At 60.6% G+C, this 54,449-nt stretch carries 62 protein-coding genes, 5 tRNA genes and 2 pseudogenes; 35 read left to right on the top strand and 34 right to left on the bottom strand.

The genetic code is table 11. From position 1 onward, the window contains the following. Positions 1–237: 237 nt before the first annotated feature. Positions 238–378, top strand: a complete 141-nt coding sequence (locus tag H8B02_RS05355) for a hypothetical protein (RefSeq protein WP_229165203.1) — start codon at positions 238–240, stop codon at positions 376–378. A gap of 205 nt (positions 379–583) precedes the next feature. On the opposite strand, the gene H8B02_RS05350 is transcribed toward H8B02_RS05355, so the two are convergent. Continuing rightward, positions 584–796 (bottom strand): hypothetical protein, encoded by a 213-nt coding sequence (locus tag H8B02_RS05350; RefSeq protein WP_229165202.1) that lies wholly within the window; start codon positions 794–796, stop codon positions 584–586. 683 nt (positions 797–1,479) lie between these two features. Between H8B02_RS05350 and H8B02_RS05345 the strand changes: the two genes are divergently transcribed. Both H8B02_RS05345 and H8B02_RS05340 read left to right on the top strand, forming a co-directional pair. Continuing rightward, positions 1,480–1,665 carry a hypothetical protein gene (locus H8B02_RS05345; protein WP_229165201.1) on the top strand — a complete coding sequence of 62 codons (186 nt, stop codon included), beginning with the start codon at positions 1,480–1,482 and terminating at the stop codon, positions 1,663–1,665. Positions 1,666–1,786: 121 nt separating this feature from the next. Beyond that, positions 1,787–1,996 (top strand): hypothetical protein, encoded by a 210-nt coding sequence (locus H8B02_RS05340; protein WP_229165200.1) that lies wholly within the window; start codon positions 1,787–1,789, stop codon positions 1,994–1,996. Between the two features lie 391 nt (positions 1,997–2,387). Here the strand turns inward: H8B02_RS05340 and H8B02_RS48815 are convergent, their stop codons facing one another. The 3 genes from H8B02_RS48815 to H8B02_RS05330 all read right to left on the bottom strand — a co-directional run bounded on the left by H8B02_RS48815 (position 2,388) and on the right by H8B02_RS05330 (position 4,669). Then, positions 2,388–2,576 carry an autotransporter-associated beta strand repeat-containing protein gene (locus H8B02_RS48815; protein WP_376711595.1) on the bottom strand — a complete coding sequence of 63 codons (189 nt, stop codon included), beginning with the start codon at positions 2,574–2,576 and terminating at the stop codon, positions 2,388–2,390. Next, entirely contained in the window at positions 2,573–2,809 is a 237-nt protein-coding gene (locus H8B02_RS05335) for a hypothetical protein (protein WP_229165199.1), read from the bottom strand. The genes H8B02_RS48815 and H8B02_RS05335 overlap by 4 nt, the downstream gene beginning before the upstream one ends. Before the next feature lie 1,668 nt (positions 2,810–4,477). Further along, a complete protein-coding gene (locus tag H8B02_RS05330) occupies positions 4,478–4,669 on the bottom strand; it encodes a hypothetical protein (protein ID WP_229165198.1) in 192 nt (63 codons plus the stop codon). 615 nt (positions 4,670–5,284) lie between these two features. Here H8B02_RS05330 and H8B02_RS05325 point away from each other — a divergent pair. After that, positions 5,285–5,533 (top strand): hypothetical protein, encoded by a 249-nt coding sequence (locus H8B02_RS05325; protein ID WP_229165197.1) that lies wholly within the window; start codon positions 5,285–5,287, stop codon positions 5,531–5,533. A 1,155-nt stretch (positions 5,534–6,688) separates the two neighbouring features. Here the strand turns inward: H8B02_RS05325 and H8B02_RS05320 are convergent. Together H8B02_RS05320 and H8B02_RS05315 are read right to left on the bottom strand one after the other, a co-directional pair. Next, on the bottom strand, positions 6,689–6,919 hold the full coding sequence (locus tag H8B02_RS05320) for a hypothetical protein (protein ID WP_229165196.1): 231 nt from the start codon (positions 6,917–6,919) through the stop codon (positions 6,689–6,691). Then, a complete protein-coding gene (locus H8B02_RS05315; RefSeq protein WP_229165195.1) occupies positions 6,913–7,104 on the bottom strand; it encodes a hypothetical protein in 192 nt (63 codons plus the stop codon). Before H8B02_RS05315 ends, H8B02_RS05320 begins: the two co-directional genes overlap by 7 nt. A gap of 237 nt (positions 7,105–7,341) precedes the next feature. Here H8B02_RS05315 and H8B02_RS05310 point away from each other — a divergent pair, with 237 nt between their 5' ends. The 6 genes and pseudogenes from H8B02_RS05310 (at position 7,342) to H8B02_RS05290 (ending at position 11,716) form a co-directional block, all read left to right on the top strand. Further along, complete coding sequence (locus H8B02_RS05310) at positions 7,342–8,370, top strand: PAS domain S-box protein (RefSeq protein ID WP_229165194.1); 1,029 nt, start codon at positions 7,342–7,344, stop codon at positions 8,368–8,370. Beyond that, positions 8,371–9,171, top strand: a complete 801-nt coding sequence (locus H8B02_RS05305) for an ATP-dependent DNA ligase (protein WP_312000629.1) — start codon at positions 8,371–8,373, stop codon at positions 9,169–9,171. After that, positions 9,081–9,299, top strand: a complete 219-nt coding sequence (locus H8B02_RS48405) for an ATP dependent DNA ligase (protein ID WP_312000628.1) — start codon at positions 9,081–9,083, stop codon at positions 9,297–9,299. Before H8B02_RS05305 ends, H8B02_RS48405 begins: the two co-directional genes overlap by 91 nt. Positions 9,300–9,421: 122 nt before the next feature. Then, entirely contained in the window at positions 9,422–9,622 is a 201-nt protein-coding gene (locus H8B02_RS05300; protein ID WP_229165193.1) for a DUF3606 domain-containing protein, read from the top strand. 637 nt (positions 9,623–10,259) lie between these two features. Next, positions 10,260–10,620 (top strand): annotated as a pseudogene (locus tag H8B02_RS48810) (adenylate/guanylate cyclase domain-containing protein); the annotation flags it as partial. An 892-nt stretch (positions 10,621–11,512) separates the two neighbouring features. Next, on the top strand, positions 11,513–11,716 hold the full coding sequence (locus H8B02_RS05290; RefSeq protein ID WP_229165192.1) for a hypothetical protein: 204 nt from the start codon (positions 11,513–11,515) through the stop codon (positions 11,714–11,716). 37 nt (positions 11,717–11,753) lie between these two features. On the opposite strand, the gene H8B02_RS05285 is transcribed toward H8B02_RS05290, so the two are convergent. The 10 genes from H8B02_RS05285 to H8B02_RS05240 all read right to left on the bottom strand — a co-directional run bounded on the left by H8B02_RS05285 (position 11,754) and on the right by H8B02_RS05240 (position 20,906). After that, positions 11,754–12,761, bottom strand: coding sequence for a formate dehydrogenase subunit gamma (locus H8B02_RS05285; RefSeq protein WP_229165191.1), 1,008 nt, complete (start codon positions 12,759–12,761; stop codon positions 11,754–11,756). Positions 12,762–12,802: 41 nt separating this feature from the next. Further along, the gene (fdh3B, locus tag H8B02_RS05280; protein ID WP_229165190.1) at positions 12,803–13,399 is read right to left on the bottom strand and encodes a formate dehydrogenase FDH3 subunit beta; all 597 of its coding nucleotides are present in this window, start codon (positions 13,397–13,399) and stop codon (positions 12,803–12,805) included. A gap of 12 nt (positions 13,400–13,411) precedes the next feature. Beyond that, on the bottom strand, positions 13,412–16,360 hold the full coding sequence (locus H8B02_RS05275) for a formate dehydrogenase subunit alpha (protein ID WP_229165189.1): 2,949 nt from the start codon (positions 16,358–16,360) through the stop codon (positions 13,412–13,414). Between the two features lie 11 nt (positions 16,361–16,371). Beyond that, positions 16,372–16,581 (bottom strand): twin-arginine translocation signal domain-containing protein, encoded by a 210-nt coding sequence (locus H8B02_RS05270; RefSeq protein ID WP_229165188.1) that lies wholly within the window; start codon positions 16,579–16,581, stop codon positions 16,372–16,374. A gap of 30 nt (positions 16,582–16,611) precedes the next feature. Continuing rightward, positions 16,612–17,403: a molecular chaperone TorD family protein gene (locus H8B02_RS05265; protein WP_229165187.1), complete on the bottom strand. Its 792-nt coding sequence runs from the start codon at positions 17,401–17,403 to the stop codon at positions 16,612–16,614. A gap of 133 nt (positions 17,404–17,536) precedes the next feature. Then, positions 17,537–18,145 carry a DUF3306 domain-containing protein gene (locus H8B02_RS05260; protein WP_229165186.1) on the bottom strand — a complete coding sequence of 203 codons (609 nt, stop codon included), beginning with the start codon at positions 18,143–18,145 and terminating at the stop codon, positions 17,537–17,539. Beyond that, positions 18,142–18,654, bottom strand: a complete 513-nt coding sequence (locus H8B02_RS05255) for a DUF3305 domain-containing protein (protein ID WP_229165185.1) — start codon at positions 18,652–18,654, stop codon at positions 18,142–18,144. Before H8B02_RS05255 ends, H8B02_RS05260 begins: the two co-directional genes overlap by 4 nt. Then, entirely contained in the window at positions 18,651–19,658 is a 1,008-nt protein-coding gene (locus H8B02_RS05250; protein ID WP_229165184.1) for a DUF6352 family protein, read from the bottom strand. The genes H8B02_RS05255 and H8B02_RS05250 overlap by 4 nt, the downstream gene beginning before the upstream one ends. Then, a complete protein-coding gene (locus H8B02_RS05245; RefSeq protein WP_229165183.1) occupies positions 19,651–20,133 on the bottom strand; it encodes a DUF6505 family protein in 483 nt (160 codons plus the stop codon). Before H8B02_RS05245 ends, H8B02_RS05250 begins: the two co-directional genes overlap by 8 nt. Positions 20,134–20,141: 8 nt before the next feature. After that, on the bottom strand, positions 20,142–20,906 hold the full coding sequence (locus H8B02_RS05240) for a biotin/lipoate--protein ligase family protein (RefSeq protein ID WP_229165182.1): 765 nt from the start codon (positions 20,904–20,906) through the stop codon (positions 20,142–20,144). Between the two features lie 136 nt (positions 20,907–21,042). Between H8B02_RS05240 and H8B02_RS05235 the strand changes: the two genes are divergently transcribed. Then, complete coding sequence (locus tag H8B02_RS05235) at positions 21,043–23,013, top strand: 4Fe-4S binding protein (RefSeq protein WP_229165181.1); 1,971 nt, start codon at positions 21,043–21,045, stop codon at positions 23,011–23,013. Positions 23,014–23,048: 35 nt separating this feature from the next. Here the strand turns inward: H8B02_RS05235 and H8B02_RS05230 are convergent, their stop codons facing one another. After that, entirely contained in the window at positions 23,049–24,338 is a 1,290-nt protein-coding gene (locus H8B02_RS05230) for a c-type cytochrome (RefSeq protein ID WP_229165233.1), read from the bottom strand. A 70-nt stretch (positions 24,339–24,408) separates the two neighbouring features. Continuing rightward, entirely contained in the window at positions 24,409–24,672 is a 264-nt protein-coding gene (locus H8B02_RS05225; RefSeq protein ID WP_229165180.1) for a hypothetical protein, read from the bottom strand. Positions 24,673–24,871: 199 nt separating this feature from the next. Between H8B02_RS05225 and H8B02_RS05220 the strand changes: the two genes are divergently transcribed. Both H8B02_RS05220 and H8B02_RS47935 read left to right on the top strand, forming a co-directional pair. Beyond that, positions 24,872–25,078 carry a hypothetical protein gene (locus H8B02_RS05220; protein ID WP_229165232.1) on the top strand — a complete coding sequence of 69 codons (207 nt, stop codon included), beginning with the start codon at positions 24,872–24,874 and terminating at the stop codon, positions 25,076–25,078. Between the two features lie 99 nt (positions 25,079–25,177). Next, the gene (locus H8B02_RS47935) at positions 25,178–25,300 is read left to right on the top strand and encodes a hypothetical protein (RefSeq protein WP_283842142.1); all 123 of its coding nucleotides are present in this window, start codon (positions 25,178–25,180) and stop codon (positions 25,298–25,300) included. A gap of 247 nt (positions 25,301–25,547) precedes the next feature. Here the strand turns inward: H8B02_RS47935 and H8B02_RS05215 are convergent, their stop codons facing one another. Next, on the bottom strand, positions 25,548–25,871 hold the full coding sequence (locus H8B02_RS05215; RefSeq protein WP_229165179.1) for an antibiotic biosynthesis monooxygenase family protein: 324 nt from the start codon (positions 25,869–25,871) through the stop codon (positions 25,548–25,550). A 217-nt stretch (positions 25,872–26,088) separates the two neighbouring features. Between H8B02_RS05215 and H8B02_RS05210 the strand changes: the two genes are divergently transcribed. The 8 genes from H8B02_RS05210 (at position 26,089) to H8B02_RS05175 (ending at position 32,813) form a co-directional block, all read left to right on the top strand. Continuing rightward, positions 26,089–26,403, top strand: a complete 315-nt coding sequence (locus H8B02_RS05210; RefSeq protein ID WP_229165178.1) for an NAD(P)H-binding protein — start codon at positions 26,089–26,091, stop codon at positions 26,401–26,403. A 44-nt stretch (positions 26,404–26,447) separates the two neighbouring features. Further along, positions 26,448–27,461 (top strand): FAD-dependent monooxygenase, encoded by a 1,014-nt coding sequence (locus tag H8B02_RS48395; RefSeq protein ID WP_229165177.1) that lies wholly within the window; start codon positions 26,448–26,450, stop codon positions 27,459–27,461. Positions 27,462–27,873: 412 nt separating this feature from the next. Then, the gene (locus H8B02_RS05200; RefSeq protein ID WP_229165176.1) at positions 27,874–28,209 is read left to right on the top strand and encodes an FAD-dependent oxidoreductase; all 336 of its coding nucleotides are present in this window, start codon (positions 27,874–27,876) and stop codon (positions 28,207–28,209) included. A gap of 872 nt (positions 28,210–29,081) precedes the next feature. Beyond that, positions 29,082–29,438, top strand: coding sequence for a hypothetical protein (locus H8B02_RS05195; protein WP_229165175.1), 357 nt, complete (start codon positions 29,082–29,084; stop codon positions 29,436–29,438). Positions 29,439–29,598: 160 nt separating this feature from the next. After that, complete coding sequence (locus H8B02_RS05190; protein WP_229165174.1) at positions 29,599–29,778, top strand: hypothetical protein; 180 nt, start codon at positions 29,599–29,601, stop codon at positions 29,776–29,778. A 463-nt stretch (positions 29,779–30,241) separates the two neighbouring features. Beyond that, positions 30,242–30,415 (top strand): hypothetical protein, encoded by a 174-nt coding sequence (locus H8B02_RS05185; RefSeq protein ID WP_229165173.1) that lies wholly within the window; start codon positions 30,242–30,244, stop codon positions 30,413–30,415. Between the two features lie 359 nt (positions 30,416–30,774). Next, positions 30,775–32,178 (top strand): TAXI family TRAP transporter solute-binding subunit, encoded by a 1,404-nt coding sequence (locus H8B02_RS05180; protein WP_229165172.1) that lies wholly within the window; start codon positions 30,775–30,777, stop codon positions 32,176–32,178. 95 nt (positions 32,179–32,273) lie between these two features. Further along, positions 32,274–32,813: a DUF4142 domain-containing protein gene (locus H8B02_RS05175; protein ID WP_229165171.1), complete on the top strand. Its 540-nt coding sequence runs from the start codon at positions 32,274–32,276 to the stop codon at positions 32,811–32,813. A gap of 119 nt (positions 32,814–32,932) precedes the next feature. Here the strand turns inward: H8B02_RS05175 and H8B02_RS05170 are convergent, their stop codons facing one another. Beyond that, the gene (locus H8B02_RS05170) at positions 32,933–34,618 is read right to left on the bottom strand and encodes an HWE histidine kinase domain-containing protein (RefSeq protein ID WP_376711598.1); all 1,686 of its coding nucleotides are present in this window, start codon (positions 34,616–34,618) and stop codon (positions 32,933–32,935) included. Between the two features lie 773 nt (positions 34,619–35,391). Between H8B02_RS05170 and H8B02_RS05165 the strand changes: the two genes are divergently transcribed. The 4 genes from H8B02_RS05165 (at position 35,392) to H8B02_RS49345 (ending at position 37,990) form a co-directional block, all read left to right on the top strand. Continuing rightward, entirely contained in the window at positions 35,392–35,622 is a 231-nt protein-coding gene (locus tag H8B02_RS05165; protein WP_229165169.1) for a hypothetical protein, read from the top strand. A gap of 1,362 nt (positions 35,623–36,984) precedes the next feature. After that, complete coding sequence (locus tag H8B02_RS05155; RefSeq protein WP_229165168.1) at positions 36,985–37,239, top strand: hypothetical protein; 255 nt, start codon at positions 36,985–36,987, stop codon at positions 37,237–37,239. Between the two features lie 57 nt (positions 37,240–37,296). Next, positions 37,297–37,578, top strand: coding sequence for a hypothetical protein (locus H8B02_RS05150; RefSeq protein WP_229165167.1), 282 nt, complete (start codon positions 37,297–37,299; stop codon positions 37,576–37,578). Further along, a complete protein-coding gene (locus H8B02_RS49345) occupies positions 37,571–37,990 on the top strand; it encodes a hypothetical protein (protein ID WP_512699902.1) in 420 nt (139 codons plus the stop codon). Before H8B02_RS05150 ends, H8B02_RS49345 begins: the two co-directional genes overlap by 8 nt. Before the next feature lie 26 nt (positions 37,991–38,016). On the opposite strand, the gene H8B02_RS05145 is transcribed toward H8B02_RS49345, so the two are convergent. The 6 genes from H8B02_RS05145 to H8B02_RS05120 form a co-directional block, all read right to left on the bottom strand. After that, positions 38,017–38,430, bottom strand: a complete 414-nt coding sequence (locus H8B02_RS05145; RefSeq protein WP_229165166.1) for a hypothetical protein — start codon at positions 38,428–38,430, stop codon at positions 38,017–38,019. Between the two features lie 288 nt (positions 38,431–38,718). Then, positions 38,719–39,114, bottom strand: a complete 396-nt coding sequence (locus tag H8B02_RS05140) for a hypothetical protein (RefSeq protein WP_229165165.1) — start codon at positions 39,112–39,114, stop codon at positions 38,719–38,721. A 430-nt stretch (positions 39,115–39,544) separates the two neighbouring features. Next, positions 39,545–40,237, bottom strand: coding sequence for a Crp/Fnr family transcriptional regulator (locus H8B02_RS05135; RefSeq protein WP_229165164.1), 693 nt, complete (start codon positions 40,235–40,237; stop codon positions 39,545–39,547). 30 nt (positions 40,238–40,267) lie between these two features. Next, a complete protein-coding gene (locus tag H8B02_RS05130) occupies positions 40,268–40,519 on the bottom strand; it encodes a DUF6894 family protein (RefSeq protein ID WP_229165163.1) in 252 nt (83 codons plus the stop codon). Positions 40,520–40,725: 206 nt separating this feature from the next. After that, positions 40,726–41,013 (bottom strand): hypothetical protein, encoded by a 288-nt coding sequence (locus tag H8B02_RS05125; RefSeq protein WP_229165162.1) that lies wholly within the window; start codon positions 41,011–41,013, stop codon positions 40,726–40,728. Next, complete coding sequence (locus H8B02_RS05120; RefSeq protein ID WP_229165161.1) at positions 40,991–41,416, bottom strand: hypothetical protein; 426 nt, start codon at positions 41,414–41,416, stop codon at positions 40,991–40,993. The genes H8B02_RS05125 and H8B02_RS05120 overlap by 23 nt, the downstream gene beginning before the upstream one ends. A gap of 706 nt (positions 41,417–42,122) precedes the next feature. Between H8B02_RS05120 and H8B02_RS05115 the strand changes: the two genes are divergently transcribed. Then, positions 42,123–42,386: a hypothetical protein gene (locus tag H8B02_RS05115; protein ID WP_376711597.1), complete on the top strand. Its 264-nt coding sequence runs from the start codon at positions 42,123–42,125 to the stop codon at positions 42,384–42,386. 176 nt (positions 42,387–42,562) lie between these two features. After that, on the top strand, positions 42,563–43,168 hold the full coding sequence (locus tag H8B02_RS05110; RefSeq protein ID WP_312000621.1) for a septal ring lytic transglycosylase RlpA family protein: 606 nt from the start codon (positions 42,563–42,565) through the stop codon (positions 43,166–43,168). A 442-nt stretch (positions 43,169–43,610) separates the two neighbouring features. Here the strand turns inward: H8B02_RS05110 and H8B02_RS05105 are convergent, their stop codons facing one another. Next, positions 43,611–43,976 (bottom strand): DUF1330 domain-containing protein, encoded by a 366-nt coding sequence (locus H8B02_RS05105; RefSeq protein WP_229165160.1) that lies wholly within the window; start codon positions 43,974–43,976, stop codon positions 43,611–43,613. Between the two features lie 274 nt (positions 43,977–44,250). Between H8B02_RS05105 and H8B02_RS48390 the strand changes: the two genes are divergently transcribed. Further along, the gene (locus H8B02_RS48390) at positions 44,251–44,886 is read left to right on the top strand and encodes a DUF1330 domain-containing protein (protein WP_312000620.1); all 636 of its coding nucleotides are present in this window, start codon (positions 44,251–44,253) and stop codon (positions 44,884–44,886) included. A 285-nt stretch (positions 44,887–45,171) separates the two neighbouring features. Here the strand turns inward: H8B02_RS48390 and H8B02_RS05095 are convergent, their stop codons facing one another. Further along, positions 45,172–45,723: a cupin domain-containing protein gene (locus H8B02_RS05095; RefSeq protein WP_229165159.1), complete on the bottom strand. Its 552-nt coding sequence runs from the start codon at positions 45,721–45,723 to the stop codon at positions 45,172–45,174. 451 nt (positions 45,724–46,174) lie between these two features. Between H8B02_RS05095 and H8B02_RS05090 the strand changes: the two genes are divergently transcribed. After that, positions 46,175–46,339, top strand: a complete 165-nt coding sequence (locus tag H8B02_RS05090; protein WP_229165158.1) for a hypothetical protein — start codon at positions 46,175–46,177, stop codon at positions 46,337–46,339. Beyond that, positions 46,284–46,730, top strand: a complete 447-nt coding sequence (locus H8B02_RS05085; RefSeq protein WP_229165157.1) for a hypothetical protein — start codon at positions 46,284–46,286, stop codon at positions 46,728–46,730. The genes H8B02_RS05090 and H8B02_RS05085 overlap by 56 nt, the downstream gene beginning before the upstream one ends. A gap of 4 nt (positions 46,731–46,734) precedes the next feature. Here H8B02_RS05085 and H8B02_RS05080 read toward each other — a convergent pair. The 6 genes from H8B02_RS05080 to H8B02_RS05055 form a co-directional block, all read right to left on the bottom strand. Continuing rightward, a tRNA-Trp gene (locus tag H8B02_RS05080) sits at positions 46,735–46,808 on the bottom strand. A gap of 265 nt (positions 46,809–47,073) precedes the next feature. Then, positions 47,074–47,148: transfer RNA gene (locus H8B02_RS05075), tRNA-His, on the bottom strand. Positions 47,149–47,231: 83 nt separating this feature from the next. Then, a tRNA-Gln gene (locus H8B02_RS05070) sits at positions 47,232–47,308 on the bottom strand. Positions 47,309–47,313: 5 nt separating this feature from the next. After that, positions 47,314–47,388, bottom strand: a tRNA-Lys gene (locus tag H8B02_RS05065). Positions 47,389–47,824: 436 nt separating this feature from the next. After that, positions 47,825–47,912 (bottom strand) — tRNA-Ser (locus H8B02_RS05060). Positions 47,913–48,084: 172 nt separating this feature from the next. Continuing rightward, positions 48,085–49,848, bottom strand: coding sequence for a winged helix-turn-helix domain-containing tetratricopeptide repeat protein (locus H8B02_RS05055; RefSeq protein ID WP_229165156.1), 1,764 nt, complete (start codon positions 49,846–49,848; stop codon positions 48,085–48,087). A 143-nt stretch (positions 49,849–49,991) separates the two neighbouring features. On the opposite strand from H8B02_RS05055, the gene H8B02_RS05050 reads away from it, so the two are divergent. The 5 genes and pseudogenes from H8B02_RS05050 to H8B02_RS05025 form a co-directional block, all read left to right on the top strand. After that, a complete protein-coding gene (locus tag H8B02_RS05050) occupies positions 49,992–51,575 on the top strand; it encodes an amidase (RefSeq protein WP_229165155.1) in 1,584 nt (527 codons plus the stop codon). Between the two features lie 591 nt (positions 51,576–52,166). Continuing rightward, on the top strand, positions 52,167–52,373 hold the full coding sequence (locus tag H8B02_RS05045) for a hypothetical protein (RefSeq protein ID WP_229165154.1): 207 nt from the start codon (positions 52,167–52,169) through the stop codon (positions 52,371–52,373). A gap of 494 nt (positions 52,374–52,867) precedes the next feature. Then, positions 52,868–53,089 carry a hypothetical protein gene (locus H8B02_RS05040; protein WP_229165153.1) on the top strand — a complete coding sequence of 74 codons (222 nt, stop codon included), beginning with the start codon at positions 52,868–52,870 and terminating at the stop codon, positions 53,087–53,089. A gap of 54 nt (positions 53,090–53,143) precedes the next feature. Beyond that, positions 53,144–53,521 carry an NUDIX hydrolase gene (locus tag H8B02_RS05035; protein WP_229165152.1) on the top strand — a complete coding sequence of 126 codons (378 nt, stop codon included), beginning with the start codon at positions 53,144–53,146 and terminating at the stop codon, positions 53,519–53,521. 679 nt (positions 53,522–54,200) lie between these two features. Then, a pseudogene (locus tag H8B02_RS05025) lies at positions 54,201–54,449 on the top strand (hypothetical protein); the annotation flags it as partial.

Raw genomic sequence — 54,449 nt, 5'->3', positions numbered from 1 at the left:
GCGGTGACGCTATCGGCGATCCCGCCGCGGTGGCTATGGAACGTTTCAGTCGTTTAATGGGAGATTGATATTAAAGTCTATTTTTTCTGCCGCGAATGCGGCGCTCTCTATTCTGCATCTCAAGAGCGGGATCCTGCCCCACGATCATTTCAGGCGCCTTCAAATGCGAGCGCTGCGGCAAGCCAGTGCATCATTGGGCGGGGCTCTATAGTTACTCTGACTGGGAACGCGTGACCGATGAAGATGAAGGGTGACCGCCCCTACTCCGACCCCGAGAAAGCCACGCGCAGGATCATGAAGTACGCTCGTGCGTTCGAGCCCGTGCAGGACGGCAGGATCTACATCCAGAAGATCAACCGCCCGATGGCGCCACGTTAACGCCGGTCAAGCGCGAAACGGTGTGGTGCCGACGCCTTCGCAAAGCGCGGCAATGACTTCAATCTCGCTTATCGCGGGAGAGAACGTTCATGAAGCTCATCCTCACGAGGTCCTCGTGCGCGCGAAACGTCGCGCAATGAAAGAGGCCGCCAACTGAGGCGGCCTTTGGAAATGTTATAAGCCTTGGTAGCTATTTCTTGGATAGCTACTTCTTGCCATGCTCTTCCATGTGAGCCTTGCTCGCCTCTTCGGTGTGATGCGTGGCGTGATGGCCGTGGCCGCTTGCGGTATGAGCGTGGTGGGCTGCTTTTTCGTGCTGCCCGCTCTCATGATGCTTAGCTGCTTCGCCGTGGTGCCGCGCGGCGTTGGTATGGTGTTCTGCCGCCTGCTTGTGGTGTTCGGCTGCATTCTTTGACATGGATGTTTCCCTCTAATCCCGGTGTTCCGCAAGTCGTTAACTTGCGACATGGGCAACAAACGGCGCCGCGAGCACAGCGTTCCTAATCCGATGAAGGACACCCCAAATTTAAGCTAAGGATATTTGAGGTCAAATACGGACACTACCCATCTGCGCGGTGGAATGAGAACGAATCGGGGATCATCAAATCTATGTGCGTGAAACGTGGAATATATCGATCAGTAGTCCTACTGAGAACGTTGGCCGTCGCTTCGTAGAGGCAGGGTTAAACTCAAACTGGCGAAGTGTCATGAAAAAAGGAACGGCCCCAGCGAGGTGACGCACTGGGGCCGCGTCAAGGTTGATCGCAGCCGCTGGCTTGGCAACTCAGCGGCAGTACTGGGCCCAATAAAAAGATAGGGAATGAAACAGTCGCCCCAGTGCTGATGAAATCATCGGAGCGCAGGGAAGTTCCAGGATTAGCTAATGTGAATCGAACGGCGCCGAACCGGAAGGGCGTGTACCGTCCGGTAAGCTGCGCGAGGCTGCCGAGCGCGCGCGCGCAAAATTGCCACTTATTCCTGAGTGTTGAATGCTGGCCACAGTTCAAGCTTACTGGTCCTCCAAGCCCGTCCAGGTTGGCCAATCTCGACTGACGCGACTGCCCATGCGGCACCAGCAACTGCCCTACGGGCCTCCAGGAGTTGCTGGAGGCCACTTCGTTTGCATTCGCCAAACGAGCCCTGAATTCCTATCTCCAGGGCATGCCCATCGCCCGAAAGCCGCTCGAAATCCCGCCGGAGGTGGCCCGAAAATTTGCCGCCACGATGCAGCTGTTCCATGCCGAAACGAGCCCGCTTAAGCGGGACGCGATCGCCGCGGATAAGTGAGAGGCCCCCATGTTCATGGCGCGATGGCAGGCGACACGTACCTCCTCGTAACGGGTAGTTGGACCACCCCGGACACCACCGTCGAGCGCTCTGTCGTCGACAGCGTTGCGCAGACGCCCCGATGACCGGCGAGCTGACAAAAATTGAGTACTCCAGCGAGAAACCGAAGCTGGTCAGCCGATCGGCGTTGGAGCGGATAAAGGATCAGCTACTCGCCCCGATGCTGACCAATCGGCCCACCGTTAGCACCTATCCGCGAAAACTCGATGTCGAGCTGTTCGACAGCGATGATCGTGCGCAAAACGAAATCGATCACGTTGGACGGACGTGAAACCTGGAAGCCCATCGAAGTATGGGCGTATGAAGTTGATGGGTACATTTATTGTTACAAGAACGATGATGAGACCTTCGACCGGGATACCAAAAGCATCACGAGTATCGACGGCACATGGTTAGATGTTCCGAAAGTGGTCGAGGTTCCACGTTGCACCGAAAACACGGATGATGCCTGCAGATTCAAAGGCACCATTCTCGGATCGCCGGGGACAGGCGGCTCGTTATCGAGGAGATCGAGGACGAGTACTTTCCGCGTTGGCGGGCCAAGATCATCGACGACAGCTCAGGCCGGATCGCAGCCGAGGGAGAAACCTTCGACTGCGCAAGCTCCATTGTGTTTGCGGTGGTGTGCGATCTGCTCGCGAGTGACGGTGCGTCCTTCTGGATCAAAGTTTTAGACGAAGACAAGTGAGTAGATATTGGCGCCGGACTGCTGCAGCGACGCCGCATAGCCAGCCGCACCGGTTAGCCGCGAGACTGCCACCCGCCCCCAAGGCAAGAGTGCCGGCGTTGAGGTCACAGGTGAAGGTGTTGGCGCCATTCAGGGTCAAGGTGGCGGCGCCATGCTTGATCAATCCACCCGGCCCCCGAAATCACACCGCCAAGCGTGACGGCTTGCCCGCCGAGCAAATCCGGCGAGGTGCCCGCATGCAGCAAGATATGGGGCAAGGCTCAGGGAGGTGGTGCCATCCAGCGTCGCATTGCCATTTACAGTCAGCGTGCCCGTGCCGAGCGCAGAGTTGTTGCCGAGCAGCAAACCATCCGCCCAGCCCGGGCGGTCCAGGGTCATGCCAAGCAGCAGCGCCACCCCCGCCCGCAGCGATCCGCGTCGGCCGGCACCCGCTTGCGATCGCGTGTGGTATCACGTGCGCTGGCCAGCCCCGCGACCGCGCCGCCCGTTTGATGCTCTCCAGCCATTTTTGCAATGCACTCGGGGCGACATGAAAAACGATCTCAGTATGAAAACGCTTAAAGCAGTATCTCAGCGGGTGCCCTGGAACCATGCCAACGGGTGTGACGCTGGATCGTCGTCACTCGCACCACAATATTTCGGGTGTGGCCGATCCCGGCTCTTCGGGACATATCGAGCACCTCTCCCCTCATCAGCACGACGATGTCGGCGAGATCGCTATGTCGGCTCTTCCAGCGGCTCGTCGTATTGCGTTCCTCCCAGGTTCTCTGGCGTCGACGTCATGAGCATCCAATTCCCCCGAGAAGCGCGCATGAGCTACTGCCGGAGCTGTAATTTACGGAGCAACCTTCGCGCTGTCGGGGCTCAAGTACCGGGGACCGTTAGCTAGGGTTGTTGGGCATGGTCCTGCCCCCATTGACATGCTGCACCTTGGTATCGGTCGCGATTTTTGGGCATATCGCCTTGCTCGGAGCTCGCAAAGCGGAGAAGACCCGTCGGCTAGAAGCACGCGCCTTGGATTTCCACTCTGCGCATAGCTTCGCCCTTTCTCTCCCTCCGGTATTGCTTTCCGGCAGGCCACTGACGAAGTGGGGCCCATCATGTTGATGAGCTAGGTACTCGTTTCCCTTTGGCATCGCCCACCACATTGTGCGGTGCTACCTGAGAGCTTTTTGGGCGCTCTCCCAGATCAGGTCGGTGCGGGTGGTCATGCCGTTGACGACATGTTCTGCCTCTCGACCCTCACCCGGGATGCCGGGTTACCGTGTGGTCGCAGGTCGCAATGGGCACAGCGTAGCCTGCACTTTGCATTCCGATCGCGCAAAGGCGTGTAGCGTCCGGCTCGCTACCGCTGTTTGAGAGAGCGGCCCTCTGCGGTCATTCATCTGCGGGGCGTGTACTCGCCTGCCGGCGACGGGATCATGGCCGATCTCGACCCGTCGCTATTCTCACGCTGATTGCCAGTGGTGTGTTGACGGCGCCGGAACTCCGAGCGGACAGCCCTCGTCCACACCAATGCCAATCATGTGTGATGTCGACGTCAGCGCTCGCGCGCCGAACCGTTGCTCAGACAACCCTTGGGGCGCGTCTCACTTGAAGCCGACGTTTCCTCGGTATAATTGGAGTCACTGCAGCGTTATCCGAAGTCGAATTGGCCCTCGCACTGGCGGTGCGGCGGCTTCGACTTTTTGGAGTGGGTCGACCTCGACGAGCGGCCTCTTTGAGCCGGATGATCGTGGTCGGGGCAACCTTCGCGCCTAGTGTTAACGGACGCCCTCCCCAGGAGCCCGGCGGCCACCGAGTTCCCGGGGGCCAAGGTCTTGTATCCAACACGTCCGGCCAAGCCATCCTGATCGCGCAGCGAGGCGTTAGGGCTTTCCGGTGGTGGGATAGCCTCCCCCCGGAATAACACTTCTGAGCGCCGACCGCCGACGAGAAAAAGGGCTTCCAACGAGCGAAGCACGTCTTGGTCTCATCAACCGTCAGCTTGGAAGCTTCCTTGAGCGTGGCTTTAAGCGCCCAGGCGGCGCTGCCCTCCTCCAGCCGATCAGCACCGAGCTGGGATCAAAGCCGGCCGAGATCAGCGCCCGGGCGACGAAAGGCTGTCTGCTTAGGAAAGAGCTGTGCCATCGGCCGGCTCAGCTTGGTAGCGGCCGTGACGGCTCTCGTAGCTTCGACCGCATGCTGAACCAAGAGCACTGCAACCGAGAGCGCCTTGGCGAAGAAACTGTCGTCGTCGATGCCGAGCAGGACCAAGCGGACAGCGAGCCAGCCTTGGGAGCCTCGATCAGCACGACAACCAAGAGAGATGGGCCGCGGGCGGGCGCCGCGATCTGGAACATGGTCCCGCCGAGCCCGGCATCGGCGACCATGACGGCCTGCACGAGCAAGCCGGTACGCAGGACTGGCAACAGGGAGCGATGGCATGAACGATCAAAAAGACCACCCCTGGCATCGGCGCCATGCTGTTCGGATTGCCTGCCAGCTTCCCGAAGATCCCCAGACGCACTTGCTGCGTCTAGCTGAGCAGCTAGTGACGGGCTTCCTGTTTGAATCCGAACACGCAGGCCAGACGCGGCCGATAGTGTCCGTCGTGCACCGTCTCGAGCCTCGCGATCGCGCCTGATCGCCAAGCGCTGTCTCAAGAAAAGACGCTGCCGGTCTTGAACTGGGACACTGAAATTCCCAGCCATAACGGTCCTGTACGAACCAAGCCACAGGCCGATGACAGTCGACAATATCGCTGGTTCTTGCCGGCTCTCAGTCTGCCCCAGCATCAAGTGCGCGTGAAATGTGAGGCCGTTCACACTCGATCATCGCGAGTTGATCTAAACGCAAATGCGGGTGGCAGCTCGGTGTCGGAGAGTCGTGATGCCGTTTTTTAGCAGCCAAAGTTGGTCGGCGACAGCCGGCGCATCAGTGCTCAGTATGCTCATCGTGGGAGCGGTCGCTTTTGCGGCCGTTCGTTACGTGGAGTGGTCATCGGACGCTAATCTGGCCCGGTTCATGAGCCAGGCCGAAGCCGCCACGGCTGTCTCGGTTCCCATTCTGCCGGTCAAGGGGCGAACAGGTTGCGAGCAGAGCAATATGCCTTCGGTGCTTTCTATGCCGCTCGAATGACACCAGTCGACTGCGCCCGATTAACCTCCCAAGGAAACTACGCCGCCGGGCTTGAAATACAGCGTCCCGGCGGCGCCCTGTGCTTCCAGCCTGGGCCCTGAAATCCCCAGTATCCACAGGCTAGCAGGCCTTAGGTCAATTGACTGTGGCCTCGTTAACACATGGTTAAGGAAGAGGAGCCGGCACCAGGGCCCGTGCGCCTGGCTCCTCCCCGAAACGCGACCGCGCGAATCCCCAATCGGTCCCGTCCCGCAGGAAAGCGTGCGCCGGCTTGGTTGCTGATTTGCTAACGCCTAGGGAACAAGTGGCAATGGCGGGAGTCGTCATGTGCTCCCCTTCAGGCGCCCATCCCGACTGGGAGTTTAAGTGGCGGCCCTGGCGCTGCCCGCGCTGGGGTCGCATTTCGCCTTTCGGCGGAGTTGGTGACGGCTTCCTCGAGTCCGAAGAGGGCTGCCTAAATACAGCGACCGATAAAGTCGGTAGTACACAGCCGCTGATCTCCCGCGATCGGGCCTGACGAGCTAAGCCCGCCGGTTCACGGCGGGCTTCAACTGGCGAAATAGGCCATCCGAACGGGCGACCGCCGCACGCCCGCCGCGGTGATCTCGTACCGAACTTTGCCGCTCTGAAGCATACTCGTGGTTGCCAGTTTCGCGGGCGGTTCGCTTCGCACCGGGATAATCAATTGTGGATGGCACTTCTATCGCGCCACCGCTCTGTGCAAGTCCACGAAGGAATTCATATTCGTCCATCCGTAGCATCATTGCTTCTCTCTGTTGTCCCATGCTTGAGACACGGAGTTGCCGGAACGTTTCGTAATTCATTGAAACTATGCGAGCACGGTTGTGACACCGTGCGACAATAAACAGCGCACGTAAATATTCGCGAAGTGCTTGAAAAAATTCAATGACCCGACAATTCCACCGGGTCCAGCACTTTCGTCCTTTGCCGTCCTCGCAACAGCGGGAATGCTCTAGCGGTGTGAGGGCATGCAGACGCGAGCCTCTGAACAAATTGAGTTCTTGGGAAATAAAAAGATACGACGCACTGTGCGAGATAACGGAAGAACCTATTCCTTCGTACACAGCCGATGTCCGTAGTTTCGTTTAGCCAATTCGTAGTCCATGTATTGAGATTTTGCATTTTGCACTTTTTCTATGGGACATCTTTCGTTCCAGTAGGGCCAATACTGTAAGGCCGGTTCAAAAAGAATTCGCGGTTGCCGTGAGCGGCTTCGGCGTATTGATCAATGGCAACCTGGACGGCCTGAACATGGTGATAGCACCAGCCTTCACGAGTGGAGAGTTGCCGAACTTCGTTTAGCGCCCTGACAAACGGCGGCGGATTTTCCCAATCATCGAACCACTGCGGACGGTCGTTCACCATGACCGACCTCCCAGAACCTTGCCTTTTGGCTTCGGCAGTGCAGCTTTCATGCGGTCGCGGTCAGCACAAAGCATGTCGATCTTGTCGAGCATCCGTTGCAGCAGCGCCTCGGCCGAGCTGGTCGGGATACCGGCTCTCTGGAGCTGAAGGATTTCCTTGCGCTGGCGGCCGACCTGCACGCGCATGCGCTCGATCTCCGAGCGGACGAATTCGAGCGTAGGCATAATTCGCTCTGATTTCGCGACGAGCCCCATAAGAACGAAACACGAACAATGAGTCAAGACTGCAAAATGGAGCCGCCTTAGGGCGCGTGCAGTATAAATCCGGGATGTCCCCTTTCAAGGGCAAAGTCGACACGCGACGCCGTCACGAGGGATGCCTGCGATGACCCAGCGAACTCGGCGTGCGGGCAGAAGCATTTGTTGTATGATCTTTCCGCCAGGGGCACGCCCTGCTGGACGCACCCCAGCAAGGAGGCGATTTTGAAACACAGAGAAGTCGAAACTGCGCTTCGCGAAAGCGAGCAACAACTGCGATGGCTGGCCTCCATTGTCGAGTCAAGCGACGACGCAATTGTGAGTAAGAATCTCGACGGCATTATTAGGAGTTGGAACAGGGGCGCCGAACGCATTTTCGGCTACTCGCCCGACGAGGCGATCGGTCGACCCATTACACTTGTGATCCCCGAGGACCGGCAAAGCGAAGAACGCGAAATTCTCACGCGCGTAAGGCGAGGTGAGCGCATCGACCATTTTGAGACCATTCGGCAGACTAAGCATGGAAGCCTGATCGTCGTTTCGCTGACCGTTTCTCCTGTCAAAGATGCCAATGGCAAAATCGTTGGTGCATCAAAGATCGCGAGAGATATCACCGAGCAAAAGAAGAATCACGAGCTGATCGCGACATTGGCGCGCGAGGCCGAACACCGAAGCAAAAACATGCTTGCGAGCGTTCTGGCGGCGGTTAATCTTTCTCAATCAAGCTCGCCGGAAGATCTCAAACGGACGATCGTTGGGCGCATCGACGCGCTTGCAAAGGTTTGCTCACTCTTCGTCACGACGCGCTGGATCGGTGCCGATCTATCGGCGATCGCCGAACAGGAACTGGCTCCGTATTCTGCGAAGCGACTGCGGATAGACGGACCGCAAATCGTGTTGGAACCCGGCATCGCTCAGGCAATTGCCATGACGCTGCACGAGCTGGCGACCAACGCTGCGAAGTACGGTGCTTTGTCACACCCCAACGGCCATGTTCACCTGGAATGGTCGGATGCGGCTGACCGTCAATTGCGTCTTTGCTGGACAGAGACGGGTGGTCCAACCGCGCAGGCACCCACGCAAAAAGGTGTTGGTAGCCGTATCATTGAAGGGATGATCACCCAGCTAAAGGGGAAGGTTTACTTTGAATGGCGCAAAGATGGACTGGTCTGCGAAATTTCTGTGCCCGTCTAATTGGTCGATTTCCTGGTGGCGCCGACCTTGCCGCTTAAGCGTCCCCAAGGCATCAAGATGCCGGGCTTCATCAAGCCGCAACTCGCCACGCTCCGGAGCAAAGCGCCCAAGTCCGGCAACCACGAGATCAAATACGATGGCTATCGGGTTCAGCTTCACCTGAACCAAGGGAAGGCCAAGGCGTACACCCGCAACGGCCTCGATTGGACCAAGCGGTTCGCGGTCATCGCTAGGGCTTTCGACATCCCGGGCCAGGCTATCATCGATGGCGAAGTCGTCGTTGTTCTTGAGGGCCGTACCAACTTCGGCGAACTGCAAGCCGACCTTGCAAGAGGCAGTCAGGATCGCTTGCTGTATTACGCCTTCGATCTTCTATGGCTCGATGGGCAAGACCTGCGGAAGCTGCCGCAGATCGAACGCAACTGGATGCTACGTGGCTTGTTCGACGCCTACGAACTCAACCCTCCGGTCCTGTATAGCGAGCACCTAGAAGGCGATGGGCAAGAGCTGTTCGAGCACGCGAGCAAGCTGAACTACGAAGGCATCGTCTCGAAGAAGGCAGACGCGCCCTACCGCTCCGACCGCAATGACGGTTGGCTGAAGGTCAAGGCGGTTCAGCGCGAAAAGTTTCCAGTGGTTGGGTTCGTAAAGGACTCAACGGGTGTGCCCGCGCTCTATCTCGTAAGCAAGACGGCCGAGAACTGGTGTATATGGGCAAGGTTGGCACCGGCTGGTCGCGCACCGTCTCCAGCCAAATCCGCAAGCAACTCGACACGGTTGTTAGTCCGAAGTCTAAGCTGACCCGGCCGATCAGAAAGCCGAAGGCGACCTGGGTTGAGCCGAAGTTCTATGCTGATGTCGAGTACCGCAGCATCACGTCCGAAGGACTTCTTCGGGCTAGTTCGTTTAGGGGTCTGTCGAAGCGCTAGTAGGAACTAGCTTTGGGATGGCGACGTTACTGCCGCGACGGCCACTTTTCAAACCGCCCGGCCATAGCCTGATCTTTGGACCAAGACACCCGGCCGCAACTTTTTATTCTGGGATAAGAGGCATGCCAGACAATCTTACGAACCGCCTTCAGCCTGACCGCTCGAAGATCAACATGCACGAACCACACGAGGTTAAGTACTGGACCCGTGCGCTTGGCGTCTCGAAGGATGACCTTCAGAAGGCGGTCGAGAAGGTCGGCAACTCCGCCGCCGCGGTCCGCAAGGAACTAGGCCTTCCCGACAAAACGAATGACCAAGCCTAATTGTCCAATCTGCTTCGGCCTAGGTTGGGTCAGCGAAAACCATCCGCATTTACCTTGGACGGCAGAGGCGCATGGCTGTCAGTGCAGCGCTGGCATGCCTTGCGGTGCAATCGGGCGGATGGGATAGATGAACCTGACGTGAGCAAAGTCATCGAGCAACCGGAATATTCGGGCTACCGACGAGCTAGGAACGCACCAAGAAAGAATGCGACAGCAAGCGACTGAAGCGGAACTGCCCGGGTCGTTTCACTCAAATAGTGCAGCCACCGATCATGCTGTGGGAAATGTTGCAACGCGTCGTCTTGGGCCATCCGCCGGACCGCTTCCGAAGCTCGGTCTATTCGCTCCTCGGGTGTGGCAGTAGGTGCATCAGAGCTTTCGTCAGTCATGCGGCAAGCCTCCTTGGGTCGGTCACAGACACCAAGCGGACTTCCTGCTTGAGCGCTAACGCCCGGTGAACATCGACTGTTCCTAGAGTTGGTACCGCCCGTTCGGGCCGATAGCTGATCGGCGGCCTCGCGGGCACCTTCGCCAAGACCGTTGGCGGGACGGCTTGTCCGTCGTACAATCGGCATAGCTTGGATCGCGGGGCCATGGTGCAGGAGAAGCCAGGTCGGAAAGAAGGCTGTCGGCCATAATGGCCGCCGATGTCGCCGGTTATTCGCGGCTCATGCACTATGACGAAGAGGCTACGCACGCCAAGCTGAGCAAACTTCTCGCAAGTGACGTTGAGCCCGCTATTGCCGATCACGGCGGCCGTGTCGTGAAGAACACCGGAGACGGGTTCTTGGCAGAGTGTTCGAGCGGCATTGCGGTTTCAATCCCGCATCCACGAACTGACGGCTGCCGATCCGGAAGACGCCCATATCGCCTTCCGCGTGGGCGTCAATATCGGCGACGTAATCGTCGAGCCCCACGACATATTCGGAGAGGGCGTCAATATCGCTGCGCGTCTTGAAAGCATTGCAGTCCCCGACGGCATCTGCATCTCATCTTCTGTTTCGTAATTGACAACTTCGCACATCTCCGCGTGAAAGAGCCACTGGAGTCACTCAAACTCCCAACACCACCTTTCGCGTTCACCGTATTTCTTGAGTCTCTTCGAACGCCAAGCTCTGCTGAGGCGGTTCAAAGCTCGGTGATGATCCCTGCTCCGCCGCTTCACTCTCAGGGCCGTTCACGCTTCCCTGGACATCAATCAACTTCCGGGGACGAACGCTGACGCTGGCCTCAAACAGATTTTTCTTGATCTCCCGGTGCACACGTCGTGCACACGCCGACTTCTAACCCATTGTGGAATTTGAACTCTCGCTCCAATCCATCATGGGGCTGTGGCAAACTTGCGATCTAAGCTATATGCATGAATTGTCTAGGACCATATATGCATGAATTGGAAGAGGAAATCGCTTCTTCGGATTATCAGTGCCCACGGCACGCATGAGAGCGAGGGTGCACACGTCACTCGCACAGGATGCATCAGGGCCCTCAAGTCGGGAAAGCGGATCGGTTATACTCATCCAGCAATGTGAGTATAAATTGCGCGTTCATGCCGCACCTATGTGATCCGTGGCGGCTTCCAAAACAGGCTCTCTTAGCCACGCTGCAGCCTAGACGATCTACCCAGAGGCCGGGCCTAAGCGGCCGCCGGCAGCGCTTTATCTGCCGCGCGAACGCCGATTTAGCTTTCATCGAGATCGCAACCTGAATCTCAATAGAGCTTGCGGAGCGTGTTGGCGCGAGATCGATCGAGCTCATCTCGTTGCCTCGCTTCGTACCGCGGCCTCGCGGGGCGGGTCGATTCAGCGACTGTGGCTGTGAAGTGGCTCACATCCGGCAAGACAATCTACGTGTATCCGTCGTACCGGGTGGAAATGGCAGATGGAGATGCGCATGAAACGCCTCATGCTCTCGCTCATTGCGACCTTGCTTCTCGTCGGTACAGCCACCGGCGTACTGAGATCGCACGCACTCCTCCATTTTGGACGGAGCGGTATGCCATCTATTCAAGAATTGCAGACAGGCCAGGCAAGTAAATTGCCCGATCAGGATATCCAGGACCGCTCTGTCGTATTTGCGAGAGAGCCGGCACAGTGAAGCAGACCATCCGCTTCGAATGATCTGTCTCACCGTCTCACTCGGCTGCCGCCTTTGCGGGTTGTGGCTGGCTACCGCCCGTTCCCGTTCGCGCCATCTGCTGATCGAGCCAGAGGCTGTGGTGTTCGCGCGCCCAGTTGACGTCGACCTCACCTGAGCCCATGGCCTCGAACGCACCTTCCATTCCAATCGTACCGATATAGATGTGCGCGATCATCGTCGCGACGAACAGCACGGCCACTACGGAGTGGACGATCTGGGCCAGCTGCATTCCCTCGATCCCAGTGACATAGAACGGGAACATCAGCTGGTATCCCGTAACGGCAACCAGGCCGCCGCCGATCACGACGATCCAATAGATCATCTTCTGGCCGGCATTGAAGCGATAGGCCGGCGGATGATCATGGCCGACAATGCCCCCTCCCCGCCTGATCCAGGCAACATCCACCTTGTTCGGGATATTGCCGCCGATCCACATCAGGAAGATCAGGACGACGCCGATGGTGAACGGGAAGCTCAGATAGTTGTGGGCATATTTGGCCCATTGCGACCACTCCGAGAAGGCCTCGAAGCCGATCAGCGGCAGCAGCACCGGCCGACCGAAGGTGATATTCAGTCCGGAGATCGCCAAAATGATGAAGCAGGTCGCTGTCATCCAGTGCACGAAACGCTCAAAAGTGTCGAAGCGCACGATCGTACGGCCGGATCGTCCGCTCTCCAGACGGACCATGCCACGGGTGAGATAGAAGATCACGAGAACCGCCATCATGCCGACGATAGCGACGCCACCGATCCAGCGGAGCACAACGTTGCGGAATTCACGCCACTCACGGCCAGCCGGCTGCATAAGCACGCTGGAACGCTGGTCGGGGATGCTGACGCGGCCCTGGATCCGGTCCGCCTCCTGCAGCAACTGCCGCTCGTTGACCGAACTCGCGGTCGGGTTGATCTGCTGGGCCAGTGACGGTGCCGGTGCCGCCGTGATCAACAGAAGCAATGCCCACCCACCGATAGCGAGGCGAATGACCCTTCCAAATGACGACATGAACTCCTCCCGGCATTTACGCCACGTGACGGCGGCCTCCATCAGGATTCAATCGACTCGCGATAGGCGGTCTTCCAACCCCAGGCACCCGAGCCGTAGCCGCGTTTCATCACGCGTTCCTTGTAGATCTGGGCGATGATCTCGCCGTCACCGGCGAGCAGTGACTTGGTCGAGCACATCTCGGCACAGAGTGGCAGCTTGCCCTCGGCGAGCCGGTTCGCACCGTACTTCTCGTATTCCTCCTTGCTGCCGTCGGCCTCAGGGCCACCGGCGCAGTAGGTGCATTTGTCCATCTTGCCGCGCGAGCCGAAGTTTCCAACTTTGGGATATTGCGGCGCTCCGAACGGACAGGCGTAGAAGCAATAGCCGCAACCGATGCAGAGATCTTTGGAGTGCAGCACCACGCCATCGGCGGTGGTGTAGAAGCAGTTCACCGGACACACGGCCGCACAGGGCGCGTCCGTGCAATGCATGCAGGCCATCGTGACCGAGCGCTCACCGGGCTTGCCGTCATTGATGGTGACGACCCGGCGCCTGTTGATGCCCCAGGGTACCTCATGCTCGTTCTTGCAGGCCGTGACGCAGGCGTTGCATTCGATGCAACGGTCGGCGTCGCAGAGAAATTTCATACGTGCCATCGTCGTTGCTCCCTATGCCGCCGCGATCTGGCAAAGAGTGACCTTGGGCTCCTGCATGCCCGTCGCGGGATCGTATCCGTACGTAGTGATCGTGTTGGCGCTTTCGCCGAGAACGATTGGATCGGTACCCTTCGGGTAGGCGCCGCGAAGATCCTTGCCCCCCAGCCAGCCGCCGAAATGGAAGGGCATCCAGGCGACGCCCTTGCCGACGCGCTCGGTGACGAGCGCTTTCATCCTCGCCCTGGAATTGTTTTCGGCACCCGTGACCCAGACCCAGCCGCCGTCCTTGACGCCGCGATCGGCAGCATCGGCGGGATTGATCTCGATGAACATGTCCTGCTGCAGCTCGGCAAGCCACGGATTGGTACGCGTCTCCTCGCCGCCGCCCTCATACTCGACCAGACGGCCCGACGAGAGGATGAGCGGAAACTGTTTGGCAATCCCCTTCTCCACGGCTGCCTTCTGCACGGAAAACCCGATATTGGGCATCCGGAACTGCTTGGCGTCGGGCAGCGTCGGATATTTGGCGACGAGGTCGACGCGCGGCGTGTAGATCGGCTCGCGGTGAACAGGAATCGGATCGGGCAAACCGAAGGCATTCATGCGCGCCTTGCCGTTGCCGTAGGGAACACAGCCATGCGCCAGCGCCACGCGCTGGATGCCTCCCGACAGGTCGAGCGCCCACGACACCGTGTCCGGATTGGCGGGATTGATCTTGTTGATCACGGCCTTTTCCACTTCGGTGAGCTCGGCGTCCCAGCCGAGCTTCTTCAGGCTCGCCAGCGTGAACTCCGGGTAGCCGTCCTGAATTCCCGACCCTAACGAGTACGAGCCATCCGCGAGCAGGCTCACCTTTCGCGTCGTGCCGTCCGGCAGCTTCTCCTCGCGCTCGATGCCGAACCGCGGCCGGAATGTGCCACCGCCATCCATCACGTGCAGATTGGTGTTGTAGAGTAGCGGCGTGCCGGGATGCTTGACGTCCGGTGATCCCCAGCATGGCCAAGGCAGGCCGTAATAGTCGCCGCCGACCTCGGGATCGTCCTTCGGCGCCCGCATCGTCAGCATGTCGAACTTCGCCTGGTTCTTCATGTGCGCCTTGAGGCGCTCGGGCGATTGCCCGCAATAGCCGGTCGACCAGCTGCCGCGGTTCATCTCGCGCAGCACATCTTCTGCCTCAGGCAGATTGTTCTCGACCTTGATGTTCTTGAACATCTGGTCGGCGAAGCCGCACTTCTTCGCCATCAGATAGATGATCTCGAGATCGTCCTTCGATTCGAAGATTGGCTTCACGATCTGCTCGCCCCATTGCAGCGAGCGGTTGGAGGCAACGCGCGACCCCTTGCATTCGAATTGCGTGGCGACCGGCAGAATGTAGACGCCATCCTTGCGGCCCGCCTCGACGGAGAGCGAGGCCCAGGTCGTTGGATGCGGGTCGGCAATGACGAGCAGCTCAAGCGCCTTCAGACCATTGAGGGATTCAGGAATGCGGGTGATGCTGTTGGAGGCGTGTCCCTGCACGAACACCGCCTTCACATTGTCTTTCTGCGCGACCTGATCCTTGGGCAACGTCACTGCCTCGAACCAGCGGGTCAACGGAATGCCGGGGGTTTCCATAATCTGCTTGGAGTCGAAGCGCGACTTCAGGAAGTCATAGTCTACCTCCCAAACCCGCGACCAGTGCTTCCACGCACCTTCGGCAAGGCCGTAGTAGAACGGCAACGTCACGATATCGAGGCCAACGTCGGTCGCGCCCTGCACATTGTCGTGGCCGCGGAAGATGTTGGCGCCCATGCCCGGTCCGCCGACATTGCCGGTCAAGAGCAGCAGGATACAGCTCGCCCGCACATTGGCGGTGCCGACGGTCTTCTGGGTCTGGCCCATGGCCCAGATCAGGGTTGCCGGCTTCTCGGTGGCGAACATCTTGGCGACCCGCTTGAGCTGTTCGCCGGGAATGCCGGTGACGCGCTCGACCTCTTCCGGATTCCATTTCGCCACTTCCTTGCGGAGATCGTCGAAGCCGTAGACGCGCTGTCGGATGAATTCCTTGTCCTCCCAGCCGTTCTGGAGGATGTGCCACATCATGCCGTAGAGCACCGGGATGTCGGTGCCCGGACGCATCCGCACATATTCCGTCGCGTGCGCCGCGGTGCGCGTCATGCGCGGGTCGATGACGATGAAGTTGGCCTTTTGCAGCTCCTTGCCCTCGAGCAGATGCTGCAACGACACCGGATGCGCCTCGGCCGGATTGCCGCCCATGATCATCTGGGTCTTGGCATTGCGAATATCGTTGTAGCTGTTGGTCATCGCGCCGTAGCCCCAGGTATTGGCGACGCCGGTGACGGTGGTCGAATGGCAGATGCGTGCCTGGTGGTCGGTGTTGTTGGTGCCCCAGAACGCCCCGAGCTTGCGGAACAGATAGGCGCCTTCGTTGGTCATTTTGGCCGATCCGAGCCAATAAACGGAATCGGGTCCCGATTTTTCGCGAATCTCGAAGATCTTGTCGCCGATCTCGTTGATCGCCGTGTCCCACGAGACGCGCGTCCATTGCCCGTTCACGAGCTTCATCGGATAGCGCAAACGCCGCTCGCTATGCACCAGCTCGCGTACGGAAGCACCTTTTGCGCAATGAGATCCACGATTGATGGGGGAATCCCAGCTCGGCTCCTGTCCGATCCAGACTCCGTTCAACACTTCCGCGGTCACGGTGCATCCGACCGAACAATGCGTACAGATGCTTTTCTTGACGGTGGCGCCGGCGGTCAGCGGACCCGCCATGGCCGCATCCGCCTTGCGCACGCCGAAAACCGGCATGGTGCCGAGTGCCGCGAGTGCGCCACCCGCAAGACCGGACCGGCGCAGGAAGGTGCGGCGATCGAGACCACTGGTCTGGCTCGCGAGGACGTCTGCGAAAGAGCCGCGGCGGTCGGATCCGGAATGCTGATGTGTGCGCTTGATAAGCACGGCAGCCTCCCTCAGGCGGGATAGCGGTTGACGCGGTAGTAAGCCTTCACGTGATCGGATTCCTTGTAGCGCGCCTTGCGCTTCTCATCGTTGTTCTCGCTGTCGGCCTCAGCGGAGCCGACGAGTGGCGTCGCCAGCGTGGCGCCAGCGCCCACCGTGCCGATGCCAACCTTGCGGAGGAAGTCGCGGCGTCCGACGGTCGCTTTCTTTTCATCGCTCATCGCATCTCTCCCGAACCAACGTGTGGGTGGTCAATTGGCGAAGGTGAATCCTTGCATCTCGATTTCGATAAACAGGCGGCCGAGGGTGCCAACCACACGATAGAATTTTGCACTTGCCGCCTGCTCCAAGTCGGCGAACAGACGTCCCATCCATGGCGAGATGTGTTTGTCGAACAAGGCGCGCTGCGCCTCGAACGACGCTTCCAAGCGGCCGCCAACCATTCCTGCCATGACCTCGCAGAGCATGGCGGCATGATCCTCAGGCTCAGAACTGTTCGCGGCGCGCTCGATGCCGAGCGCAGCGAGATCGGCCCTCAAGCGTGACAGCGGCCGTTCGTTGAGGAAGCCGGTCAAATAATAGGACTCGTAAGGCAGCAACTCACCGCGGCCGAGACCGACGAACAGGTCAAAATATTCGCGCTCGACTTGACCTGCGATCGTGCGCATCGCGGCTTCCGCCAAGGCGGCGTGAGCCTGTCCAAGCGGCGTCCCATCTCCGCTCAAGCCTGCAAGCAGATCGAGCAAGCTCTTGGACGGTGCAACCGCGAGCAAGGCGGCGAGAAGGGCATATTCCTGCGCTCGCGCGACATCGATCGGATCGATGCTCTCTGGCGATACCGTGCGCTCGTGATGGTGATCAGGATAGAGATCAGGCCGCAGTTCGGCGCGGGGAACACCCGTTGCCGCTTCCACCGCAATCACCCGCTGAGCGGGTACCTTGCTCCAGTTCGAAACCGAGGGCTGGCTGATGCGGATCTTGCGCGCAAGCTGAGCCACGCCGCCTGCGGCGTCAATGGCGCGATCAAGCCCGGCGTCACGCATAAGGACCTCTGTTGCCTGAGACCCGAGTGACTGATTTTGCTTGCGCAACAAAGCGCTAACGAAGCGTAGACCTGGTTCCGCAGATGGTCAATCGCCGACCCATAGCTTGAGGCTATAGCCTTTGGTCGCAACATTAGCGAGGCAGGGCACCGCCGTGTGTGCAGCGCCGAACTGCATCCGCTTCCGTGGTCGGTTGCGGTGCAACGGAAGTCGCGATCTCCGTGTGGTCCGCTTGATCAGGCTTCTCTGTACGCATAGCAGAGTGCACCACATCCGTGTTCGGAACGTCCGAGAACTCCGGCAACTGCGTCGGCGTGTCAGGCTGTGCCTCTGCCGCGTTACGCAGGCCACCGACAATCCGGTCGACCCAGGCGGCCAGCTCAGCCTGCGAGCAATCGAGCGGTCCGAACCCCGGCATGGCGTTCGGATCGTTGAAATCCCAGGCGTTCTCGGCCAGACCAACAAAATCGCGGATCGCCGGATCGGCCGTCCAGGCGCTGCGAAGCGCTGCGCGGGTCAATTCCCGCGGAATACCTTCGCGCAGGAATACGGTGATGTCCGTCATGGCCGTGATTGAATCGATGGACGGCAGGCTCGCAAGATCGACTTCGGGGGCGACCTCGACCTCCGTGCATGGCGCTGGGGTCTCGCTGGCAGGCTTGGCCGTTTGCGGAGCCGGAATGCTCGACTTTGCCTCGCGCTTGTGGCGCGACCAGCGCGCAAGGAATTCTTCCTCAGTCATTCTTGCCCGCTTTCATGCTGCCGACGCGCCAGGGCCTCGGGATCGGCGCGCCTTCGCTCGCGTTTGACGAACTCTCTCTCGACGTGGTGTTCGGCGATGAAGCTTTCAATCACCTCGCGCACCACCTCTGGCATCGGCACGGCTTCAACCAGATTGTCAGCGGCCTCGGTAAACCCCTCTCCTTCCGCAGGATCAGCGGTCGCCGCGGCGACCGCATAAGGCCAAGCCCCCTCGGATGGGCTCAAGACCACCCAGATGCTCGGTATGCCGGAGGCGAGATTGTCACGATAACGCGCGGTTTCCGACACGTACAAATCAACCGTTGCGCTGCCGGCATAGAACAAGGTCGTGCCGTCCTGCTCGCGCAGGATTGTCCAGGCCTCCGTGTCCGGTTCGTCAGGCAACGCGGCGGCGCTCCGCCAGATGAAATCCACCCAGGGCGAATCCGCCTCGCGCCGTTCGACGACGATGCCGACGGGGATACGCAGGATTGGCAGGGCGGAGCTCATGAGATGGCTTCCAGGCGCTTGATCGGCAGTCCCGTCAACAGATTCTGCGGTTTCATGCGGAGCTTCTGATCGGCTGTCATCGCCAGGATCAGATAGACCGGCTCGCCCCGCAAGGTCCCCCCGGCGAGGCCAGGATCCGCAAAGGTCAGGCGAAACAGCGAAAGCACTCGCCCTGCGCTGTGCTCGTCAAGCTCGTCGCCGTGCCAAAGCCGATCGCCCATCCTGGTGGCGTCAGCGTCCAGTCCAATATACCAGCTCAGGCTCACCTCGCGTAGTTCCGTCAACGGCTCAATGGCGACATCGATCCCGAGCAGATGGGAAACCCAGCGCGTCATCACCTGCGCCAGTGCGCGAGGCCCTCGCGCACCTGTGGACAGATCGAGGGCCATATCGAACCGGTCGCTGCGTTCCCAATAGGTCTCGGCGTTTTCTTCGCTCAATACATCGAGCTGGGCGTCCGTCTTGGTATCCAGCATCGAGTTCAACGACAAGATGGGCGTCGGGCTGCGACCACCGACGACCTCTTCATCGCCAAGCAGCAAGGCCTGTTCGTGCGGAAGGATCCGCTGCGGTCGGAAGAACAGCTCGGCGGCACGCAGCACGGAGGGATCGTCGTTGCCATCAAGAGCGTTGCGCAGGATCACCTGCACGAGCTGATTGATGAACAGCGGCGGCAGGTCGTTTGATCGCGAGCGTACGGCCGCGAGATACGCAGCTTCGAGCGTTGGGTGCCGCAACATGAGATCGCGAAACCCCAGCACGAAGCGCCAGTTCTCCCGCGCGTCCTCATCGGCGATCGCAGTGACCTCATCCGCACCGACCGCCTGGCGCGGATCGGCAAGCATCCCGCGATGCAGTCTTTGTTCGACCAGGCACGCGTCCTTCGGCGGCATCAGCTCGGGACGAGCAAAATAAGCCTTCAAGAATTCGTCGGTAACACGAAGCCCCCCGCTCTCGTCGCGATCGAGCAGATGATGTCCACATGCGATCCAGAAATCATTCATCCTCGACTTCCATGAACGAGAACGCCTTGCCATGCCCCTGCCCTTCGCGCAGTTGCAGCTTGCGGAAGGCCTCGTGGACCTCGCCATCGCGCGCCGAACGGTGAACCGCAATGAGCGAACTGATCGGGTGCGTGCAGAGCGACTGCGCAAAGGCGACTTCCTCTTCTGCAGCAATCCGCGCGACTGCCATGTCCGGTGCGCCGAACCGATCAACGAGTTGCCTGGCTAGGAGCTCGATCAGCGTCTGGCAATCGTCTTCGCTCGCCGGAACAATCTGCGTCAACGTCGACCATCCCCAGGATTGCACGCCGAGGAAGCCGCTACGGAAGGCGGCGCGCGCCTTTCCGCTCAGCTTCGCCGGATCCTGGTCGCAGAAGCGGAAGGCGCCGGAGACGGCCCATTCGCCCGATACTGCCGGCGCGTCGAACACGAAGGTGTCTGAAGCATCGAGCGCGATGGTGCGCAGAAGTTTCACCGCCTTTTTCACCGCCTTGGCCCTCCAAGATCAGGATCGAGCCAGGATGGCGTGGCGAGCGCCTGAACAAGGTCTGCCTGTGCAGTCGTGTCCCTGCCGATGCGGCGCGTGAGCAGATTTCCGCGATCATCGATGCGTCGAACCGTTTGCCGCTCGCGGGGGATGCGGCTGAGATAGTCGCGCGCGACGCTGTCAAATCCATCGACCTGCCAGCTGTCGATCGCCCGCATTAGGTGCCGCGCAAAGCTCTCGGTCACCTCTGCGGCGCCGGCCTCGCCAAACCCCTCCGCATCCAAGGCGGAGGCCAGAGGACGAAGGCCGGGATCATCGGTCATCATGACTGTCCGGATCATGGCGCCGAATACGAGCCAGTCGGGCGGCTCGTCCTCATCAGCGGATGCGGGCCAGCCCAGCCGCCCCCCTCCAATCAGCCCTCGGTCGACGCGCACCGCATCCGGCCAACCGACCGCGACCTCCTTGGCCAGCGGCGCACAGGCGCGCGGGGCGTCCGTCAGGGCAACCATGCCGGCGTAGAAGGCGCGGCGCGCGGTGATCAGCGGCTCGGCCGGCTCCAGCACCACCGCGAACTCGGCGAGGTCGAACCGCCCGACGTAGACCAGCGTGCCGGCACCGCTTTCGGGTGCAATGCGGCATGCATGGGCAAACGCATCTCCGCTCTCGCGCAACCGGACCAAGGTGAAGGGTGGCGGCAATCGGATTGGTTGCGCCGTGGCAACGTGGCTGGTTGGGATCGACCGCAGGCCGTCCTCCACTTTCCCCTTTTTCCCGATTGACAATATCTACACGAGGCAAAGGATCGGCGCGAGCCCGCCATTCGTCGTCTTCTCGGGAGGGATGAACCTGGAGCAGCCAGCGAAGACCATCCTGATTTGCTCGTGTGAAGACACGATGCGGCTTGATGCGGCCGCGATCAAGCGCGGATGCGGCAATAGCGACATCAAGAGCTTTCATCACCTGTGCGGGCCAGAGCTCGACCAGTTTCACGCAGCCGCAAAGACGGAAGGCCAGCTGACCGTTGCCTGCACTTATCAGCAATCCTTGTTTGAGGCGGAAGCCGGCGGGGGTGCCGCGCCGATCGCTTTCGCAAACATTCGCGAGACGGCAGGCTGGTCGACCGAAGGCGCACAAGCTGGCCCGAAAATGGCGGCGCTGCTCGCAGCGAGCGCCGTGCAGGCGCCGGATTATCCGCTGGTCACGCTTGAGAGCGACGGAGTCATCCTGATCTATGGCCGGGATGAGGCGGCGATCGAAGCCGGACGGCTGCTTTCGGATCATCTCGATGTGACGGTGATGCTGAGGGAGTTCGGCGAGATCGCCGCGCCTGTGGCAACTCCCTTCCCGGTCGTGAAGGGAACGATCCGTACCGCCAGAGGACATTTTAGCGCTTTCGAGCTCACGATCGACGATTACGCCCGCCCACGCCCGTCCTCGCGCGATCACTACCTCTTTGAAAATCCCCGCAGCGGGGTCACCTCGCACTGCGACATCGTCCTTGACCTATCGGGAGAAAGACCACTGTTCCCGGCACATGATCTGCGCGATGGCTATCTGCGAGCTGATCCCAAGGACCCGAGCGCCGTGCTGCGCACCGTGCTGAGCGCGCGGGATCTCGTCGGACGTTTCGACAAGCCCAGATATATCGAGTTCACGCCCGACCTTTGCGCCCATTCGCGCTCGAATCTGACCGGCTGCCATCGCTGTCTCGATCTATGTCCCACGAGTGCGATCACGCCGGCCGGCAATCACGTCGCCATCAACGCCGAGATTTGCGCCGGCTGCGGCCAATGCGCCGCCGCCTGCCCGACGGGCGCGGCGTCCTACGCGTTGCCGCCTGCGGACATCCAGCTTCACACCATCCGCGCCATGCTGCTCGCCTATCATCAGGCGGGTGGATCGAACCCCATCCTGTTGCTGCACGATGGCCAGCACGGCACACCTTTGATCGACGTGCTTGCGAGGCACGGGGACGGTCTGCCCGCCGAGGTCATCCCGCTGGCCGTCAACGAAGTGACGCAGGTCGGACTCGAGGCTGTCATCGGCGCCTTTGCCTACGGAGCGGCCGCGTTCCGGTTCTTGCTCCGCGGCAAGCCGCGGCACGACGTGACCGGCCTCGCGCAGACGGTCGGCATGGCAGAGGCCATCCTTTCTGGCCTCGGGTTTGACGGGCGCCGGGTCGCGACGATGGAAACGGATGATCCCGATGCACTGCTGGAGCAACTGAAGGGCATCGGGCAATTCACTGCGGTGAAGACGCCTGCCACGTTCAAGACCGTCGGCAAGCGGCGCGACCTGCTTCGCTTCGCGTTGAGCGAACTGCATCGCCTCGCGCCGAAACCGGTCGACGTCATTGCCCTACCTCAGGGCGCTCCGATTGGCGCAGTGAACGTTGATACCGCTGGATGCACGCTGTGCCTGTCCTGCGTTTCCGTCTGCCCGACCGGGGCGCTCCGCGACGATCCCGAGCGCCCGGTGCTCAAATTCGTCGAAGACGCCTGCGTGCAATGCGGCCTGTGCCAGAGCACCTGTCCCGAGAAGGTCATCACGCTGAAGCCCCAGATCGATTTCCACGCCGGCCGCGCGGCCGCTGTCGTGATCAAGGAGGAAGAGCCTGCGCTTTGCATCCGCTGCGGCACGGCGTTCGGCGTGAAGAGCACGATTGACCGGATCGCGGCCAAGCTCGAGGGCCGGCACTGGATGTATCCAGCGGGCGACAAACGCCTCGACGCCATCAGGATGTGCGCGGATTGCCGCGTGATCGTGATGAGCGAACAACAGTTCGATCCGTTCGAGGGCGTGCCGGAACGCGCGCCGCCCCGCACCACCGAGGATTATTTGCACCGGCCGGACAGCAAGACCTGAGCGCGAACGTCCCTCATTAGCGTTGGGGTCCTCCCCTATTGCGAGGTCGCCCGGGCCAGGAAGTCGGTCAATGCGCGGCGGTCCTCCGCCGAGCCGATGCGCTGCTCCGGCATCTTCGTTCCCGGCGTGTAGGCGTTTGGTCCTAGTTCAAATAGCTTTGCGATCGTCTCGGCTGTCCAGACGATATCCATCGTCTTGAGGGCCTCGGAAAACCGATAGCCGGGGAGCGAGGCGATCTTCCGGCCGAACAATCCGGCTAGCGTTGGCCCCGCACGCTGCGCTTCCTTCGCCGACAGCGCGTGGCAGGCAACGCAGGCGCGAAAGACGTCGGCGCCATGATCGCCCGCATAGGCGGCCAGCGGATCCGCTGGCGTCCCGAACAGGTTCGAGCCGATCGGCTCACCGCTCTGCGCATTCCAGCGGCGGATCTTTCCATCCGCACCTCCGGTCACGAGCGTTGCTGCATCATGCAGGAACACGACCGACCAGATCGGGAAGCCGGGCCCCACCAGAGTCTGCAACACACTCCGCGACTTGCGCTCGACTATGGCGACCGTGCCGCCGATGCCTGCGGCAGCAATCAACTCCCCGTCATCGGACAGCGCCAGGGCGACGATCGGCGCCGAGCCGGCGGCCACCTCGCCCGCCGGCTTTCCGTCTGTCGTCAGCAGGCGCAGCTTGCCGTCCGCCCCTGCCGCGACGATCTCGCCATCGGACGCGACGACAACGGCGTTCAATGGCGCCGGCAATGCCACCGTTTGGGGTTGGCCCTCCGACAAGCGCCAGATGCGCAACGCACGATCATAGCCGACGCTCACGAGCGATCTGCCGTCCGGCGCGAAGGCGACACCATTCACGTTCTGCGCGTGACCTTCGAACACCCGGGAGGCGCCATCGGCCAAGGACCAGAGTCGCACGCTGCGGTCCCAAGAGGCCGAGGCGAGCGTCGATCCGTCCGGCGCCACGGCGAGTGCCACGACGGGACCGGTATGGCCCTCCAGGACCTGATCGGGCTGCTGCCGGCCGGTCGTCCACACCGCAATCCGGGCGTCGGCACCAGCGGTGATCATGCGACCGTCCTTCAAGAACGCAACGGCGTTGACGGCATCCGCATGATACCGCAGCACCTCAACCGCCGTCTCCGTCCCCAGCGACCAGCGGATGGCGGACGTGTCGAAGCTACCCGACAACAAGCTGTCGCCGTCAGCCGAAACGGCGAGCGCTCGGACGGCGCCGCCGTGACCCGCGAGTTGCGCATCCACCGCGGATGCAGCAACAACCGCCAGGAAGGCCGCGGCAGCCCGGGCACACGAAGCCCATCCCATCAATCTTTGCCGGCCATGGTCACGTCCATGCCTTCAAGAATGCACGAAATAAATCCCCGCGGCACCCCGTTTACTTCTTCTCCGGTGCCACGACTTTCTTGGACGAGCCCTCGGGCGCCGCCTGCATCCCGGGCGGGCTCTGGCCTTGCGGACTTTCGGCGGGGGCGCCGCCCGAACCCGTATTGATCGGGCCGGTCCAACCCTGTGGCTGTGGTTGGCCCTTCTCTTCGGGACGGGTCTGTGCGGCAGGCGCCTCTGTCGGTCCGGGCTGGGCCAGCGCGCTTTCGAAGCTCGCGACCGCCGCCAGACATAGGATGGATGCCAGTGCCTTCACGGCGAAATCCTCCTTTGAAGCCCAGCCTCAACGAGGAGTATCGATATCCGTTCCTCAGCTGGCACTGCGTCAGTTCGTCCATCGTCGGCACTATTCCCTTGAATGCCGACAGCGCGAGTCCTAGCTTTGGTTTGTTACGTCTTTGCTCGTCACGTCAAAGGAAGACGGCATGCAGGGGCGATCGAGGCCATTGCTGCAGATGATCTCGTGGCTACGCGCCGCGCGCGTGTCCATGATCGCCCCAAATCTGTCGGCGGGAGAAGCCTCGCCTCTCCTTATCCTTACGGTCATTGTGCTCGCACTGCTCCTCGCCATACTGGAAGTGGACATGTACAGCGCCGACCTTCACTCTTTGGGGTTGATGGGCGATGCATTTTCGATCGACCCGGCTTTTAAGGGCCCTTAGAGCCGGCAGGTACAAGGCGAACTTCAAATCGTTCGTCACAGTTGCTGCCTGCAAGCCGCATCGTAAGATGCGTGCAGCGTGTAAATGATGGAGTTTGCGATGAAGGCTTTTCTGCTCGGCTGCGCTGCTGCCGTCGTGATCGCAATCGCAGCAATGGCGATCCTGGATCAGGTGCAGGAGCCCGTTGACCAGGCGTTTTCTACAACCGGTGTGCGTCTGTAAGATCGCCGGCCGCTAGCTGCGCCGGGACCGCCCGCCTGTTGCTCGGGTACTTTCTCCATAGAATGGGACGCGGTTGAATGGCGGCGAGAATGATCGGTTGCGGTGTTGGGGCGCTGATCACGCGTCAAGAAGGGCATCCAAAGCTGCCAAGAACCGTCCTCCTCGAGAAGTCAGGTCTCAATCCGCGCCCAGATCCAGGAAGCAACCGGCATAGCCTGCGTGCAGAATCTGATCCAAATGCGAAGAGTTAGTCTGCGTCCAGGACTTCGACAACTTCATAGAGGTGCGGATCGATTTGATCGGTCAAGTGATCAAACTTGACCCACTCCTTGCGAAAGTCGGGCGATTGGTGGGCAGACTCCAGCAGCTCGCGGCTTTGCCATTGGATGTAGTTGACGATGCGCCGACCATCGAGACTTCGATGCAAGCTGGTTGAAACAAAGCCCGGCTGGCGAGCCATGAATCGTGCTCGATCGACCATCAACGAGAGCGCCTCATTCTGCTTTTTCGGCTCTGCCTCGATCACGGTGATCTGCGTGACTATCCGATTACCCGTTTGTATGTGGGTCATGATGAAGCCACTCCCATCGTAAATGGCTAAGGCCCCCCTCACGAGCCCCCTCGCGAATGCTCATTCTATGAAAATTGAACTCCTGAGCATAGTAACGGTTCAAGCCGTTCATCACTCATCCGCATCCGGCCATCTTGGAGGAGCAACATGAAGCAGCAACAGATCCTAGAAGACTTTTCCGCCGGCTCGATCGGCAGCAAACCTATCGGAGATCCCCATGATCGTCGTCACCACACCTAATGGCCAGATTGGCAGCAAAGTTGTCAGCGCTCTTCTCGAGGCCGGACAGGCAGTTCGCGTCATCCTTCGCGACCCCGCAAAACTGGCGGCAAACGTCCGTGAACGCGTCGAGGTGATCGAAGGCTCGCATGGAGATGCAGAGACGATCGACCGAGCGCTCGATGGTGCGGACGCGCTCTTCTGGTGTGTGCCGCCTTCACCTCGTTCGACGATGGAGGAGAGCATTCGGGCTTTACTCGGCCGGCGGCAGACGCGGTCGCGCGCCACGGGACCTCGCATGTCGTCGCAGTGACCGGGCTCGGGCGCGGCACGCAGTGGGAGGACCAGGCCGGGCTGGTGACTGCCTCGGTTCGAATGGTTGATCTATTTCGCGCGACGAACGCTGCTGTTCGCGGCATCGCCATGCCCAGTTTCATGGAAAATACTCTGATGCAGCTCGATGCGATCCGCGCCGGCCAGTTGTTCGGTCCGATCGACCCCGACAAGAAGCTACCTCACACAGCCACCCGCGATATGGCGGACGCAGCCGCGCGCCTGCTGATCGACCGGAGCTGGTCGGGCAATGAGGATCTGCCGGTGCTCGGCCCCGACGACCTGTCGTTTGACGACATGTGGGATCAATGTCGACGCGTCCGGATGGTACGCCTTCTATGCGCCGGCTCGTCTCTCCGGCAAGCTCGTTCAGCGCTTGACGAAGGAGATCATTGCGATCGGCAGCGATCCCGAAATGCGCGCAAAGATTCGTGCGATGGGCTGCGAGCCAACCGGGACAACATCGGAAGAACTCAAACAGATTCAGCACGCCGACTTCGAACACTGGGGGCCGATCGTCAAGGCGTCAGGATTTTCGATCGAAGACTAACAGCAGCTTATGGCCGTTTTCGAAGACTTGCTTCGAACGAGAAGAGACGCGATCCCATGAACACCACCAACCGATCGACCGGCCTGCGCGCCGCCATCGTCGGCGGCGGCATCGGCGGCCTCGCCACGGCCAACGCGCTACGCCAGCGCGGCGTCGACGTCACAGTCTACGAGCAGGCGAAGGCGCTGGGCGAAGTCGGCGCCGGTGTCTTCATCTACCCCAACAGCCTGAGGCAGCTGGAACGCATGGGGTTCGGTGCGGCGCTCGCGGCGGTCGGCGCGAAGGTCGGCCCCGGCTCGCAATATTACCGGATGGACGGCACGGTGGTCGGCCCGATCCTCACTACCGACTCTAGCGGCTGGAACGGCATGTACGGCATGCACCGAGCCGATCTGTGGAGGTGCTTGCGCGGGCGCTGTCGCCAGGTGTGGTGCGCGTCGATCATCGCTGCACAGGCTTCGAACAGACCGACGCCGTGGCGCGGTTGACGTTCGCGAACGGGGCGACCGCGGAAGCCGATGTCGTCATCGCGGCCGACGGCATCCGGTCCGTGCTGCAGAAATATGTCGTCGCACCGCAGCCGCCGGAATATTCGGGTGTGCGCGCCTATCGCGGCCTCATCGGGCGCGAAAAACTGCCGCAGTGGCGGGACGAGGCGCACCAGGTGTGGATGGGCGACGGCAAGCACTTCATGGTGTATCCCGTGTGCAGCGGCCGCTTGCTCAGTTACGTCGGCTTCGTTCCGACCAGCAGCGAGACCGTAGAGTCCTGGTCCGCACCGGGCGATTGCGATGAACTCGCCGCTTCGTTTCAAGGGAGGTGGGATCCGCGCGTCACCGGCCTGCTCAAGAAGGTCGAGACGTGTTACTGGTGGGGCCTCTACGATCGCCAGCCGCTCGCGTGCTGGACCGGCTCGCACTCCTGGGCGACGCGGCGCACGCGATGCTCCCCCATCTCGGCCAGGGCGCCAATCAGGCCATCGAGGATGGCGTCGCACTCGCGGTGCTGCTTGAAGGCTGCGGCCCCGCCGATGTTCCCGGCATCTTGCCTCGTTATGAGCGGGTGCGCCGCGTGCGGACTGACGTCGTCCAGGCCGAAGCCCGGCAGAACGGCCTGCGGTACGACTCGAAGTACGAGAGCTTGGCACAGCGCGACCTCGAGATCGCGAACCCTGCGACGTTCCGCAAGTCGCTTTACGACTACGATGTCGAAAAAGCAACGAGCGCCTGCCGGTGACCTCCTAGATGGACCGGGAACGGACCGAAAAGGAATATCGACAGCTCCTGACCGAAGCGGCCCCGTATGATCGCGGTTAACCGCGCCGCCGCGCTTCAATCTGATCGAGTCGTGCGTTCACTGAGCTGTCATTCAGTGTCGAATGACCAGTGCAGCATGTCGGTTCCTGGCCCAGGCCGTGTGAGAACTCTTGGCAGGTCGGACGCCTGGCATCGGGTTGTGCTCGATTTGGAGGGTTCTGAAGGCTGAGGCGTCGGTACAAATATCCCTTACGTCTGCATCGCCTCCAGCAGTGTTCGGCAACCCAGAATCGCTATTACGCCGAGGCCGAAGCGGCCTACCAACCATGGGTTATTGAGGCCAAATACACTTTCGGTGCTCGGCCAAGGCCGCCCGCGGCGTTCCGTGAGAATGACGCGGCAGATGGTGACGGACTGCCACCTTCAACCTCGCGAGCGCCTGGAAGAGCGCGCGCTCAGATCCGTCCTGCGCGCGCCACTGATAATGACCTTGCCCCCCATCACGAAGGTCGTAGGGCGATAGGAAGGCCTCTTGCAAGAGCGCCTCTATAGAAGTGCCCTCCTTAAGCGGCGCGCTCATCCCGTCGCTACGGCTCGGCCACAGCATCAAGTAAGGATTTCGGACGACTCGAGGCCTTCGATTCGGAATTTCCTTCCGACGTCGCGATAGCCATCGACTTGATCATGCAGGACATCGCGGCCTGTTTGCTCTTGAAGTTCGGTTGAATGCGCGCGACTTGGCGCGAAGCGGCGAGGAGAGATTCGAAGTCCCGACCCTCTCGGTGTAAACGAGCAAACAAGCCCCGATAACGAAGAAAAATCGAATGTTTTGCGATTGCGGAGGTCAGAACGATGATCGAACGCTACGCGAACGAAGGGCGTTTCACTATTGAACCACTATTGACAGGCGGTTCCAGCTTCCATCCGCCTGCCGCTTTGGACGCCGCTTTCCAGAGTGCCCGGCGGGCCGCCAGGCTGTGCTATTTTGTGCCGGCCCAGGTCGTCTACCTGCTTCCTGCCTGGCTCTCGCCGGCGCGGTCTACTGAATGCTACTACCGAAGAAGGCTTGCCCGAGCATTTGTAATTGTTGAGGAAATCGCCATTGGCCCATTTCTTTTAATCATGGGGTCGTGGGTTCGAGTCCCACCGCGCTCACCAAGCAAAATCAAATACTTACCTCAAAAATCAAACCTCCGAACGACTTACTGAATTTCGATGTGCACACACCTTGCACACAGTAGGTGCGGCTATGACGATCGCTTTCCTGGTGTTCGGGATTGCCTCGCTGGTGCTGCTCACGCCATTGGCTGCTGCGGTCGCGCTGATCGCCAAGGTCAACAGCTTCGGCGAACCGGGATAGGATGCCGCCATGTGGCACCTGTTCCAATCGCTCGTGATCTTCGCGGTGATCGCGTCGAACATACATTGGCGCTGGACACCGAACGGCTACTTGGCGGCCATGATCGGCGCTGGCCTTGCGTGGGCGCTCACCCAGATCATCAACGAGTTGCCGCGTACGCTCGATGCGCATCGACGCCGCCGGTCATAGGCCTGGAAAAGAGCGACCGCTACAGAGAAACGACCCCAGCGCGGGGAGCGCCAGGGCCGCCACTTCAATCTCCCGCAGTCGGGGTTGGGCAACTGAAACCACGGAAGCATTAAAGCGAACCCCCGGGAGTTGCCAGTTGTTCCTGACGTGGCGTCAGCCCACCCGGCAATGACAGTCAGCCTAGAGGGACGGTGCATCAAGCCGCAAGGAAAAAGCCGCCGGGCGTGAACCGGCAAGCCCCTTAAAAAAATAGCAACTCTGGCGCAGGCACTGACGTTTGCCCGCGCTTGGGAATTTTCAGGGCCCAGGTTTTGGAATGAACGCCGCCGGGCACATATTTCTGAGACCGGCGGCGTATTTTTCTGGGACGGCTAGAACAGCATGCCGCTGCGAGCGTCGCCAGCTTTGCGAGCCAGCAGGATGGAATAGCGCGCGATCCTGAGCCGGAGACGCATCTACGGCTATGACGAGCCGTATCGCTGGGGCGGCGGCTAACACCACGACCTACTATGCGGCACCCGTGTCCTACGGCTATCGCTACCGCCGCGTCGTGCGCCCTGCCTATGCCTATTACGGCGGATCCTATCCGGTCGTTCGCCCGGTCGTTCGGCATCGCTGGCATCGTCATCATTGGTGAGACAGGACCAACTGCATAATGGAGGCCGCGAGGAAGCGCGGCCTTTTTTCGTCGCGGCCAGCCGAGACTTTTTGCTCACCACCCTCCGCCGGAAAACGGGTCGTGCCGATCAAAGGCAAGCCGCGTTCGGGCTCTCTCATCGACGGCTTCACCTGATCATCGCCGCCATCGCAGCCGTCAATAGAAGCTTGTCCATGTCTACATGCGGCAGCATCGAGAACCCTCGAGTGCTGGCAAGGTTCCTGCCCACCAACGACGTCCTTGCATGCGGCGGAACATTCCGGCCTGGCGCCGGTTCGCCAAGCTTCCGGCGACGCTCTTGCGCTCCCAGGCGACGCTTGTTCACGGAGAGTCCGCTGATGCCACCGCCCGATGCAGTCAGAAGTGCTCCCGATCGACGCCAACGAAGGCTCCTGATCGTGTTAGCTTTGGGATTCGTAACCTTCGGCGTTGCAGCGGCGGCCCTCTTTTACGTCCTGCAACCCGAGACCCTGCGGATCGCCGTTGGACCCTCAGGTAGCGAGGACCACCAGGTGGTCCAGGCGATGGCCGAGGCCTTCGACGAGGAAAGCAGGACGGTCAGGATCTCGCCGATCACGACCGCAGGAGCGGCCGAAGCCCTCGCCCTCATGGGCGCCGGCAAAACCGACCTGGCGGTCGGCCGGGGCGATCTTGCCATGCCAGCCGACGCGCAGACGCTCGCCATCCTGCGTAAAAATTACGTCGTCCTGTGGTCGCCCTCCGGCCGACCCGGCAAGGATTCCAAGAAAAAGGCAGGGGCCAAGATCGCAGAGATCGCCGATCTGGCGGGGCATAAGGTCGGCATCATCGGAAGCACCGGCGCCAACGTCGCGCTCCTGCGGGCAATTCTAGAGGGCTCAGGCGTGCAGCCCGACAAGGTCGCCACGGCTCAATTCGGGACCGAAGAGATCGAAAAGCTTGCTCAAGACACCACACTCGACGCGTATCTCGCCGTCGGTCCACTCGACAGCAAGATCACGGCCACGGCCATTGCCGCGACTTCCCGATCGCGCGGAGCGCCGAAGTTTCTTCCGGTCGAAGCGTCCGAGGCCATCGCCCTGAGGCACCCCCGATACGAAGCCGAGGAGATCCCCGGCAGCGTCTTCAACGCCAACCCGGCCTGGCCGGAGGACAAGGTCGACACCATCAGCGTCAACCATCTCATCCTGGGCAGAAAAGAACTGTCCGAAGCCAAGGCGGCGGCCTTCTACCGTCAGCTTTTCGCGGTGCGCGACACGATCACGCAACGTGTCGCCGGCGCCGCACATATCACGAAGCCCGAGACGGAGAAGGAGGCGGAGCCGTCCGTGCACCGAGGCGCTGCAGCGGTCATCAACGGCACCGAGCGTACCTTTCTGGACAAGTACAGTGACTACTTCTGGTTCGCCTTGCTTCTTCTTTCCGGTATCGGTTCGGCCGCCGCCTGGCTGCGTCGCTATCTGAACCGGGACGAACGGGACGACTACACCAGCCATCGCAACCAGATTCTTGCCGTGGTGTCGGACGTTCGAGAAGCTCGTTCCGAAAAGGACCTGCTGACATGCCAACGCGAAGTCGATGCGATCATCGGCCAAAGCCTCAAGTGCTACGATGATGGAGCTATTGAACAGGAGGACATGGCCGCACTCGGTCTGGTCCTCGAACTGTTCGATCATGCCGTCGCCGAAAGGCGAGCGGCGCTGCAGAGCGGTCCCTCCGATCAAGCGGGGACACAAGGGCCAACCCTCGCCTCCCGGCGATAGCCACTCACAAAGGGCGCTATTGGAACCGGCTTCTTCGTTCACCGTTAGGTGAGCGAATGACCTGGCGCCTTGCCGGGCGCAGCCGGGAGTGAATCATGAAAAGTATTGCCGCTATCGCCGCGGGCCTCTGCCTGCTTTCGAACGCAACGTTGGCGCAATCGGCCAGCGAAAAGACCGGCGTCAATTCGGCGCTCGGCATCACGCCGAAGACCGAGGACTTCGTGAAAGAAGCAGCCATCAGCGACATGACCGAGATTGCGGCCGCCAAGATTGCGCTGGCCAAGGGCAATAGGGATGAAAAGAAATTTGCCGAGCAGATGGTCACGGATCATACCAAGACGAGCTCGGAGTTGAAGGCGCTCGTCACAGGTGGCGACGTGAAGGCTGAGCTTCCGACTGCGCTCGACAACTCCTCGCAGAGGAAAGTCGACAAGTTGAATGATACCAAGGCCGAGGACTTCGCTTCGGAGTATGATCCGATGCAGGTCAGCGCACATAAGGATGCCGTCTCTCTCTTTGAGCGCTACGCCAAAGGCGGCGAGAATCCTAAGCTCAAGGATTGGGCCGGCAAGACTTTGCCGCACCTTCAGCATCACCTCGAAATGGCCCAGGCGCTCGACAAGAACCGCAAATAGTCCGCGAAGCAAACGATCGGCGGTCGGACGCCTGCCGTTACCCCGTTGCTTTGCTTGTGACCCAAACGGAAACGATACCGAGTAACGGCGCGTCAAACTCAGAGCGCCTGAGGGATTGGTCAGCTAGTCTTCGGGAGGGGCACATCGATCGTGCAGACCATTCCGTCAGAGCCGAATTCACGGCGGACCATAGCGTTGGGAATCGCCCTCTCGATCAATATCGTTCCGAAACCGGTAACATTCGAGACCGCAATCGGCGGACCACCGCTTTCACGCCAAACCAACGTCAGTAACCGATCCTTATCCCGCTTGTGCAACGTCCAGCTCAGATCCACGATACCAGCTTGCCGTGAGAATGCGCCGCACTTGGTGGCATTGGTGGCCAGTTCATGGAAGACCAATCCGAACGGCGTAGCCAAATCGGAAGGCAAAGAGACCGGTTCGTCTGCGATCCTAACCCGGCTAGGATTGTCAGCAATATAGGGTTCAAGTTGCGTGCGAGCCAATGATGCGAGATCGGCCCCCTTCCAGTCGGAGTCCACCAGCAGTGAATGGGCCTTGGATAACGCGGTAAGGCGGCCATCCAGTCGATCGGTGAATTCATCGTACGATTTGCTGTAGCGCCGGGTCTGATGCGCGATCGACTGGACAACCGTCAGGGTATTCTTGACGCGGTGCGTCAATTCGCCAAGCAGCAATTTTTGTTGCTCGTCCCACGCCTTGCGTTCGGTCACATCGCGTGTGCTTTCCAGGGCAAGCCGTCGACCGTCGATTGTTTCGAGGATGATGCGGCTTTCAATGATCAACTGCCGGCCGTCCTTGGTTCTGTCGTTCAGTTCGCCGTTCCAATGGCCTTCGCCGAGCAACTTGGTCCGCAACTCGGCGAACGAGCTCCCGGGAACGATCGTGCCCAGCAGCAGGTCCTTTCGTTTTCCAATCGCCTCATCGCGGCTATAGCCGTAAAGCTGTTCGCTTCCGCGGTTCCACTCGATGATGGTGCCGTCGAAATCCCAGGTGAAAATTGGATCCCGCGAGAGATCGACGAGTTGCGTCTGCTGGTAAAGCCGACGCTCGCTGACCTTGAGGGCATCTTCCGCGTGACGGCGATCCGTCGTGTCCACGAAGGTGAGCACGACACCGTCGATCTTGTCGTCGACGGTTCGATACGGGCGCAGGCGGACGACATACCAGCGCTCGTCGCGGCTGCGGATTTCATGCTGGATAGGAGCAAGGTTGCTGATCACCGCACGCGCGTCACTGACCAGGCTCTCGTATTCCAACTGATGCGCGAAGTCCGAGATCGGGCGGCCTTCATCGCTCGGCGTGATGCTGAACAACTCAGTTACCTGCCGCGTGAAACGCTTGATGCGCAGGCTCGAGCCGAGAAACAGTGCTCCGAAATCGGTTGCCGCCATCAGGTTCTGGAGGTCACTGTGCGCGCGCGATACGGCCTCCAGCTTCAGCTTGAGCTCGCTGTTGACGGTCTGCAATTCTTCGTTGATCGATTGCAACTCTTCCTTGCTGGTCTCCAGCTCTTCCGATGTGGACCGATATTCCTCGTTGATGGATTGCAGTTCCTCGTTGGCCGCGCGCAATTCCTCGTTGGCGCCATCGGATTCCTCCCGGGTTGTCCGCAGCTGCGCCTGGGTCTGCTGAAGCTCCTCGCGCAGCCGAGCGACGGTTTCGCTGGCGGCGCCGTTCTTCGGGAAAGATCCTTCGATGGCGAGGTCGACCGCCTCGCCCTCTATGAACAAAACCACCGCGGTACCCGACCCATGATCGTCGTGGTCATCTGCCGGTTTCACCTGCATCGAGCAGCGAACCGTTTTGATGCAAGTGCCGTTTTCCGAAGTTCTTCAACCTTTAGCCACGCGCACGGACCCGCACACGATCTTGACGCTAAACAGTTGCCGATATCAGGCTGCGCGAAGTGAGGCGTTGCAAGCCGACATTCGCGCGGAATTTGATCAAGTGAACAATACATGCTCTGACATTCGCGCGACTATTGCGCGCCTTTCCTTCTGATCCGGGGGATTAGCCGGCGCCTATGTTCGCCGGGCTTCAAGCCATATCCGACGGCGACTAGCTGAAAGAGGCCGAATCGCCAGCGAGTTAGGAAACCTGCCGCTGGCAACCGCCAAGCTCTGCTTCACCAGGAGAGCGGACCGGGAGCTTATAGATTCAGCGAATAATAAGCGGGCGCGTCGGGGAGACATTGCGGTCCTTGGTTACACCCCCATGCTCGACCATCCGTCAGTCGCTTTTCGACACGAAGCGGCTTGGACCGCGACGCCCGACATCGCGTGCACGGCGGGCATCGGCGACGGAAATCGAAACTCCGCCCGCTCGTGTTCTCGGAGATGGCTCAGCTTGCGTCGGGCAAATCTGGTGTGCGAGTTCTTTATTCGACACTCCGAGCGCGTCGAGAACCACAATCCCACACTTGATACAAACTTGAGGGCCGAATGCTGCTGCTTGGGGATCATTGGAAGCGTCCCACCTGGAGGCTTAATGCCGGCATAGGAACGGCGCCGCACGACTCTGGTTGAATCCGAGCCAGACGCCAAGGAGCAACCCGGTGCCCAACACCTTGATATCCGCGAAGCATCTTCAGCTCATGGCACTGCGCGAAATTCGCAGCTTCGCTGGCGGAGAGTTCGTCACACATGTCGAAGTCGAGCAGACCGGCGAGGACTGGGCACTCGTAGCAACCGTCCGCGACGGAGCGGATCTCGATCGCGTCCAGTATGCTGTTACAGCCATAACTAACAGGTTGAAGGAGCGGTATTTGGTGCAATTCGATTGGTGAGCGCCGGCCGTCATTGCAGCGTCTCCGCCGGGCGCTTCGCCTCCTCGCTCATGCACAGCACCAGTTCGCCGAAAATGTCGTCCCCCATCTTGACTCGGTGCTGTTCGAACACTTCCAACGTCATCTTCGTCTGCTTCGCCGATCAGCAGGCCCTGCTCGTCCGGCCTGCCTTTTTCCATCCGGCTTGTCGCGCCGTGCCTCGCGCTCGCTCGGGCGAACCGAGTCTTTGTGCTGCCAATCATTCAACTGGTCGTGCGAGACTTCGCCCTTTCCGGCGGGCTCGCCGGGATTTTTAACCTTGGCCATTGAGATCGCCTTCTCGGCTAACCTTCACCATTCGGGCGACATGCTCTTTCTGAATCGCCTTAGGCGGCTGTAGCCCGGGCGACCTCAGCCACTCGTTGATATGGGCTGCCGTTTCGGCCTGACGGGCTCGACGAAGATATAGCTCTCGCTGAGTGCACGGCGGGAGTTCAGCCGCAGCTTCCCTGAAGCGCGCGGCCTCGTCGGCCAATCTCTCTTCGAATGTCTTCGTATGCTTGGTTCGATTGCGACGCTTGATCACAGCGCGCTCCTTTCCGCTGGAAGAAGGCGGGAGCGCGGTGACAGCGTTCTCATCACCGATGGATACCGAGGGACTGCGCGGTGATGAGTAACAACTACGACGGGCGGGGATGGACTTCTATATCCTACGTTATTCGCGTAAATTATTGTTCTCATTCAGAAATACTCAAACGGCTCAGAATACTAATTCCCCGCCAGACGCGGTGCTAAACGATGCAACACCGCCGGAATCGCAGAACTGATCGGCGAGTAAGAATTTATTAGGGCATCAGAAATACCGTTCGGTGGTCTGGACCACTTGCCCGGCCCTGACTTTGTTGTGAAGTGACCCCGTCACGTTCTCAGCGCGGCGGGTCACATTACGGCAGGGCTGCCTTGCGGTCATGGCCAACGACGCCCAAAACGGCGCACCTTTTTTCAAGTACCAACGCATTATCGAAGCAACTCACGACCAACATGCTGCTCGCTGTTTGTCTTCTCTGTCAGGTAGAACGGAAGTTGATCAGGCTTTCGCCTATTGCGGAGCGCTATCAGCTTAGGTCGTTCGAGTGTCCGGTCTGCAAGAACGTGCTTGATCTCGTTGAGCACGAAAATAAGCGCGTCCCGGTATACGGCGTTCCGCAAACGCTGCAGCCAACCTCATGATCCGAACACTTCTCATTGCGGCAATTTTGGCCACGGGCTTGTACGTTGCAGATCAGCATTTCGCAGGAGCCAAATACACTGACGCGATTGGCCGGATGACGGCTCAGATGCGCCATTCTTTTAGGATTTAATCAGGCACAGGGCGCAAAATCGATGGATGACAAAGTCAAAATTCGTTGCCCAGCCTGCACGCGCGTTTTCAGAGAGAAGGCCAATCGAATTCGCGACGGCCTGCAAGTCAACTGCCACAATTGCAACAAGCTGATAACTTTGACGAAGGAAACTGAAGACCCGTTTCTACGTCGGGCACTGAAGACCGCTCGTGAAATCAGAGCGGCGCAGGACGCGGCCGTCTTCGCGAAGACCTACAGTACTGCAGCGACTGCTCCGAAGCGTGAACCGTCCTAGTTTTTGATCTTCGAACGATGCGGTCGCGCTGGGGTCACTTCGAATATTTCATAGTCAATGGCCGCGCCCGTTCCTTGGGCGGCGGCCGAAGCCGCCGGCCGGTGGAGGTTACGCCGTTGCACCCGCGACGCGGAGCACCGCATCGGCAAGCTCTCGGCCGAGGAGCAGACCCCGCCCCTGTTCGCCGCCGTCATAGTTGCCCCGCTGCGCCTCTTCGAAAAGCGTCACGGCGCGCGCGAGGATCAGCACGCCAATCACCGTTCGCGGCGGATGCTTCCGAATTTTGGACAACAGGGAATGGATTTCGCGCGCTCGATCGCGCGCGGCAGCGATGCCTGACGCTTCGATGGCCTTCGCGCCAAGGTGCCTATGGCGAAGCTCCTGGCCGAACGGCTTATGCCTTAGATCCTGCAAAGCTGCCCGAACCGAGCGCCGTCTTCGAATGGCGCGTCGTCAGCAACTTCCGGCCGGGCGAAGCAATTTTGGCGGATCAAGGCCTCAAGTCCGTATTCAGACAAGCGCTCGAACGTGGCTTCGCACTCGTGTCCCGCGATTGATGCGGGCAGCATCAGATCGCGAGCTTCTTGCGAAGATCATCGACAGTGGCGGCTCCGTTCGGCTCGAAGGGAACGTCGACCATCGACCTTGCATGCGACTGCAGAACTTCGGCTGGCTATCAAGCCAAAATCATAGTCTCCAAGAAACGGTCTACTCGGTGACGCCGGCCGGAGCCGCGGCGAACGGCCGATAAGGTTGAGTGTCTCTGACAGTACACATTCACCGACGACCTTGCCGATCCTTCCCGCTTCGCCATCGCGGCCTAGCACGACGGCGTCTTCGCGGAGGATCAGACAACTTTGCGGCTTCCGTCACCGTCGGCGCGGCGGGCTCGGTCGTTGGCAGATCGTCCACGGATCGAAGCGGTGACCTTTGAACGGCGGCCGCCGTTTCGAGCGCGGCCAGGAATTGTCGCCCCTCCTCCGTGATTTCCCAGCCGGCGGCATCGCGAAGAATGAACTTGGCCGAGAAGATATTCAGGTCGGGCGCATGTTCGGCCAACCGCTTCATGCGATCGGTCCAGTCTCTGCCGCTGTTCATCAGGATTTCGACGGCGTGCCGGACTTCGGCAACGGAGGCCCGCCCGGCGGACTGGCCGGCCAGCACTTTCAAGACGGTCAGTTGGAAGGACACTTCCACGTCTCCGGGTCTGGCTGGGTACAAAGCCTAGGCGACATCGGTTAACCGCCGGTCAAAACTCTGACTGATCCGCCGTGACGGACGCCGGCGCAGCGGGCGAAGCTGATCGCGAAGCGGAAGGCGGCTTATGAAGCTGTGCATCCGGAAACGAAGCATGGCGGCGCGCGGCGAGGGTCAACTCGCCAAGCTGGCGACTTGAAGGATCGCTTAAGCGCAGACACAGCCGCCAAGACGGGGAAGCCCGAACGATCGATCCAGCGCGACGCGACCCGCGCCAGGGCGCTAGTCTAGGCGCCGATCTGGACCGCATCGCCGGGACGTCGCTGGACAAGGGCGCTGAATTGGACGGCGCCGGCGGGCGAGCCTTCGCCGTCGCTTTCCGGACGGCGCCTTTTTCGGTTCTTTGCCAGCTTTCAAGGCGGCGTCGACGGTCCGTCGAACGACGCCCGGATCGCGCGCTTCGGCGTCGCGGATTTGGCGGGCGTCGAGCACGCCTTTGTCGGAAATTCCGATATCGCGAAGGCCAGGTTTTCCCGAACGGGAAGAGGCTTGGTTGTCACCTAGCTTCCGTAGTTCGCCGCGCGCCTGCGCCACATCGTATTCGTCAGCCAGCCGCCGCTTCGCCTGCGCGTCGATATCCGGCGCATCGGCCTGTGCGCTGTAGGCAGCGGCGATCAATGTTAGCCGTTAACCTCAAACGGCAAGGTTAAGAACTGAATTGCGTTGCTGCCCCTCGGTCTACGTCCAATCATCGTGCCAGCCGTGCGGATTGGCTTTGGTCATGCGTACCGCGCGGTCAGGGGCCGCCGTTCTCCGGGAGAGATTGTGGCTCCGCCCAACCTGGCGGCCCAATGACAGACACCAGCAGCAAGAAAATGAGGATGCCCGGCGCAGAACGGACCGTCAGTGTCATGTTCGTTTGTGGGGGCTGCAAGGCCGTTTACGAAGCCAGCCAAGTGTCGCGGCCGGCGACCAAGTACTTCAGATGCGAGCAACGCGACGGCATCGTTCATCGGTGGTCCGGCAACTACGATTATGTGCAATGGAAGTCCTTTCCCAAAAACTGGGGTGAACGTTGACCATCCCTCGGCGCCTGCGTAGGCGCCAATTACGCCGATTTCGAACTTCGTTGCAGATAGTCAGCGTTGAAATCAGCAAGCGCTTCCAACGCTCCGCGGTTCGGAAGCGTCACCATCTCTCCACGCCATTCTAACAGCCCTCGCCTCCGAAGGGCCTGCAACGTTCTGTTGGTATGAACTGTCGAAAGGCCGCAAGCTGATCCAATATCAGCCTGCGTCAGGGGGAAAGCAAAGCTGCCCCTGTTGAGCAGGCCTACAAACTCAAGACGCACGGCAAGTTCGCAAAACAATTGTGCAACGCGATGAAGGGCGTCCAAGGCGCCGAGGTTGCCGACCCAATGTCGGAAGATTGCCGCGTCAATAAGTGTCTCGCGCCAAAACGTATGGACCAACGAGGGCTGCCTGTCGAACATCGCCCTTAGCGCCGCGTGCGGCACTGTCCCTACTACGCTTTGCCCGACGCTGATCAGATCGTGATCCATCGTCGGCAAGTACAAGGTCATCAGATCGGGAATGTCGCCCGGGACGTGCAGCGATAGTATTTGGTTTCGATCACCAACGATTTTGCGGCGATATAGAAAGCCGCTAATGAGCACGACACAGTTAAACGCCCCGTCACCTTCCTTCAGAATGCTCTCTCGATCATCAAGACTTCTGACGGTGTGAGGAAGCGCGTTCAGTACAGCAAGCTCTTCCTGAGCAAGGCCGGAAACTGCCTGCAAGCGCGCTATCAATCGTTGATGCATTGCGGGTCACGTGGTTGAGATAGTCACAGTAGCGGTGCCTACGACCTCCGAGCCCTCTCTTATGTCGATCGTCAGACGGAACTCGTGCGCGTCCCTACCCTTGTCGAAGGCTGCATCGCCGAGGGCAGCAAAAGCCATCGCTCGTGCAGCGTCAAGACTTTCGAGTTCGTGCCCCGTTTCGTCGATCGCGGCTTCGCTGTCCGAGGGGCGATAATCGAAGAAATATCGCGTCATAAATCCGCAACGTGCCAATTCCACGGCCGTTCCTACGTCCATCGACGATTAGGCCGCCAGCGCCCGCAGGGCTGCCACGCCCGCGGCAGCTGAGCGGTTGGTAGTGGGCGGGCAGCGTCCGGAACGTCGGCGCCGAGGGGACGGAGCCAACGCCGTTTCAGACGTTACCATGAACCACGCTGCGGCCTTTGTTAGTTGGATCACACGGTCCGCCCAGTGCGGGCAACCGGCTATATCGACAAAGCTGCGCTTCCCGATCGCTTCGTGAAGCCGTCGACCGTCCACGACACTCCCAAGACCTTCTCGCCATCGAATTTCACGATCAACGTTGTTTCCGTTGCGTCGACGTCGACACGACGACGCAACGATAGCACCATCTCGTTGAAGCGAAACTCATAGGAGCGAACGCGCCCACCCTCGGGAAAATCGAGATAGCCACCGACGTCGTTGCGCCGAAGAATGGCGACCGCGATTTTGATGAGCGCTTTGATCCGTTCAGTTCGTTCGACCGTGTTCATGTTCGCCGTTGAGTACCTGAACTTCGGCGGCGATCTTGCCGACGCCATCAGCGATCGGGATCAAGACCGCGTGGCGGGTGCCGATCAAAGCGATCGCGATCTCGTCGCCGAGTTTTGGGTTCTTCAGAATGGCGGCGACCGCCGTACAGGCTGCCTCAACAACTGGCACAGGACTTGGATTTCGCCGCAAAATGCGGCCCCAGCGGTTTCCCGGTCGACGGCGCCGGCGGCCGCGTCCGGCGACGAATGCCCCAGCGACCCGGGGCCGTTGCCGTTCAAATTGCCGGCGATCTTGATCGCTTAGCTGCGCCTGCTTCACGACTTGCAGAAGCGACGACCCGGCTTCGACGATCAGTTTGTTCTCGACTTCGCCGTGAACCTCGCCCTGAACGCCGACATTCACGCTACCGCCGCCCCCGGCGCCGCCGACGCCGGTCCCGTAAGTCATCGTAGGCGAGACTTGAAGCCGTCATCTGCTCCGACACCCTCGCAACGGCAGATGGCCTCCTCCACGTCTGCTTTCAACTGAACGCAAAAACGAGCCGGATGCCGATTAGGGCGGCCAGGTCTCTTGGGGGGAAACATGCACGGAGGCATCGGCCTGAGCTACCGCCGGTCATCGGCCGCCCATGATCGACGAGGACAAAGCGACGCCGGCAGAATATTGGGCCGGGCTGCAGTACGCGATGAAGGGGGCTCAAGTACCATGCGTGCAGACGTTCGTGAGACTGACCCAGCCCGGCCAAAGACTTGTTCAGTCGCGTTCACTCGCGCCCCTTTGCCGCCACGGGGCACGTCTTCTCGCGACGCAACCTGACTCTTGGCTGCCATCTCGGGGCCAGCCTATGCCTTGGCAGGCCTAGCGTACTTGTCCTCCGCACGGCGTGATCAGCAATCTTTTAGCCAGCGCGGAAACGATCATACGGGAGAGAGTTGTGGAGTTGGGGGCAACCTTTAGGAGGAAGCTCATGAAAAAATGCACCATTGCGCTGCTCGTTGCGGGGATTGTGGCGGCCGGTCCGATGATGGCTGAACGCGCCAGCGCCCAGAACCAGCAGAGCGAGGCCGACAAGGGCGTGAAGACGCGCAATTCCGGCGAGTCCGGATACGTGGGAGACCAGAACAGTCCTGGAGCGGCCGCAACGCCTCCGGGTCGGCCGGGCCCTGCAAGCGATCCGACTGGGACTAGCAGCGCTCCTAGCGCGCAGAATTCCGGCACCGGCATAGCTGGCTCCCCAGGAAACAAGAACGGGCCGGCGCCGGGCCAAAGCACGGTAGGCTCGAATCCTCAGAACGAGCACGTACAGCAACAGGATCCTTCGAACGTGAAAGGCCTGCCCGGCAACAAGAGCGGGCCACCTGCGAAACGCTAGCGACTCCGGTGCTGCTCCAAAAGCCATGCCCGCCCCGACAACGACCGGGGCGGCTTTTGTCCGCCCCGACGGGCCCCAGAACGGTCCAGCCGCCCATCGAATGGCCCTCGAGCCCGATGTTCTCCTTGTCGACGAATTGCAGGCTGCGGAGATAGGCAAGACCGGGCCGCTTGGGCATGACCGCCGTGACGTGGAGGAACGCATCTCACAGGCTTGCATTCTACTCTTATGCTTTTGGATTTTTAGTGAGGCAGATTATGCGTTTGCTCTCCAGAATGATCACAATTGCAACCGTCCCTGCCTGCTTGGCCCTTCACGCCAATCCTGCTGTAGCGCAATCCTTCGAAGACAGGTGGTCCATCATTCCCAAGGCTCACGCGGAGCCTGCCCCTGCGCCACCGGACCAGACGAGGAAGGATGAGCCACAAACGCAACCTCCTCCGACCGGACAAGAGTCGGCATCTGATCCGACGCCCCGCTCAGGGAAACGATCCTTCAATCAAGTCTTTACCGGAAAAGCCTCGTTCTACTCATACGGGAAAAGAAAAACAGCGAATGGGTCACCGTTCAATCGGGATTCACTGACGGCGGCCCATCGCAGCCTGCCGTTCGGCACGAGAGTCCGCGTCACCGATCTCGCCAGCAAAAAATCGGTTGTGGTTCGCATTACGGACCGCGGACCGTTTGTTCCCGGTCGCATGCTCGACCTTTCACTCGGCGCCGCGCGTAGTTTGGGCATTACGGATCGTGGCGTAGTCCACGTTCATGCGGAGGTGCTTTAGCGGAACGTGGCGGACGGACGCACTTGAAAACTGCCCCAGCGCGTTGGGAACGAACGCTGAGGCCGCTTCATCGCGCCGCTACGGGAGACTCGCGATCCATCGGTAATAGAATGAAAAGATTATCGCGCATACTTCATGAGCCCGGACGGCAAGATCATTGGCAGCCGATGTTTACCTACGAAAACGACTGGAATGCCGTAATCTGGACCGAGCAACTTCTAAACACTGCACCAACCCGCTGGCTGTCCCGCCTCCTCCCAACGCGAGCGCGGATCGCGCTGGGCATATTCGTCGAGCTCAGGCAGTACGGCACTTTGCTAGCGACCGAGAGTGAGTGAAGGGCCGTTTGTTAGGCACTCCCGAGCCGCGCTGTCGACGCTGGAAGGAAGGCCGCCAAGGCGGGCGGCCTCCTGGTCAGTTATTGCGGCACGCGGTCTGGAGGCTATTTCTCGACTTCGACGGCATACCTGCGCACGACCTTGACCGCCTTGTCGCGCTGGGGAGCAAGGTCCGCCCAGGCTTTCGATTTGTAGAATGCCACCGCGTCATCTACGCTGTCCCATTCGGTGAGTGCTGCACTCTTGGGCGGTGCGCCACCCTCTATCTGAACAACCCGTCCGGCCGCGGTACGCAAAGCGCGACCATGAGCGTCTGCTATCAACTTGCGGGCCGTGGGCAGGTAAGCGGCCTGGGCCGAAGCATCGAGGATCTCATTTTCGCTGATGACGTAGGCCTTCGGCTTGGCTCCCTGAGCGTGGAGGCCTTGAACTGCGATAGCTCCAATTGCGACGCCTGCGAGCATTACCATTACGCTTCCAAATTTGGATCTCATGGCAAAGTCCCTCCGTTGGGTACAAAACTCAGCAGCTATTGGCTAAGGCAACGTGCCCTAGCGTGAGTCGCGACGGCCGACCGGAAGTTCATCAATTTGGCTTCGGAGTGCAGCACTTCTGCCTGGGTACCTGTTGGGTGCTCCTGCATATGATGCCTTGGAATGGGGCCCGCCCCGCCTCTCGCCGCTCGTATACCCGAGGAACGTCACGCGGCTTGTTCGGCGGCATCGGCTTGATGGCGGTCCATTCATGGTCGGCGAGTTCGTAGCGCATGATTCGAGCCCCCAGTTCGGGAGTTTGAATCACGGCAGTCCGGCCAACGCAACGCTCCTGGCCCGCTTTTGGTACGGCGCTTACGGACAGGAGCGGACATCAACCAGTCCTCAATCTCTGCCAAATGCGTCGAAAATGCCCCTGAACGGACCTCCACGCTCGATTAGCCTGGCCCCGCCGCGCCGCTACCTCAAGCCCAACGGTGTCGTCAACCCGACGGAACCATCGGCACCGCAGAGCAATTTAACCCCCAGTGGAGTGGCCCCTTTTGATTTTGAGAAATGCAAAGATGAGGAGGACAACATGCCGAAGGGGTATTGGATCGGGCGCATCGATGTGATCAAACCTGAATACACCAAAGCCTACGGGCCCGCCCTCGCGGCGGTGCTCCGCAAATACGACGCGAAATTCCGGGTGCGCGGCGGCACCTTCGAGGCGGTGGAGGGCAAGGCGCGCGACCGCAACATCGTGATCGAGTTCAAGGACTACGAAACCGCGCTCGCCTGCTACCGCTCACCCGAATACACCAAGGCGAGGGCACTGCGCGCGGGCGCCGTGGACATCGATATCATCGTGATCGAAGGCTACGACGGCCCGCAGCCCACGGATTGAGCCCCCGCAGTCGGCGGTCTCGTTCATTCCTCCGCGGTGCGCAGACCGCGTTCTTCGCGACGCTGATCTTGTCATCAATTGTCTAACCATGAGAGCGATCATACTCGCTGCCGCTCCTGCGTCCGACACTCTTTCGGGGATCGAGTCCGGTTTTGGCCCATCTGCGAAGTTGCGCCGCGTCAGACGGGGGTCCGCTGATCGCGGCGCACCGGACTAGATTTGGTCAACCTGAGTTCTTCGCATTTTGGACCCTTAGCGGAAGTCGGTCCTAACTCAATCGAGAGCCTACCGAAGAGGCGGCCCCACAACTTGCATGTGGTGCTTTGCCATCAGCTTTTGGTTCGTGTCGGCATCGACGCCTTGCCGCTCAGCGAACATCTTTTCGAACCCACCGGGCGTCACACCGAACAGCAATACACCGGGCTCCGTCCCGATGTTCTGGAACGTGTGCGGAGTAACGCGAGGAATGAAGACAAAGGCCCCGGCGGGCGCGCTCACAATACTTTCGCCCAGTTTGAAGTTGAACTGGCCGCTCACAACGTAACAAAACTCAGCTTCCATTCCGTGCAGGTGCGTAGGAGGGCCGCTCTTGGGTGCGATGGTTTGACGAAAGATGCCGAGCACACCCCCAGTTTCGTCAGCCGTCGCCAATAGTTCGGTGAAATCTCCCTCGCGGCCTTGCTGTCCGCCGTAGCGGGATGCTTCGCCGGGCAGAACGATGAATGCCCTCTCAGCTGCAAAGACCGGGCGTGAGATGGAGGATAGAGCAAGGACGACAACAACGGCGGCAAGCAAATAAAGAAGGCCGAGACGTGTCTTCATGGCTTTGGTGTGCATGGCAACCTCGCCTAGCTATGTGATGGTGTGCGAGCGAAACCAGAACGGTTGTTCGGCTTCCAGCGCGCAAGTATAAGGCCCGTTCCTCCTCCCTCTCAATGCTCAATGGACCCGCCTCCGATGCGCCTGCCAGGGCCGGCTTTGGCCCATCTGCGAAGTTGCGCCGCGTCAGACACGGCGCGCGCTTGCTTGCCGAGCTCCTCATACCAATGCATGACCGGCTCCATTCCTAGTGCGGCGGGAGCGCTCGCGGTCTCTCAGCCACCGACGCCTGCGGACAGAACCTTGGCCGACGGACAGCACCCGAGGTCGGGCCGAACCGCCGCCTTTCATATTGGCATGGCCGTCGGAATAGGATGATTGATTTGGGGGAGTTGGCTGGCGGCGAAGCGTCCAGGTCTTTGGCCCGCGAATATGCGGCCGCTCAGCGGCAGCGGGCGATGGAGAGAAAATGAACTTGATCGAAATGGCTCGCGAATTCGCGCGGGAGAAGCATGCACTACAGAAACGGAACTACACCGGCGAACCGTATTTCGTTCACCTCGAGGAGGTCGCCGGCATTGTGGAACGGACCGGCTTGTCAGAAAACCGCGATCGCCGCGGCATGGCTGCATGATGTCGTCGAGGACACCGACGTCACCCTGCCCGCGGTCTGCGCCAAGTTTGGCTCCGCCGTCGCCCTGATGGTCTTCGACCTCACCGACACGCCGCCAGCCGAGGGCATGAACCGCGAGCGCCGAAAACGTGCCGATCGGCTCCGACTCGAGATGACCGGAACCGAGACCCAGGGCATCAAGTGCGCCGACCTCATCAGCAACACGTCGACGATCTCGAAGCACAATCCCGGCTTCGCGAAGACGTATCTGCCAGAGAAACGCGCCACGCTCGAGATCCTGGCGAACGCGCCGGCGCCGCTGCTCGAACAGGCGTGGGCCTCGCTGCGCGCAGCTGAGGCTGAGTTAGCGGCCCGGCAGGCGTCGGCGCCGCGGGTCGGCCCAGGGTTGTGAAGTTTGGCAGGAGCGGTAAGAATCGAACCCACGTAACCGGCGTTGGAAGCCGGTGCCTTACCACTAGACGACACTCCCCTGGAGACAGGCACGACGAAGACGAAAGATAGACTGGAGCAAAAGCTAGCGGAGCGACGCCAAGCGGCCGGTCTGAGCACCCGATTTTTGGCAAAGGGCTACCCACGTCGCTCTCGATGTCGGCGCGGCGGAAATCGACACGCTGCGCACGTCGATCGAAGAGATCTTGCGCGTGGCAACAGTTGGTACGCTCGGGCCCCTCGGATACGAGAACACGCTGAAACAGGTCCGCAATATCGCCGCGCAAGCACTGACCCACACCTAATGGTCCTGAGTGGGTGAATCGAACACCGCGTCTCCCGGTCCACGGCCGAGCGTCCTACCATTGAACGAAGTCAGGGGATGGTCGCAGGTACCGGCTTCGAACCGGCCTATCCCAGCTTATGAGACCGAGACCCTACCCTAGAGGCCCTGCGATGATGTTGGCAGGCGCGGCAGGGCTCGAACCTGCGGATGTCGGAATCAAAATCCGGTGCCTTAGCCACCTTGGCTACGCGCCCATGGTTGGTCCTGCCAACGGGAGTTGAACCCGCGAAGTCCGGCTTAAAGAGCCGTACCCTTTCCACCAGGCGATGGCAGGCTATTTGCCGCCCACATCCTCCGCGAGTAGGAAGGCAACCGCCGGAACGCTGTTACCGCGGCGCCCGGCGCTCGAATGGAGGGCCCCCGAGGAGATTCATTCTCCTCGGGGTTTCCCTTTGAAAATTGGTGCGGGCTGCCGGACTCGAACCGACTTGGCCTGGGTGGAAACCAGGTGATCAACCTATGACCCAAGCGGGCATGAATTTCACCGAAACCGAGAACCGTGTCTGGCGGCTCAGGTCATGGGCGTTCTGCCGGCAACTTCATGGCTCGTGCGCATGCGAGGAGCAGAAGACGGATCCTTGCGCCGACATGGCTGAGCAAGGTGATCTGGCAACCCGCGAAGTTATTGCCGCGGCGAGACGGCGCTTTGACGCCGGATGATGTGGCGGAGAGAGCGAGAGTCGAACTCGCCAGACCCGAAGGTCACGTATTGGCGGAAGCTAGAGGATTTGAACCTCTGAGACCTGGCGGTCTACTCCGTTAGCACCGCAGCACAATCGGCCACTCTGCCAAGCTTCCTTATGTTGTTCTGGTATCATCCACTCAGGCGAATGGACTTCGCGGTGACAATTTGCGCACAGCAAGTCGCACTTCTGGCCCCTATTACGGTCGACCACGGCCCTTTCGATCAGTCCGCGGAGCCGATGAGATGTGGCAGGAACAGGCCATGGCGGCCAAGGGCTTGGGATCCTTACTCCGGCAGTCCCGCTTTCCTCAGACCTTCATAGAAGCGATTGCGCTCCTGCCAGAACGCCGCATTGCGCGAGGGTTCCGATGCTTTCAGGCTGCTGACCGTAGAGCCGGGAATGCGCTTCTGGTATTCGATCAGGTTGTTCCTGGCTTGCTCGCTACGACCGTGCAGGGCATCGATCGCCGCCAGCCATTGCCAGGCAAAGCCATTTTGCGGACTACTTATCATCGCCTGACGCATGTGTGCGTAGGCCGCCTCGTCATGATGCAGGTGGAATTCGGCCATTCCCAGCGTGAAGTGGCCAAGGCTCACCTGTTCGGCATCGAGTGGATCAAGGCGGAGCGATAGCATGACCGGCGCGACTACTTCTTCCGGACGGCCCTGTTGCAGCCTCAGAAAGCCCAGCCGCTGCAGTGCCCGCGGCTGGTTCGGATAGAGTGACAGCACGCGTTGGATGGCCTGTTCCGCATCATCGATCCGACCTTGCGCCGATAACACCAGGCTTCGCACGTAGTTTGCGCGGGGATCGTTTGGTTGCAGCGCCAATGAACGCTCAATCGCTTGCGCGGCGAGCGCGGTCTGGGTGCCCGGCGCCTTGCTCCAGCGCGTCAGCACCTCGGTGATGTGACTCAGGGCAAGTCCGGCCAGCGCAGAGGCGGAGTCGGGGTCTATCTGTAACGCCAGCTCGAACAGCGCGCGCGCCCGCTGCGGCTCTTCCCGTGTATGAATCCGCTTCAGCAGGCGCCAGCCCTGAAGCGTGGGATCAATAGCGGCAAACGTACGCCCGGCATAAGGACGGTCGAAGGGCCTCGCGGCCTCGTCAATACGTACCTTCAGCTCGTTGGCGATGCGCGCCGTGACGTCTCGGCGCCAATTCCATCCGGCTTGTTCGGCGTAGTCGAACCGGCCCGACCACAACAGCGCGCCGGTGGCACTCGCCTGCAGTTTCATGGCGATCGAGACGGCTTCACCTTGCCGGTGCAGGCTGCCACCCAAGACGTAGGCCACGTCCAATCGGCGGCCGACGTTCTGTGCATCGCTATCAGCGCGCGCCGGCGAATCCTCTGGTAGATGTCCGATCACGAGCGTGTCGGGCAGGCGCGACACCTCAATAGTGAGATCTTCGGTCACGGCCTCGGCGAGGTCAGCGGCGTTCTCGCCGCCAACACCGACGAGGGGTAAAACCGTGATGGTGTTCTTGCTGACGAAGGCGTCGTATTGTCCGCGATGCGGAAACCCGAACCAGAGCGCGCCGGCAAGCGAGACACTACATACGGTCGCGAATGCAGGCAGCCACCACAACGATCCGCGGCGCGGGGGAAGTCGTGGCGATGGGCTGTGCGAGTCGACCGCACCGGCACCGCGTTCGACCGTTTCATCGGTAGGCGGCGCATCGACAGGGGGGGCATCCAGCAAATAACCACGGCGAGGTATGGTCTTGATCAGGCGCTGATCGCCGTCTCCAAGCGCGGCTCGTAGTTCGCTGATGCACTGAACGAGGGAGTCGTCGGTTACCGACACATCCGGCCAAACCGTTTCAATGAGCTCATCCTTGGTCAGCAGCCGACCGGGATGACAGGCTAGGTAAACCAGCAGCGCAAAGCTCTTCGGGCGCAACGCAACCACGGTGCCGCGGACCCGCAATTCGGCCCGCTCCAGGTCCACGTCAAAATCGGCAAAGTGAAGAACGCCGCGGCGAATCGGGGGCGGTTCGTCGCCATCGGCGGCACTCGGCTTGGTTTTCGTGCCAATTTCGGGGTTCATTCGGCCCTCTTTCGGGCGTCGCGGCGCCAGTCCGCCTAGCCTCTGCAGAACGATGGCGATGCCGACGCCGTGCCGGCCCACCAACCTAGTCCAAATCGAGGGGCGCGGGAACGGCACCGGATCGGATACGGAGGAGGCCGACCATGACAATCAACCGACGTGTCCTTCTCGGGGCGGTTGCCAGCACCGTCGCGGCCACGGCCGCACCCCGGCTCCCCTCGGCTTTAGCCCAGCAGGCCCCGCACTCATCCTCCGCCGAGCAAGGACTGGACTATCGCAGCGCCGGCGAGCTGCGGGCGCTGCTCGACGCTCGCAAGATTTCGGCGACCGAATTGTTCGAGCACGCGGTTGGCCGGATCGAGGCGCTCGATTCCCGCATCAATGCCGTGGTCGTGCGCGACTTCGAACGCGCGAAGGCGGCGGCGCGCGAGGCCGATGCCGCGCTCGCCCGCGGCGAGCGCCAGCCGTTGCTCGGAATACCGATGACAGTCAAGGAAGCCTTCAATATCTGCGGCCTGCCGACCACCTGGGGCTTCCCGTCGGGCCGTGGATGGCGGGCCGCCGAAGACGCCGTTGCGGTGGCCCGCGTCAAGGCCGCGGGAGCCGTGATCCTGGGAAAGACCAATCTCGCAACCGCGATGGCCGATTGGCAAAGCTTCAATGAGATCTATGGAACGACCAACAACCCGTGGGATCTCACGCGAACGCCCGGCGGCTCGTCCGGCGGATCGGCCGCCGCGCTGGCCGCCGGATACGTGCCGCTCGAGCTCGGCTCCGACATCAGCGGCTCGCTGCGCGTGCCGGCACATTTATGCGGGGTGTTCGCTCACAAGCCGACATCCAATCTGGTCCCCCAGCGCGGCCTCGCACCGCCTCGTTCACCCGCATTGGCAACCGACCTGACCAGTGGGCTTGGCGTTTGCGGACCGATGGCCCGTACCGCGGCCGATCTTTCGACCACGCTCGACGTGATCGCCGGTCCGGACGAATACGAGGCGCGCGCATACCATCTCGCGCTTCCCGCGCCACGACATGAAGTACTAAGGGACTTCCGCGTTCTTGTGCTGGATAGTCATCCACTGCTGCCGGTGGCAAGCGATATTCGGGACGCACTCGATCGGCTCGCCGGCCGGCTCACGGCGACGGGCGCAATCGTCGCACGGTCCAGTTCGCTCGTCCCCGATCTCGCCGAGTCGGCACGCCTGCATACCCGCATGGTACGCAACTTTACCGCGTTCGGCCGGCCTCCTGAATTTTTCAAGAAGATTGAGGAGAGCGTCGCAGCGCTGAAGCCGGATGACGATAGTCTCAAGGCATGGCGAATGCGCGCGCCGCTGCTTAGCCACCACGCGTGGATGACGGCGGAAATCGCGCGGGCCCGCCTGCGCCAGCAATGGGCAGGTCTGTTCAGGGAATTCGACGTGGTTGTCTGTCCGCCGTTTTCCGTGACCGCGTTCCCGCACGACCAAACGCCGGATCAGGAGGATCGAACGATCGACATCGACGGCGAGGCTCACCCCTATCTGTCGCTGATAGTCTGGGCGACGGTCGCGACGCCTCCGGGCCTGCCCGCGACGGTGATGCCGGTAGGCCGGTCGAAGTCAGGACTTCCCATTGGCGCGCAGATCATCGGCCCGCTGTTCGAGGACCGCACCCCACTTGCGTTCGCTCAACTGCTCGAAAGGAAGTATGGGGGATTTACAAGGCCGCCTGAAATCCCGCTTTGATTTGCCTCGCGAGAGCAGGTGCTGCGACTTAAGGGGCACAGGAACGGCGAGGAGCAGACCGACGACCCGCGCATGCGCCAATCGAGACGGTAAGGTAAAAGCGACGATGTCGCTCCCGGCCGTCGGTGGTCGGGATTACGCTGACGGTGCGCTCAATTCGAAAACTTGCCGGGTTCAATCGAAGAACCGGGCGATAGCGCAATATCGAAGTGGCGCCCCTGACGAGGATCGAACTCGCCTTCCCCCATCGTTTAGCAATGCCAGTTAACTTTCTAAGGACATGCACGATCCGTTGGACATTGTGCGACATAGGCCGCGACATCACGGCCCAAATATTCTTACGTCACCAGCTTCTGAAAGCTCCGCTGGTTCTGCAGGCAAATAATCGCCTTCTGGCAACCGGTCCGACTCAGGCATGATTTCGACCCTTTCCAGCTGCGCAAGATTACTCCCGACGCGATGGCTGTGGCCTCGCCGGAATGAGCGGCCCGTCCCAACCTTAATATTCGCGGCCCAGTCTAAAAATTTACATATGGTAATCCAACATGACCAATTTCGAGTTCCGCCTGCCAACGGTCGGGAGACGAACTCATGCCTACTCTTGATGAACAGATAGCAATCGCAGAAGAGCGCGTTGAGGATGGACGCCGCATTGTGGCGAACCAGCGTGAACGGATTGCGAGTGGCAAGGTTGCTAACGAGGCCCAGGCTCAGGAACTGCTCGAACATTTTGAGCAGGCGCTGGCGATATTTGAGAGCGACCTAAAGCGGCTTTTGGATCAGCGAAATTCAAACTGAGCCGCGGCCGAAGAAGAGAAACGGCCCCAGCGATGGGACGGCGGCATTCGTTCGCAGTACCCCGCTTTCGCCAATTCCCTCTTGGCACGAAAGATATAGACTTCGAGGGTCAGGATTTTGCAATTTCCAATCCTGGGGCTAGCGCCGACGCCGACCGCATGAATTTTAAGCGGGCGGCGTTGTGCTGTTGGGGTGCAAACTCGCAATCGAGACGGTTCCAGCAGCCTTTCCGGGGCTAGGCGGCGGCGCCATGAGCCGCCCAATTACGAGCGCACCATTTGGAGCGCGACTTCATCGTATCGCAAAAAGCGCAGCAACCGCGATGGCCCTCCCGGGCTACCCCAACTTGACAAGCGTCTAATTTCGCGGTCGCGGCTGGCTGATCCGCCACGGATACGGAGCCAATTTGCATTTTAGGATGTGTCCATAATCTCGGGCCGCCAATGGGTTCCCGTGCTATAAGGATGGAACGCGCGTCTCCTGGCAGGTGACACATGCCGATCAATCGCTTGCTTCAAGTCGGCAAACACACGCCGGCGGAAGTTGAACTTTTGAACAAGGCCTTCAATTTCGCCTTACGCTCAATTGGCTTGGTCGATCGTAACGACCCGCTTTGCGAGTTGGTGGCCCGCAAGGTGATCGAGGCTGGCGCTGCCGGCATTAACGATCCGAAAGAAATCGCGGACCTGGCCGTAGCCCGGATTGGCCTCAGGTAATGGATACCCTGCTATAATTGCTGCCGATTCTGATCGGCGCAGCAGGAGTGTCGAATGGCAAAATCCTCAAAACTCGTCGCGGTGAAGCGCGGCAGGGTCCTGTTGGTGCGGCGCAAAAGTGATCGGCTTTGGATGTTTCCTGGCGGCCGCAAGCGGTCCCGCGAGACTGAACGGGATTGCCTGCGGAGAGAAATCAAAGAGGAGCTTCCCAAGCTGAAGCTCGGAAGCGTCCGCCTCTGGAAGGAGGTAAAATCAAAGAACGGCCGCTCGGGAAAAATCATGAGCGATGCTATTTTTGTCGCCAGGAAAGCGTCCGGTCGCCTGACAATCGGCGACAAGGACGAGATCGACAAGGCGATCTGGCGTAAGCCGCGAGGTGTTCGTCTTACGCCGACATCCCGATACGTAAGGGACAAGCTTTTTCCAAAATAGAGACCGTCTCGGATGGGGTCGGGATCGGAATAACGCATGTGAATCGACCGAAGCAAAATTGCCACTTGTTCCTCAGCGTTGGCTGCTGGCCGCGGTTCAAGCTTGCTGCTACCGCAAATCCGGATCACAGTTAGGTCGACCAATCTCGACTGACGCGGGACTGGCCATGTGGCCCCAGCAATCGCCCCCGGCCTCCAAGGTTTGCTGGGGCCATTTTTGATCTCCGAGCTGTGGGGAACCGTCGGGAACTTCGGTTCGGTTACAGGCGTTACACATCGTTGCCGCGAGACTCTCGGTATCTATCGGTGACGAGAACGCCATCACTGCGCTCACGCCGTTTTCCAAAACGGAAAGGATAGCGGTATGGCCATGAAGCGTCGTCGTTTCAAACACTCTCAATCCCTCCATGAGCGTCTATGCGACGAGGCGCAGCGCCTCAGAGCGAGGGCCCAGGAATTGCCAATTGGCGACGAAAAGCACCTCACCCTTAAGAAGGCCAGACAGGCAGAGACCGCTTCCCATCTCGAGGAATGGCTCTGTTCGCCCGGTTTGCAGCCCCCAATGTGAACCGATCAACAGAGCCCAGCGACGCCCTAGAATTGGCAGCCGGGGTGTCTGTTTTGCTCACCCTATTGCTCTTGGGTTGTTTCTTTATCGCGTTCTAGGCCGGCACCCTCAGTTGGGTGGAGTTGCGTCATGCGTCGGTCCAATTGGACACCCTCGATCGTTCCCCTCGACGGATCAGACGGTCAACCTGGTCGCCGACGACTTTGGCCCAATCGGCCGCGCCTGGCGCGAGGCCGGCCTTGAGGCGACCGACCTCGAAACCGTGATCCGGGCCATGCTGGCAGGTGAGTATTCCAATCCGCTGCGGGTGATCGGCTTCAACACCGCCGAAGCCTGGAGCGAAGACGTTTCCGAGAACATC

This window comes from Bradyrhizobium altum (genome assembly GCF_020889705.1).
In the GTDB taxonomy this organism is placed as follows: Bacteria; Pseudomonadota; Alphaproteobacteria; order Rhizobiales; family Xanthobacteraceae; genus Bradyrhizobium; species Bradyrhizobium altum.
Note: the sequence above shows the minus strand (reverse complement) of the source record. Positions and strands in the feature narration are given on the sequence as shown.

Bases quoted from the DNA above. Each gene is read 5' to 3' on its own strand.
- H8B02_RS05315 (WP_229165195.1), bottom strand. From the start codon at position 7,104: ATGCGCGTGCAGGTCGGCCGCCAGCGCAAGGAAATCCTTCAGCTCCAG.
- H8B02_RS05355 (WP_229165203.1), top strand. From the start codon at position 238: ATGAAGATGAAGGGTGACCGCCCCTACTCCGACCCCGAGAAAGCCACG.
- H8B02_RS05235 (WP_229165181.1), top strand. From the start codon at position 21,043: ATGCGGCTTGATGCGGCCGCGATCAAGCGCGGATGCGGCAATAGCGAC.
- H8B02_RS05155 (WP_229165168.1), top strand. From the start codon at position 36,985: ATGGATGACAAAGTCAAAATTCGTTGCCCAGCCTGCACGCGCGTTTTC.
- H8B02_RS05180 (WP_229165172.1), top strand. From the start codon at position 30,775: ATGCCACCGCCCGATGCAGTCAGAAGTGCTCCCGATCGACGCCAACGA.
- H8B02_RS05055 (WP_229165156.1), bottom strand. From the start codon at position 49,848: ATGAACCCCGAAATTGGCACGAAAACCAAGCCGAGTGCCGCCGATGGC.
- H8B02_RS05325 (WP_229165197.1), top strand. From the start codon at position 5,285: ATGCCGTTTTTTAGCAGCCAAAGTTGGTCGGCGACAGCCGGCGCATCA.
- H8B02_RS05250 (WP_229165184.1), bottom strand. From the start codon at position 19,658: ATGAATGATTTCTGGATCGCATGTGGACATCATCTGCTCGATCGCGAC.
- H8B02_RS05340 (WP_229165200.1), top strand. From the start codon at position 1,787: ATGACCGGCGAGCTGACAAAAATTGAGTACTCCAGCGAGAAACCGAAG.
- H8B02_RS05260 (WP_229165186.1), bottom strand. From the start codon at position 18,145: ATGACTGAGGAAGAATTCCTTGCGCGCTGGTCGCGCCACAAGCGCGAG.
- H8B02_RS05125 (WP_229165162.1), bottom strand. From the start codon at position 41,013: ATGAACACGGTCGAACGAACTGAACGGATCAAAGCGCTCATCAAAATC.
- H8B02_RS05050 (WP_229165155.1), top strand. From the start codon at position 49,992: ATGACAATCAACCGACGTGTCCTTCTCGGGGCGGTTGCCAGCACCGTC.
- H8B02_RS05270 (WP_229165188.1), bottom strand. From the start codon at position 16,581: ATGAGCGATGAAAAGAAAGCGACCGTCGGACGCCGCGACTTCCTCCGC.
- H8B02_RS05350 (WP_229165202.1), bottom strand. From the start codon at position 796: ATGTCAAAGAATGCAGCCGAACACCACAAGCAGGCGGCAGAACACCAT.
- H8B02_RS05195 (WP_229165175.1), top strand. From the start codon at position 29,082: ATGATCGAACGCTACGCGAACGAAGGGCGTTTCACTATTGAACCACTA.
- H8B02_RS05265 (WP_229165187.1), bottom strand. From the start codon at position 17,403: ATGCGTGACGCCGGGCTTGATCGCGCCATTGACGCCGCAGGCGGCGTG.
- H8B02_RS05105 (WP_229165160.1), bottom strand. From the start codon at position 43,976: ATGGTAATGCTCGCAGGCGTCGCAATTGGAGCTATCGCAGTTCAAGGC.
- fdh3B (WP_229165190.1), bottom strand. From the start codon at position 13,399: ATGGCACGTATGAAATTTCTCTGCGACGCCGACCGTTGCATCGAATGC.
- H8B02_RS05220 (WP_229165232.1), top strand. From the start codon at position 24,872: ATGATCTCGTGGCTACGCGCCGCGCGCGTGTCCATGATCGCCCCAAAT.
- H8B02_RS05300 (WP_229165193.1), top strand. From the start codon at position 9,422: ATGCCAGACAATCTTACGAACCGCCTTCAGCCTGACCGCTCGAAGATC.
- H8B02_RS05210 (WP_229165178.1), top strand. From the start codon at position 26,089: ATGATCGTCGTCACCACACCTAATGGCCAGATTGGCAGCAAAGTTGTC.
- H8B02_RS05320 (WP_229165196.1), bottom strand. From the start codon at position 6,919: ATGGTGAACGACCGTCCGCAGTGGTTCGATGATTGGGAAAATCCGCCG.
- H8B02_RS05035 (WP_229165152.1), top strand. From the start codon at position 53,144: ATGGCAAAATCCTCAAAACTCGTCGCGGTGAAGCGCGGCAGGGTCCTG.
- H8B02_RS05095 (WP_229165159.1), bottom strand. From the start codon at position 45,723: ATGCACACCAAAGCCATGAAGACACGTCTCGGCCTTCTTTATTTGCTT.
- H8B02_RS05110 (WP_312000621.1), top strand. From the start codon at position 42,563: ATGACCGCCGTGACGTGGAGGAACGCATCTCACAGGCTTGCATTCTAC.
- H8B02_RS05185 (WP_229165173.1), top strand. From the start codon at position 30,242: ATGACGAGCCGTATCGCTGGGGCGGCGGCTAACACCACGACCTACTAT.
- H8B02_RS48405 (WP_312000628.1), top strand. From the start codon at position 9,081: ATGGGCAAGGTTGGCACCGGCTGGTCGCGCACCGTCTCCAGCCAAATC.
- H8B02_RS47935 (WP_283842142.1), top strand. From the start codon at position 25,178: ATGAAGGCTTTTCTGCTCGGCTGCGCTGCTGCCGTCGTGATCGCAATC.
- H8B02_RS05230 (WP_229165233.1), bottom strand. From the start codon at position 24,338: ATGGGATGGGCTTCGTGTGCCCGGGCTGCCGCGGCCTTCCTGGCGGTT.
- H8B02_RS05190 (WP_229165174.1), top strand. From the start codon at position 29,599: ATGTGGCACCTGTTCCAATCGCTCGTGATCTTCGCGGTGATCGCGTCG.
- H8B02_RS05040 (WP_229165153.1), top strand. From the start codon at position 52,868: ATGCCGATCAATCGCTTGCTTCAAGTCGGCAAACACACGCCGGCGGAA.
- H8B02_RS05285 (WP_229165191.1), bottom strand. From the start codon at position 12,761: ATGTCGTCATTTGGAAGGGTCATTCGCCTCGCTATCGGTGGGTGGGCA.
- H8B02_RS05290 (WP_229165192.1), top strand. From the start codon at position 11,513: ATGAAACGCCTCATGCTCTCGCTCATTGCGACCTTGCTTCTCGTCGGT.
- H8B02_RS05215 (WP_229165179.1), bottom strand. From the start codon at position 25,871: ATGACCCACATACAAACGGGTAATCGGATAGTCACGCAGATCACCGTG.
- H8B02_RS05045 (WP_229165154.1), top strand. From the start codon at position 52,167: ATGCCTACTCTTGATGAACAGATAGCAATCGCAGAAGAGCGCGTTGAG.
- H8B02_RS05150 (WP_229165167.1), top strand. From the start codon at position 37,297: ATGGCCGCGCCCGTTCCTTGGGCGGCGGCCGAAGCCGCCGGCCGGTGG.
- H8B02_RS05255 (WP_229165185.1), bottom strand. From the start codon at position 18,654: ATGAGCTCCGCCCTGCCAATCCTGCGTATCCCCGTCGGCATCGTCGTC.
- H8B02_RS05090 (WP_229165158.1), top strand. From the start codon at position 46,175: ATGAACTTGATCGAAATGGCTCGCGAATTCGCGCGGGAGAAGCATGCA.
- H8B02_RS49345 (WP_512699902.1), top strand. From the start codon at position 37,571: ATGCCTGACGCTTCGATGGCCTTCGCGCCAAGGTGCCTATGGCGAAGC.
- H8B02_RS48390 (WP_312000620.1), top strand. From the start codon at position 44,251: ATGGTCGGCGAGTTCGTAGCGCATGATTCGAGCCCCCAGTTCGGGAGT.
- H8B02_RS05175 (WP_229165171.1), top strand. From the start codon at position 32,274: ATGAAAAGTATTGCCGCTATCGCCGCGGGCCTCTGCCTGCTTTCGAAC.